Source organism: Haematospirillum sp. 15-248 (assembly GCF_012102665.1).
GTDB lineage: Bacteria > Pseudomonadota > Alphaproteobacteria > Rhodospirillales > Rhodospirillaceae > Haematospirillum.
Genome location: NZ_JAAVTF010000002.1, coordinates 1 through 57,671, shown reverse-complemented (window position 1 = coordinate 57,671; position 57,671 = coordinate 1). Strand labels below are relative to the sequence as shown.

Here is a 57,671-nt window from a genome sequence, read left to right as displayed (position 1 = left end):
TTTCCTCGGCCCGCTGGTGCGTGAACGCTTTGGCGTCAACGGTGACAACTGGACGGACGAAGCCCAGCACCGCCGCGCCATCCAGGTCAGGCGCGGGTATATCCGGGTCAATGCGGATGAAGTTACCTATCCGCTGCACGTTATCCTGCGCTATCGCCTGGAGCGGGCGATGGTAGAAGGCACGCTGGAGGTTGCCGACCTGCCCGGCGCGTGGAACGAAGGGTTCGAACGTCTTCTGGGCATTCCGGTTCCCGACCACTGCCACGGGGTAATGCAGGACGTGCACTGGTTTGACGGGCTGATCGGTTACTTCCCAACCTATACCCTGGGGGCCATGACCGCCGCCCAGCTTTATGCTGCCGCCGTTTTGCACAACCCGGACATTCCCCGCTCCCTTGCGGAGGGGGACTTTGCGCCACTGCTGGCCTGGCTGCGCCCGAACGTGCACGAGAAGGCATCCAGCCTGTCCACCCGCGAACTGCTGGTCCAGGCAACCGGAAAACCGCTGGATAGCGGCGTGTTCAAGGCCCACCTGACCCGGCGTTACCTGGTCTGAACAGACGCTGCAACCCCGCTGTCCTGCACAGGGGGCGGGGGTGCAGCATCAACACGACCGATGCACACCTGATGCACCACATCGTGGCGACGGCTTTCTTCCGGGGCCGGAGCGATGGTCCACGCCCATGTGCGTTGACACACGGCCTCCGGCAAGATAACGCCCGACAGCAGGGGGGAGCGGGTCAGATCCTCTCCGTTGACAACGGAACGCAGGATACGGGTGTGATCGGTCAGCAGGATCGCAGGCCCACCCTGATGCCGGGACAGGGCATCGACATGGGCCTGCTTCAGCGCACATTCCCAACGGGACAGGGCATCGGGGGTCCACAATCCGGTGGCAAAGGCATGCCCGGCCAGACGAAAAGACAGCTGGCTGAGAATATTGGCGCTGATGACCGCATCAGCCTGCGGCAACACCGGAACCGGAACCGGCAGCTCCTGTCCGGACTGGACGGCACCCCAGTGCGCCATCACCCCGGTCAGGTCGGTCTCGACCAGCTCCACTCCGGGCAGGCTGGCACAGCGCCGCCGCACGGCAGGCATGTGGAATAAATCCACCAGGACAACCCGGTCAAAACGCCGGCACAGTTCATCAAGCGGAATATCCAATAACAGGCCCGACCCCAGAACGGCCACACACCCTCCGCCGGTCGGCGATCCCAGAAGATCCAGCATACCGTCGCGGGCCTGCTGCAGGTGAGGTTCCCACGCGGCACGGCAACGACGGTACCGGCTTTCCAAGGCCAGAAGGTCATACAGAACGCCCATCGCCTTCAGCGGCGGTGGACAGCGGATCAGGGCATGACGCAGGGCTTCCAGCAGCATCGGGCCTCCTCCCCTTTTCCCCTAGCGGCGGCCAAACAGCTTTTCAATATCGCGCAGTTTCAACTCCACATAGGTCGGGCGGCCGTGATTGCACTGCCCGGAATGGGGGGTCTGCTCCATCTGCCGCAGCAAGGCATTCATTTCCTCGGCCCGCAGGGCACGCCCGGCCCGGACACTGCCGTGGCAGGCCATGGTCCCGCACACGTGGGCCAGACGCTCCTTCAGGGCCAGAGCCTCACCCAGATCAGCCAGGTCATCGGCCAGATCCCGCACCAGTCCGTGGACATCCGTATCCCCCAGCAGTGCCGGGATTTCACGCACCACCACGGCGCCGGACCCGAAGGGTTCCAGCACCAGGCCAAGTTCACGCAGTTCGTCGGCCCGGGCACACAGGCGGGTGGCCGATGCCTCGTCCAGATCCACCACTTCGGGGATCAGCAGCATCTGGCGACGAACCCCTTCCCGGTCCAGAACCTGCTTCATGCGTTCATAGACCAAGCGTTCATGGGCGGCATGCTGATCCACAATCACCAGGCCATCGGCGGTCTGGGCAACAATATAGGTGTTGTGCACCTGCCCACGGGCGACGCCCAACGGACAGGATGCCGCCACGGTCGCATCGCCGGGGTCGGATACCGGAACCGGCCGGGCCGATGGCCTGTCATCCAGGTGCGGCAGCCCGACACTATCGGCCATACCCGGCAGCGCTGCCGGAGCCTGTGCCGCCAGGGACAGGCCGGACAAGGCGGGATCAGGCGGCATCGCCCGGGCTGACACCACCGAACGCCCGGGCAGGAAAGAAGACGGATGATGCCCCCCTGCCGAAGGCCGGGTCATGGCGGCCAGGGCCTGCTCCGCCACCGTGGTGGAAGCCCGGTGACCGGCCCCGTTCAGGGCATGGCGGATGGCCCCGACAATCAACCCGCGCACCAGTGCCGGATCACGGAACCGCACCTCGGCCTTGGCCGGATGGACGTTGACGTCCACTTCCTCTGCCGGAAGATCCAGATACAGGGCCAGGACCGGGTGCCGGTCGTGGGCCAGAAAATCCCGGTAGGCGCCACGCACCGCGCCGGACAACAAACGATCCCGCACCGGGCGCCCGTTGACGAACATATACTGGTACGTTGCATTGCCACGATTGAAGGTCGGCAGACCGACATACCCGCCAAGGCGGACCCCTTCCCGCACCGCCTGCACCGGCAGGGCGTTGTCGGCAAAATCCTGCCCCAACACCGCCGCCAGCCGTTTGAGGCGGTCAGCTTCCGGATCCAGGCCAGCCCCGGCATGCAGCCGCAGAACCGTGCGCCCGTCGCCGGTCAGGGAAAACGCAATCCCGGGATGGGCCATGGCCAAACGCTGGATCACGTCCTGGGCATGCAGGAATTCCGTGCGGGGTGCTTTCAGGAACTTCAGCCGGGCCGGGGTGGCATAAAACAGGTCGCGCACCTCCACCCGGGTGCCGGGAGGATGGGCAGCGGGCACCGGCTCGCCCTTGCATCCGCCATCAACAGTCAACGACCAAGCGCTGTCCTGGCCCGGCGGACGGCTGGTCAGGGTCAGGCGGGCCACAGATCCAACCGATGGCAGAGCCTCTCCCCGGAAGCCCAGGAAGGCAATGTCCAGCAGATCATCGCCGGGCAGCTTGGATGTGGCGTGACGCTCCACCGCCAGGGGCAGTTCCTCCGGCGTCATGCCGCGCCCGTCGTCCACCACGGCAATCACCGCCCGGCCACCGTCGGTCATGGTCACATCAATCCGGCGCGCCCCGGCATCGATGGCGTTCTCCACCAGTTCCTTGACGGCAGAGGCCGGCCGCTCGACCACCTCGCCGGCTGCAATCCGGTTGACCAGGACCGATGGCAGAAGGCGGATGCTCATGACGGGACGCGCCAGGCCTTGTAGCGGTTGATCAGGGCGTTGGTGGATGCATCGTGGCTGTCCACACGCTCCTGTCCCACCAGCTCCGGCACAATGGCGCGGGCCAGCTGCTTGCCAAGCTCCACCCCCCACTGGTCAAAGCTGTTGACCTGCCACATCACCCCCTGGACAAACACCTTGTGCTCATAAAGGGCGATCAGCATCCCCAGGGTACGGGGATCGAGGCTGCGCAGCAGGATCGAGTTACTGGGCCGGTTGCCGGAAAACACGCGATGCGGCGCCAGACTGTCCACGGCAGGGGCCGACAGGCCGCTGTCCCTGAGTTCAGCGCGCACCTCCTCTTCCGTCTTGCCCCGCATCAAGGCCTCGGGCTGGGCGAAGAAATTGCTCAACAGCCTGAGGTGATGATCGCCAACCGCATTGTACGATGTGGCCGCCGCAATAAAGTCGCACGGGATCAGCCAGCTGCCCTGGTGCAGCAACTGATAGAAGCTGTGCTGGCCGTTGGTTCCGGCCTGCCCGAACACAATGGGGCCGGTGTGTCCCCCGACCGGCATACCCTCCAGCGTAACGGTCTTGCCGTTGGATTCCATGTCCAGCTGCTGCAGGTACGACGGCAGATGCTCAAGGTACTGGTCATAGGGCAGCACCGCGTGTGCCGGGGCTCCGAACCATGTTGTATACCACACCCCCAGAAGGCCGAGAATCACCGGCATGTTCCGTTCCAGTGGCGCGGTCCGGAAGTGGGTGTCCATGGCCGCTGCCCCGTCCAGCAACTGTTCAAAACGGTCAAACCCGATGGCCAGGGCCACCGGCAGGCCAATGGCGGACCACAGGGAGTAACGCCCGCCAACCCAGTCCCAGAACCCGAACATGTTGGCCGGGTTGATGCCAAAGGCGCGAACGGCCTCTGTGTTGGTGGACACGGCCACAAAGTGGCGGTCCACCGCTGCTTCCCCCAGAACAGACACCAGCCAGGCCCGCGCCGTGTGGGCATTGGTCAGCGTTTCTTCCGTCGTGAAGGTTTTGGAGGCCACGATGAACAGGGTTGTTTCCGGCCGACAGCTCTTCAGGACCCCCATCAGGTCGGTTGCATCGATATTGGATACAAAATGCACACTCAGGTCATCGCGCTGCCATGGGGACAGGGCGCGTGTGACCATCCGGGGGCCAAGATCGGACCCGCCGATACCGATGTTGACAACAGTTTCAACCGGCAGGCCGGTCGCCCCGCGCCAGATCCCGTCACGCACGGCCCCCACGAACGTCTTCATCCGGGCCAGGACCCGGTTGACATCGGGCATCACATCCTGACCATCCACCAGAACCGGAACCGATGCCCGATTGCGCAGGGCGGTGTGCAGGACGGGACGGTTTTCAGTCCGGTTGATGGCAACCCCGTCAAACATCTGGTCACGCGCTGCCTCCAGCCGGCGTTCGCGCGCCAGGTCGAACAACAGCCCCAGGGTCTGGTCGGTGATGTAGTTCCGTGAATAGTCAAGCAACAGACCGTCCAGCTCCAGGCTGTAGCGGGCGGCCCGGTCCGGATCTGTATCGAACAGCGACCGCAGGTGCAGGTCGGCCCATGCTGCGGCATGCACCCCAAGGGCATCGCGGGAAACAGTCTGGAGGAGAACGGACATGACAGCTCCGGAAGAACAGGACAACAGAATGGCGGGCGCATAATACGCCGGAATAACCGCCCTGTCTTGTCTGCCGCACCGGTGCAAAACGGAAACCGGACCTGCTGTTTCTGCAGGTCCGGTTCCGGAAACGTATCAGGGCGCGGGGGTTGACTCCACCCCCTGTGGACGCCCGGCAATCACAAACGTCAGACGCTTTTCATCCAGGATCCGGCGGGCAACACGCTTGATATCCTCCCTGGTCACGGCCTGCAGGCGGGCATTGCGCACATTGAAGTAATCCGGCGACCGATCATAGGCCTGCCAGTCATACAGGCGGTTCGCAATGTTGCCGGTTGATGTCATCCCCAGCGGCCAGGAGCCGGCCAGGTTGGCCTTGGCTGCATCCAGCTCGTCCTCGGTCACACCATCCTCGGCCATCTTGCGCCACTCCGCACGCACAAGGTCCATGGCCTCGGCCACCTTGTCCCCCGATGTGGCAAAATGCCCGGACAGGAAAGACGCCTTGTCCAGCCCTCGCAAGGACGTGCTGATCCCGTATACCAGGCCACGTTTCTCGCGGACTTCATTCATCAGGCGGGACGCAAAGGACCCTGCCCCCAGAACATAATCCATCAGCATGGCGGCATAGATATCCGGATCGCGGGGATCAATACCCTGATCGTTGAACAGGACCACAGACTGGGGCACATCCATGTCCACCACCGTGACACGTCCGTCCAGGGCTGGAACAACAGGGGAAATGGCCGGCGCCGTTCCGGTTGCCGGCAAAGATCCAAAGGTCTGGTCCAGCAAAGTCCCCAGCTGCGAGGGGGTCAGATCCCCGGCCACGCCAATTTTCAGGCGGTCGCGGGTCATGCTGCTTTTCATATGGGCCCGCAAGTCCTTCACCCGCATGGAACGGATGGACTGCGGCGTTCCTTCCAGGGGACGGGCGTAGGGATGATCACCGAACAGCAGGGCCGTCATGGTCCGCCCGGCAGCGTCCCCGGGATCTTCCTGCTTCAGGGACAGGGATGCCGTGTACTCGTGGCGCAGACGCTCCAGGGGAGCCTTGTCAAAGCGCGGCGCGGTGAGCGTCAGGCGCAACAGGTCAAAGGCCTCGTCCAGCGTTCCCGTTGTGGTCAGCAGAAAGCCGGTTGTTGCGTCCATGCTGCTGCCATAGCCCAGATTGATGGCCTGGGTTTCCAGCACCCTGCGGAAAGCCTGGCTGTCGAGCTTGCCGGCTCCCTCCCCCAGCATGGCGGCGGTCATGTAGGCACGACCTTCCTTGCCGACCGGATCGGTTGCCGCGCCGCCCGCAAACCCGAAGGCCACAGAAACAACAGGCAGGGTATGATCCTCGACCAGCCAGGCAGATATCCCGCCGGGACTGACAACCTGTTGCACGGTAAAGGCCCGTGCCGGAACGGCCACAGCCAGCAGGAAAAGAAGAACCAGGCCGGCAAGACCGTGCGAACGGACAATTCCCATCACAAAAGCTCCCTTGTGCAAAACACCGGCATAACCACTCATGACCTGCCTCCGGGTTTCAGGACAGCGGTCACGGCAGCCTGGTCACGCAGCCAGGTACGCGCAGCCTTCATCACATCATCACGACCAACCCCGGCGATTTGCTGAGGCCATGTTTCCACCGATTCCAGCGTATCACCGACGCTCAAGGCCATGCCGATGCGATAGGCCGGTCCTTGCAGGCTGTCGCGGGCATAGATCGCCCCGGCCTGCATGCGGGTCTTGACGTCTTCAACCTCGGCCACGGTCAGGCCATCGCGCAGCAGCCCCTGGACGACCTCATCAACCGCCTTTTCCAGCTCGGCCACGGACACACCCGGACGGGGCATGGCATAAATGTCAAACACACCATCATCCACAGCCAACGAATCATAGGATGCGCCAGCATCAACGGCCAGCTTGCGCTTGATCACCAGATCCCGGTACAGCCGGCCAAGCTGGCCGCCACCCAGAATATCCGACAGGACCGAAAGGGCCAGTGTGTCCTGGCGCGCCGGGGCCGTATTGATGCTTGGCACCCTGTACCGACGCCCCCAGCGCAGCTGGGTCACATTGGGATGAGCCATATCAACCCGCACAACAGCATCGGGAGGCGCTTGACGGTTGCGCAGGCGCTGTACGCCCGGCCCACGGGACAGGGACCCGTAATAGGTCTCGGCCAGATTGCGCACCTGATCCACGGTCACATCACCACTGATCACAAGGATCGCATTATCCGGCGCATACCACTTCTTGTAAAAGTCGAGTGCATTCTGACGCGTCAGCGCCGACAGCTCGTCCATCCATCCAACAATCGGGTTGCGGTAGGGGTGATTGACCCACAGGGCCATGGATGCCCGTTCATACAGCTGGGCGTCGGGCTCGTTCTCTGTACGCATCAGGCGTTCCTGGATCACGACATCCCGTTCGGTCAGGAATTCCTTTTCATCAAAGGCCAGATTGCGCATGCGGTCCGCTTCCAGCTTCATGACCAAAGGCAGGCGATCAACCGCAATATTCTGGAAGTAGGCCGTATAGTCAGAGCTGGTAAAGGCATTTTCCCGGCCGCCATTGCGGGCAACAAGCGCTGAAAATTCGCCGGGCTTCAGGGTCTCTGTCCCCTTGAACATCATATGTTCAAGAAGATGGGCCAGACCGGACTGACCCGGTGGTTCATCGGCCGCACCAACCTTGTACCACACCATGTGCGACACGACCGGCATCCGGTGATTTTCCACCACCACCACCTGCAGGCCATTGTCCAGCGTAAAAGTAGACGCGTTATAGACCTTCGGGGCCTCAACCCCGATACGGGATGCCTGGATCTGGGTCTGCAGGGCTGTTTGTGCCTGAACACCCCCGGCTGGCAGGACCAGAACAGCCACGGCCGCCACAACAAGGCTTTTTAAAAACAGTTTGCTCAGGACCATACGGTCAACTCCTTGACTCTGGCCGCCCCGCCCCTGTGCGACCGGATTGGCGAACATGGAATCAGACAACACATTCCGGCAGAACTATGTCACAGGAACACAAGATACGCAGATTTTCCCTTTGCCGGTCAGGCCATATGCAATGCGGCGACCGGAACAGACCGGCCGCCGCACACAAAATCCCCACACGGCTCCGAACCGGAGGCTCCTAGAGAAGCCCCTCCAGAAGAGCACGCTGGCGCCGTTCAATCTTCGGGGTATCCCCCTCGGTCACCGCCTTGCCCAGCGCCTGGTTCTGACGCAGCCGCTTTGCTTCGGCCGCAGCATCAACCATGGTGCCGGTTGGTTCCGGGTCGCGCCAGAAAACCAGACGATCGGTAAAGGTCTTCTCCTCACGCGCAAAGACCGATGTCTCGCGGTCTACAATCGAACGAATGCCGGGAACAGACTGGTCCACCCCCGCCAGCTTGAGCAAGGCGCCTTCCCCATGGGTTGTGGCAACCCGGCGTGCTTGGGCGCGACCACCAAAGACAGCATCACGGGCTTGGTCCGACGTTGATATCTCCTGGGGACGGGGGGCACCCTGTTCGGGCGGACGCAGCCTGAAGTCAGGCGGAACGGTCAGGGGTGCGCGCGACACCACGGCAAATTCATCGGGCGACCGTTTGTCAAGGCCAAGAGCCCGACGGGTCTCGCTGCCACAACCGGACAAACCGCCGCCGGCAAGAGCCACAATACAAAGGGACAGGGAAAGCCGACGCAACATCACTTAAACCTCCGGGTTTTACGTTTCTGGTTGTACGTCAGCTTTCGCGTCGAAACAAGCTGTCTGCAACAAGCAGCGCCGCCCCGACGGAAATCCACGTATCGGCAAGATTGAACGCCCAAAAATGCCAGCCCAGAACATGAAAGTCCAAAAAATCAGCCACAGCACCCCAGCGTACGCGGTCAATTGCGTTGCCAAGGGCGCCACCGGTCATCAGCGCCAGCGCACAGGCCAGAAGCCAATGGGAAGCCCGCAGCATCCATGCACCCAGCACCCCGGCCAGCAGGACAGCCATGACCAGAAGCGGCCACGGCCCAAGGCCACTGTCGCCAAGAAGCCCGAAACTGACACCGCGGTTCCAGGCCATGACAAGGTTGAGGAACGGCAGCACCTCGACCGACATCGGAAGCCCGCCCGAGAACGCCACCACCCACGCCTTGCTGGCCTGATCCAGCACCAGGCACAGGGACACCAGCACAAACCAGCGCCAGGCGCCAGGCCGGGCAAAAGGGACGTGGGACGGGGTTTCAGGCATCAGGCGGGTTCCGTCCGGGCCAGAACATCATCACAACGCTGGCACACCCCTTCACGGGGGTGGGAACCAACATCGGGCAGAACCTTCCAGCACCGCTGGCACTTCTCCCCGGTTGCTGTTTCGATGACCACACCCACGCCCGGAATCTCGGGCACTGTATAGGCCGCATCGGGAACCGGATCGGATGACAGGGTCAGGGCCGAAGTGATGCAAATATCGTGCATTGGATAGGCACGGATACCATCCTGCACCTCTGCCGGTGCATACACCACCGCATGGGCCTGCAGGGACGCCCCGATGACCTTGGCATTGCGGGCCTGTTCCAGCGCCCCCAGAACCACGCGGCGAACACGTGCCACGGCAGCCCAGCGCGCGGCCAGGGCATCATCGCGCCAGTGTCCGGGCACCGCCTCAAACCCGGTCAGGTGGACCGAACTGTCATCGCCCGGATGACGGCACAGCCACGCTTCCTCGCCCGTGAAGCACAGGACCGGCGCCATCCAGCGCACCAGGGTGTTGAACAAACGGTCAATCACCGTACGACAGGCCCGACGCTCCGGATCCTGCGGATGGCCGCAGTACAGAAGATCCTTGCGGATATCAAAATAGAACGCGGACAGATCGTTGGTACAAAACGCTGTCAGCTCGGCAAACAGGGTCTGGAATTCGTAATCGTCGCAGCAGCGGCGAACGATGGCATCCATCTCGGTCAGACGATGCAGGACCCAGCGCTCCAGCTCGGGCATGGAAGCTTCATCGGTCACGGCCTCGGCTGCAGAGAAGCCATCCAGCGCCCCCAGCATATAGCGCAGGGTGTTGCGCAGGCGGCGATAGCTTTCCGCCGTCTGCTTCAGGATCTCCGACCCCAGACGCTGGTCGTTCATGTAATCGGTGGACGCAACCCACAAACGCAGGATATCGGCCCCGTATTCCTTCACCACATCCTGTGGCGCCACCGTATTGCCGATCGATTTCGACATCTTGCGGCCCTGCCCGTCCAGGGTAAAGCCATGCGTCAGCACCGCCTTGTAAGGCGCCCGGCCACGGGTTCCACAACTTTGCAGCAGGGATGACTGGAACCAGCCGCGATGCTGGTCCGACCCTTCCAGGTACAGGTCTGCCGGCCACGCGCTTCCATCCCGGTCCTCCAGGACAAAGGCATGTGTGCAGCCGGAATCAAACCAGACATCCAGCACGTCGCGCACCTGTTCATAGTCTTTCAGGTCATAGGCATCACCCAGGAAATCCTGCGGGTTGTCCTCGAACCAGGCATCGGCGCCACGCTCGGCCACGGCGGCAACGATACGGTCCATCACCGCCGGATCACGCAGGGGCTCCCCTGTATGGCGGTTGACAAACACCGTGACCGGGCTGCCCCAGCTGCGCTGGCGGGATACGCACCAATCCGGACGCTGTTCCACCATCGACCGCAGACGGTTGCGCCCCATGGCCGGCACAAAGCGGGTGGCATCAACAGCAGCCAGAGCCTTGTCACGCAGGCCGGTCTTGTCCATGGAAATGAACCACTGCGACGTGGCGCGATAGATCAACGGTGCCTTGGACCGCCACGAATGGGGGTAGGAATGCACCAGCTTGCCATGCGCCACCAGCTTGCCGGCAGCCGTCAGGGCATCAACCATCACCGGCGCGATCTTGTAGATATGCTGCCCCGCAAACAGGGGAATGGTATCGGCGTAAGTCCCGCCATCCAGAACCATGTCCGGCGGATGAATTCCCTTGGACCGGCACAGGTAGAAATCGTCTTCGCCATGGCCGGGAGCCTGGTGCACAATCCCGGTTCCCTGATCGGCGGTCACAAAGTCACCAATCATCACCGGTACGTCAAAGTCATACCCCTGCCCCCGCAGCGGATGGGCGCACAGCACACCATCAAGGTCAGCCCCGCCCAGGTTGGCCTCGCAGACAGCCTCAAAATGGCCGGTTTCCATCACCGAAGACGCCAGGGATGTGGACAGGACCAGCCGGTCCCCGACCGACACCAGGGCACCATCCGTAACGGATGTCGCACGGTACACGCCGTATTCCAGATCCGCCCCGCAGGCCAGCGCCCGGTTGCCGGGGATAGTCCAGGGGGTTGTCGTCCAGATGACAATATCCGCCCCCTGCAAGGCCGGCACGCGGGCCGACACCACCGGGAAGCGGACCCAGATGGTGGTGGAGGTGTGGTCCTTGTATTCAACCTCGGCCTCGGCCAGGGCGGTCTTCTCGACCACCGACCACAGCACCGGACGGGCACCGCGGTACAGGCTGCCATCCAGCAGGAATTTGCCCAGCTCGGCCACAATGCGGGCCTCGGCCGCATAGGCCATGGTGGTATAGGGCCTGTCCCAGTCCCCGCCGATGCCCAGCCGGCGAAATTCCTCGCGCTGGATATCGATCCAGCGTTCGGCAAAGGCGCGACACTCACGCCGGAACTCCACCACCGGCACATCGTCCTTGTTCTGGCCGCGGGCGCGGTACTCTTCCTCGATTTTCCATTCAATCGGCAGGCCGTGACAGTCCCACCCCGGAACATAGTCCACGTCAAAACCCATCATCTGCCGCGAGCGGACCACCACATCCTTCAGGATCTTGTTCAGGGCGTGCCCGATGTGCAGGTGGCCGTTGGCATACGGAGGGCCATCATGCAGCACGAACAGGGGACGCCCATGCGCCTGTTCACGCTGGCGGGCATACAGCCCTATCCGGTTCCAGCGTTCCAGGTGTCCGGGTTCCTGGGCAGGCAGACCTGCCCGCATGGGAAAGGACGTGCGGGGCAGGAAAACAGAATTCTTGTAATCGGCGGTCATGGTCTTATCCGGTATTCGGCAAACAGTGTACAGCAACAGGGGCAGGCGGTGTGGTTTACGGCACCACGGGCCAGAATAATTCGCGCGGCATCGATGTCAGCGGCAATACGGGCCTTCAGGGCATCGGGACCGGAAAAAGCCTGCTCCGGACGGATGCGCCCCAGGAGCTGCACCCTCAGGCGCTGGCCGTACAGATCCCTGTTCATATCCAGCAGGTGAACCTCCAGAACATCATCGGTCATGCCAAAGGTCGGGCGGGTCCCGTAATTGGCAACGCCGTCATACCAGCGGGTTTCCCCGTCGTGGTCAAGGCCCGCGCGCACGGCATACACCCCCCGGGCCGGACGGGTGCGGGCACCGGGATCGACATTGGCGGTCGGAAAACCCAAGACACGGCCACGGGCCTGCCCCCGACACACCCGACCCTCCAGCTCCCACGGGCGCCCCAGGAAAGCGGTTGCCCCCTCTACATCACCGGCCATCAGGGCCTCACGCACAGCGGTAGAGGAGCAGATCGTCCCGTCGGGCATACAGACCGGGGCCACACTGGTCACGGAAAAACCACGACTGGCCGCCAATGTACGCAGCAGGGTGACATCGCCCGCACGCCCCTTGCCAAAGGCGTAATCATCCCCCACCACAACACCGGATACACCCAGGTCGCGCACCAGGACCGTATCCACAAAATCCTCCGCCTTCAATCCGGCCAGGGCCTGACCAAAGCGCAACACGCACAGAAGGTCAACCCCGGTTTCCCCGATCAGGCGTACTTTCTGGCGCAGGGAACTGAGGGCAAAGGGCGGCAGATCGGGCCGGAAATAACGGCGCGGATGCGGATCAAAGGTCATGACGGCCGCCGCACGGCCCATGGAACGGGCTTGGTCCAGTGCCGCACCGATCACGGCACGGTGGCCCCTGTGCACACCGTCAAAGTTGCCAAGGGCAATGACCATGCCGCGCAGGGACGGCGGTACTTCGTGACAGTGGCGTATCAGACGCATGGGGTCATCGGGATCCGGGCAGCAGCAGAGACATCAGGAACGCCGCCCAGAGGTATTCCATCCGCGCCACAATGGCAACTGTTGCCTTGCCCGGACACAGCATCCTGTATGCAAAAAGCCGTGATCAGCCATGGTCCACACCCTCCCCCGACCGGGGCGGAGGCTCGGGGTGAACGTATTTGGGCAGGGTCCAGCCATACTGGATAGCCCCCGCCCGCAAGGCAAGGGCCACAAAGAACCCGGCAAGGGCACGGGCTTCCACCGGGATATCAAGCCCGGCAGATGCCACAAAGGCTACCGACCCTGCCAGGGCGGCCGTGGCATAGATCTCCGGATTGAACAGAAGAGACCGTTCCCCGCAGATAATATCACGCATCAGGCCGCCAAAGGCTGCCGTCATCATGCCCATGGTCACGCACACCACCGGCGCGGCATTGAACAGTTCGGCCTTGAAGGCCCCGATAACGGAATACAGGGCCAGACCAACAGCATCGGCCCACAACAGGGCGCTATAGCGGGAATCCAGGAACCGGGCCATCCAGTAGGTCATGCCGGCAGCCACAATACAGACGACCAGATACCCCGGGCTGCTGACCCAGAACACCGGCTGTACACCCAAGGCCAGGTCGCGCAGGGTCCCCCCGCCGATGCCGGTCACGGTACCCACCAGGATAAAGCCCAGAAGATCCATTTCGCGCCGTGCCGCAACCAGGGCACCGGTAATGGCAAAGACAGCAACAGCGGCCAGATCCACAATGCCAAGGGCATCGAGCAGGACAGCCTCCCGGACCGGATAGGGTACGGCGTGCGAATACATGGTGCGGTGTTCTCCCCAGTCTCCGGCGGGCCGGGCGCCGCTGCGGGCCACGGGGCACGGACATAATGCACCTGCACACTATACGAACCCGTTGTATTCCGGCAATCGTTTCAGAACGTATCCTTGCGCTGACGCAGCGCTGCAAACACCGCAACAGGGTCAGCACCGGCCTCCAGCCCCACAGCCCGGGCCAGGGCCGGTACATCGGCCCGCAGGAAGGGGTTGGTTGCCTTTTCCTGCCCCAATACCCCGGGAACCGTCGGGCATCCATAGGTCATACAAGCCTCAAGCACGGACTCCCGCTCTTTCAGGGCCATGTTCTCAGGGTCTACCGCCACCGCAAAACGCCGGTTCATGGCCGTATATTCGTGCGCACAGTATACCCGCGTTTCATCCGGCAAGGCCCGCAGGCGCACCAGGGATGACCAGAACTGTTCCGGCGTGCCCTCGAACATCCGCCCGCAACCCAGCAGAAACAGGGTATCGCCACAGAACAGGGCACGCGCGCCGGCAAAATAAAAGACAATATGCCCGCTGGTATGCCCGGGTACGGCCATGACCTGTGCCCGGGCTTGGCCCACGGATACCGAATCCCCGTCCGTAACGGCCAGGTCAATACCGGGAATCCTCCCGGAATCGGCGGGATTTGCGACAACCTTGCACCCTGTGGCCTGGCGCAGGGCCGGTATTCCGCCGATATGGTCATGGTGATGGTGGGTGACCAGAATCAGGGACAAGGACCACCCGTGCCGGGCACATACCGACAGGACAGGATCAGCCTCGGCAGGGTCCACAACCGCTGTCATTCCTGTTGCCCGGCAATGAAGCAACCATACATAGTTATCCTGAAGCACAGGGATTCGCACGATCTCCAACTCTTCCGCCTGCAGACCTTCTGGTGTCATCGTTCCTGCCTCCTAGATGCGGCGCCAGTGAATCCCCCTGATCTCCCCGAAAGCAAGGGCTTTTTTGCTGCTGGCATACCCCGGACCGTTTACGCGGTACGGACCGGCCTGTCTGTGCTATACTCACCCTGTAATCGCGGGACAACACGTGATGTAAACCGGGCGTGGGTGGGTGCACATGTACCTTGATGTGGCAGATCTGCATACCTTTTACGCCAGTCCCCTGGGACAGGTGGCGGGAATGCTGCTGCGCCGCCGCCTGCGGGAACTGTGGCCCGATGTGCGTGGCTGCCGGATTCTGGGCATGGGCTTTACCACGCCGCTCCTGGGGCCATTCGCGGATGAAGCCGAACGGGTTGTTGCCGCCATGCCTGGCCCCCAGGGGGTTATGGAATGGCCGGGACACGGGGGAAACCGTGTCACCCTGACCGAAGACACCAGCCTGCCCTTTCCCGATTGCTTGTTTGACCGGGTCATTGTCTGCCACGCAATCGAACATACCGACCAGAATCGGGCCTTGATGCGGGAACTGTGGCGGGTCATGGCCGACAACGGGCGGATCGCCGTTATTACACCCAACCGACAAGGCATATGGGCCCGCATGGATCGAACACCGTTCGGGGCAGGGCGCCCCTGCTCGGCGGGGCAATTGTCCCGCCTGCTGGACGATGCCCTGTTCACCACCCTTGGCACATCCCCTGCCCTGTTCTTTCCTCCGGTTGGGTCGCGGATCCCGACAGCTTGGGCGCAGGGTGTCGAGAATATAGGGGAACACTGGTTCCCGCAGTTCTCCGGGGTCCTGGTAGCCGAAGCCGGCAAAAAGATCTACGCCACCCCGCGCCAGGAACACGCCGCCGGTCAGCGGGTCGGCCTGGGGGTACCGGACCGGCTTAACCTAGGACCGCGTAGCAAATCCGGTGTGTTCTATGGTGATGCGGGTCATACGCCCGGGGAAACAGGCTCCCTTTCCGGCGCAGGATCCTTGCGCCACGGTTGATGGAAAAGCAGGTTTGTCGTATGTTTTCTTTGCCTTCTGCAATGGATCCGGCTACTACCATCAACTGTACATTCAAACCAGGGAATTGACGGCATGCCGGAGAGCAACACCACCTTGGCCCTGCCAACACTGGGCGCACTGCGCGAGCGTATCGACGCCATCGACAACCAGATTATCGATCTTCTGCTGGAACGCAGCCGTATTGTCTCCACCGTCGGGGATGTCAAGCGTGCCGCCGGTGAAAGCGTCGGGATCTTCCTGCGTCCGGGCCGGGAAATGCAAATCCTGCGGCGGCTGGTCAAAAGAGCCGAAGGTGCCAAATTCCGCCGCTCTGTTATTGTCCGCATCTGGCGGGAGCTGTTCGCGGCCATGGTTGCCCTGGAAGGTTCCCTGTCAATGGCCGTTTTCACGCCTGTTCGTGGTTCAGGTTATCTGGAGCTGGGGCGTGACTCCTATGGAACATATACCCGCACCATCCCGTCCCAAAGTGCGGGCAGCGTGGTACGCATGGTTGCCGACGGTGATGCCGTGGTTGGCATTGTGCCCCTGCCGGGTCCCGATGACCGGGAGCGCTGGTGGCCTCATCTCCTGTCCGATCAGCCGGATACCCCGTCCATTGTTGCCCGCGTTCCCTTTGCCGGTCCGGGCACCGGACGCGGAGATGGACTGGAAGGGCTGGTCATCTGCCGCCTGCCCCAGGAAAACACGGGGGATGACCGCACGTATGTCACTCTTGAAACCGATGACAGCCTGAGCCGCTCGGGCGTGGGAGAACTGGTTGCACAGGTAGGGCTGACCGTGGTGGAGGTCCCTGATTCCATTGATGCGGGCCCGGATACACGCATCCATCTTGTGGAACTTGAAGGCTGCATTCTTGCCGACGACCTGCGCCTGCAAAGTGTGCTGACCCTCTCACAGGTCCGCAAGTTCCGCGTTGTGGGCGGTTATGCCGTCCCCTTCCCGCCCGGATATCTTGCGTAACGGGTGTTAAAGACAGCCCCCCTCGTACCGAAGGAATAGCTCCGCGCTCGACTGTACGAGGGGGGTGGGAACGCTTGCTTCCTGCCAAGCTTCTGTTGAAGGAGCGCTGCTGAACTTCTGGCCGACGGTTCCGGGCATTGCCATACCGGGCAGGAACCGGTATCCGGAACCAGAAGAAGGCGCTACGGTGCCACTGTCTGTTGCTCTGTTCCCAAGGATTGCCATTGCCTGCCATGCCATCGCCCCTGTTCTCCCGCCTGTGCCTGATCGGAATTGGCCTGATCGGCTCGTCCCTTGCCCGTGCTGTCAAAGCCAAATCCCTTGCCGGGCATATCGCCTGCTTCTCTGCACCCGACGGCAGCATGGAAACAGCCCTGCGGCTTGGTATTGTGGACAGCATCCACGATACCGCTGTTCAGGCCGCCGAAGGGGCGGACCTGGTTGTGCTGGCTGTCCCCGCCGGTGTCATGAGCGAACTGGCGCGCACCCTCGTCCCTGCCCTGACGCCGGGCTGCATTCTCAGTGATGTTGGCTCCGTCAAACAGGGGATGGTCAATGCCATTGCTCCTCAGCTGCCTGCCGGTGTGCATCTGGTCCCCGGGCATCCCATTGCCGGAACAGAGCACTCCGGACCAGAGGCCGGCTTTGCCGAGCTGTTCCGGGACCGCTGGTGTATCCTGACCCCCCCGGCAGAAACCGATCCGGAGGCAATACAGAAAGTACGCACACTGTGGGAAGCCATCGGATCAAGGGTGGATGTGATGGATGCGCACCATCATGATCAGGTGCTGGCCATTACATCGCACCTGCCCCACCTGATTGCCTATACCATTGTGGGCACGGCCGATGACCTGCAGGATGACCTGAAACGGGAAGTGATCCAGTATTCGGCATCCGGCTTTCGTGACTTCACCCGTATTGCCGCATCTGACCCAACCATGTGGCGGGATATCTTCCTGGAGAACCGAACCGCTGTCCTGGAAACATTACAACGCTTTACCGAAGACCTGACCGCCATGCAGCGTGCAATCCGCCGTGGCGATGGTGAAACCTTGCACAGCCTTTTTACGCGCACGCGTGCGATACGGCGCAGCATTATCGACGCCCGGCAGGCATGACAGAATGCAGAGAAGCCCCCCGACGGTAACGCGGGGTGCTTCTTTGTACAGGGTGTGGTCAGTTACACATTCCGTATGCTGTGGAAGAATTCGTCGACTCGGTTTTTGAGCATTTCGGATTGTCTTGAGAGTTCACCGGCGGCGGCGAGGACCTGGCTGGCGTTGTCTCCGGTTTCGCGGGCCCCGTTTGTGACGTTGATGACGCTTTGGGAGACTTCGTTTGTGCCGGCAGCGGCTTCGGCGACGTTACGGGCGATTTCGCGTGTTGCGGCGCCCTGCTGATCGATGGCGGTGGAAATATCGCCGGTGATGTTGTTGATTTCCTCGATCACCTTGGCGATATCGGCAATGGCGGCGGCCACATGATCGGAAACGGTCTGGATGGCCTGGATCTGGGACCCGATTTCATCGGTCGCCCGGCTGGTTTGCCCGGCCAGACTTTTCACTTCGTTGGCGACCACGGCAAAGCCTTTTCCGGCTTCACCGGCGCGGGCGGCTTCGATGGTGGCGTTCAGCGCCAGCAGGTTGGTCTGGCTGGCGATGTCGTTGATCAGGTTCACAATCTGGCTGATCTTCTGGGTGGCCTCGACCAGGGACTGCACGGTCTGGTTTGTCCGGTGGGCGGAATCCGAGGCCCGTTCGGCGATCAGGCGTGAATTCTCAACCCGGGACGCGATTTCGTTGATGGAAGCGGCCAGTTCCTCGGTGGCATGGGCTACACCCTGGACGTTGACCGAAGCTTCTTCGGTAGCGGCTGCAGCGGTGGTGGCATCGCGGGCGGACCGGTCGGCAGTTCCCGACAGGGCACCGGCGGTGGCTTCCAGCTCCGTGGCGGCAGATGTGACCGTGCCCAGCACGGTGTTCATGTCGCCGCTGAAGGCCGAGATCAGCTTGTCGACCTTGATGGTACGGGCTTCGGCAGCACGGCGGGCTTCGGCCTGCTCGGCCTCCAGACGGCGACGTTCCAGCGCGTTGTCGCGGAACACGGCAACCGCGTGGGCCATGGCGCCGATTTCGTCATCACGCCCGTCGCCGGGGATTTGCACTTCCAGGTTCCCGGATGCCAGATCCTTCATCGCGCCGGTCATTTCAAGAACCGGGTGGGCCACCAGCACGTTCAAGGTCTGGCGCAGGATCACGATCATCAGCAGGGCGCCGAGCAGCGCGGCAACCAGGGCCGAAACCCGGAAATCCGTCAGCTGGGCAAAGGCCTTGTCCTCGTCCACGCTGACCACCAGGAACCATTCCACCCCGGGAAGGCCGCTGACGGGAATAAACGTCATCAGCTCCGTATGACGACCATCGGAAGCCGTCACAACCTCCCGCGTGATGGAAGGCGTCTGGGCCGGGTAGATATCGGCCATCTTCTTGGTGACCACATCGGGATCGGGGTGCATCAGGATGGTGCCGGCCTTGTCGACCAAAAACGCACGCCCCATCCCCCCAAAGGTAATCTCAGCAATCATTTTGGAGAGATCTTTGGTCAGGAACGAGCTCCCCACAACCCCGACCAGGGCACCATTCTGATAAACGGGCATAGAAACCGAAATAATGATGTCGGGACTGGCGGCCGATCTAAAAGGTGGCGTAATAGCCGGCCCCCCTGCCGCAGAAGCCAGCTTGTACCAAGGGCGCGTGCGTGGATCGAAGTCTGGCGCCATCTTGACCTGTGGGCGCCGGACGAAGATCCCCTCCGGATTGCCGAAGTACGTCCCGTCAAAATTTTCCAGCAGGGTAGGACGCCCCAAGGCAACACCAACGGCCTCTGCACTCGTGTCCGTATTGGCAACGTTGTCAGCAGCCAGGCGGGTCAGCAGCATACGGGCACTCAACCAATTGCTTACACTCTCGGCCGCAATATCGCCCATGTTATGTAAGTCATCTTCAATATTTTTTGTAATTGCTGCCCTTTGATAGAAATCGCTGTACAGGGAATACACCACGAACACTGCAATGACCGTGCCGATGGCAATTGACAGGATCTTGCTCATCATGCTCTTGGGGGCCGATGCAACCGGGGCATTCTCGCCCGTCTCTACGGGTTTGGTATCCTGATCGGCCTGCATGAACTGGCTCCCCCTAAAAACAACTGCCCCCCGGCGTCAGGCGCATATACGGTACAAATTTACAAGCAAGGCATTGCCGAGTCGGCCCTACACATTCCGTATGCTGTGGAAGAATTCGTCGACTCGGTTTTTGAGCATTTCGGATTGTCTTGAGAGTTCACCGGCGGCGGCGAGGACCTGGCTGGCGTTGTCTCCGGTTTCGCGGGCCCCGTTTGTGACGTTGATGACGCTTTGGGAGACTTCGTTTGTGCCGGCAGCGGCTTCGGCGACGTTACGGGCGATTTCGCGTGTTGCGGCGCCCTGCTGATCGATGGCGGTGGAAATATCGCCGGTGATGTTGTTGATTTCCTCGATCACCTTGGCGATATCGGCAATGGCGGCGGCCACATGATCGGAAACGGTCTGGATGGCCTGGATCTGGGACCCGATTTCATCGGTCGCCCGGCTGGTTTGCCCGGCCAGACTTTTCACTTCGTTGGCGACCACGGCAAAGCCTTTTCCGGCTTCACCGGCGCGGGCGGCTTCGATGGTGGCGTTCAGCGCCAGCAGGTTGGTCTGGCTGGCGATGTCGTTGATCAGGTTCACAATCTGGCTGATCTTCTGGGTGGCCTCGACCAGGGACTGCACGGTCTGGTTTGTCCGGTGGGCGGAATCCGAGGCCCGTTCGGCGATCAGGCGTGAATTCTCAACCCGGGACGCGATTTCGTTGATGGAAGCGGCCAGTTCCTCGGTGGCATGGGCTACACCCTGGACGTTGACCGAAGCTTCTTCGGTAGCGGCTGCAGCGGTGGTGGCATCGCGGGCGGACCGGTCGGCAGTTCCCGACAGGGCACCGGCGGTGGCTTCCAGCTCCGTGGCGGCAGATGTGACCGTGCCCAGCACGGTGTTCATGTCGCCGCTGAAGGCCGAGATCAGCTTGTCGACCTTGATGGTACGGGCTTCGGCAGCACGGCGGGCTTCGGCCTGCTCGGCCTCCAGACGGCGACGTTCCAGCGCGTTGTCGCGGAACACGGCAACCGCGTGGGCCATGGCGCCGATTTCGTCATCACGCCCGTCGCCGGGGATTTGCACTTCCAGGTTCCCGGATGCCAGATCCTTCATCGCGCCGGTCATTTCAAGAACCGGGTGGGCCACCAGCACGTTCAAGGTCTGGCGCAGGATCACGATCATCAGCAGGGCGCCGAGCAGCGCGGCAACCAGGGCCGAAACCCGGAAATCCGTCAGCTGGGCAAAGGCCTTGTCCTCGTCCACGCTGACCACCAGGAACCATTCCACCCCGGGAAGGCCGCTGACGGGAATAAACGTCATCAGCTCCGTATGACGACCATCGGAAGCCGTCACAACCTCCCGCGTGATGGAAGGCGTCTGGGCCGGATAGATATCGGCCATCTTCTTGGTGACCACATCGGGATCGGGGTGCATCAGGATGGTGCCGGCCTTGTCGACCAAAAACGCACGCCCCATCCCCCCAAAGGTAATTTCCCCGATCATTTTGGAGAGATCACCAATCAGGAAGTCACTGCCAATAACCCCCACAAGAGAGCCGCTCTGATAAACAGGAATAGCAATGGTAATATTCAAATCCGGCGTCGTGGCTGATTTGTAGGGGGGCGTAATCACAGGCCCCTTTTCTGTCTCGGCCTGTTTGTACCAAGGACGCTTGCGCGGGTCATACCCGGCTGGCAAATCGGTAGCCGGCGGCTGCTGGGTAAAGACTCCATGGATGTCACCCAGATAGGATGCATTGAAGCTTTCCATCAGCGTTGCACGGCCCAGTTCGGTGCTGACAGCAGCAGGACTGGCATCGGTGCGGGCAATACCATCGGCCGCCAACCGGGTCAGCAGCAGGCGGGCATTCAACCAGTTGCTGATATTCTCGGCCGCAATATCGCCCATGTGATGCAAATCCGCGTCTATACCCTTGCGAATTGCCGAACGCTGATAGAAATCGCTGTACAGGGAATACACCACAAACACAGCAATAACTGTGCCGATGGCAATCGACAGGATTTTGCTCATCATGCTCTTGGGGGCCGATGCAGCAACCGGGGCATTCTCGCCCGTCTCTACGGGTTTGCTATCCTGATCGGCCTGCATTCTTGTTCTCCTGTCCTGACATGACACCCGCACGAAAAGGAGCGGGAAGCAAAAAACGCCCACAGAGCCAGTTTGTCCACGCCATCCCCGGAAGAAGACCACAGATCCGGACAAGGCGGAATAGTATCAATTCCCTACCACAGAGCCCATCGTAACACTGGCACCATCCCGTGGACATACGGAAGGGAACAGTCGTGTCCACCTGTTCTTACTGTTTGTGCTGTAAAAGATTGCAGGGCCGGGGCATTGACCGCAAAGGGGGCTCCCGTATGTCCGCAACGGCAAGACCCGGTGTGTGACTCAGCCTGATCCCGGAATTGTGATAGACAGATGGCCGGCAAGACAAGCCCCCAGAACAAGCCACCCGAATTCCCGGTTTGACTGGAACACGACCAAGCAACCTGACGGATCATCAATATCGAGTTGATGAACCTGACGCGCCGCATGCCACAGGGCCGGAACAAGACAAGGATAGAACAGCCATGATACCCCGGCAAGGGCGGCAGACAGGGTGAAAAGGAACAGCGCCATACCATAGAACACGGCAACGGCCGGCTTTGTTCTTTCCCCCAACGCAAGCGCCGAGGAGCCGATTCCAACCATGCGATCTTCCTCGCGGTCCTGGTGGGCGTAGATTGTGTCATACCCCAGAACCCAGAAGAAGGCACCAGCATACAGGGCAAGCATGGGCCACCCCGGGGCACCGGTCACTGCAGTCCACCCGAGAAGTGCACCCCAGCTGAATGTCAGGCCCAGCCATACCTGTGGCCACATGGTCAGGCGCTTCATCAGCGGGTAGGCAAGAAACATGGGCACCGACGCCAGACCCAGAAGAATCGTGGCCGTGTTGAAGGACACAAGAATCAACAGGCCGGCCAGCATGACCAGTCCGATCAGGATCAACGCAGCCCGCACGGAAACAGCACCGGACGCCAGGGGACGGGAGCGGGTGCGCTCCACCAGGCGATCAATGTCGCGGTCAAGAACATCGTTGATCGCACACCCTGCCCCACGCATCAAAACGGCGCCCACCCAGAACAGCAGTGCTGAAGGGATGCAGTCCTGCAAGCGGACATCCACAGCAGCAGCCCCCAGGACCAGGGACCACCAGCAGGGAAACAGCAAAAGCCAGCTGCCAACCGGACGATCCAGCCGCAACAGCTTCAGGAACGGGCGCAGGGATACCGGAACCGCGCGGTCTATCCACCCGTTGACCGGCATATCGCCAGCCATATGTCGTGCATTGCTCATGGTGCCTGTTTAACAATGAAACAGCGGAACAACAATTGCTTGATGCATCTTCCCGGTTCGTGCCACTGAATGGTCTTCCTTCACGGGATGACATGTCCCGCCTGTTCCAACCGGAGATCCCATGTCCGCACGTGTGCTGTGCCGCCTGTTTGTTTCTGCCCGACTGGCAGAGAATGCGCCTGTCTTGGCTGATGCCGGACAAGCCCGTTATCTGGGGTCGGTCCTGCGGGCCCGCCCGGCGGACCGGGTGTGTCTGTTCAACGGGCAGGACGGAGACTGGCTGGCCGATATTGTGCACCTTGATCGTCAGCGCGTGGAATTACGCGCCCTGTCCTGCCTGCGCCCACAGCCGGACACCGGTATCCCGGACGTCTGGCTGCTGTTTGCCCCGGTCAAGAAAGACGGAACGGACATGATTGTCCAGAAAGCAACAGAGCTGGGTGCATCGGTCCTTTGGCCCGTCCTGACCAGCCGCACCAACAGCCAGCGCGTCAATGTCGAGCGTCTGCGGGCAACCGCGATCGAAGCGGCCGAGCAATGCGAGCGCAGCACCGTTCCCGACATGCGGATGCCGGAACGGCTGGAGTCTCTTCTGGCGGGATGGGAACACACACGGACCCTGTATGTTGCCGACGAAACCGGACGCGGGGACCCTGTTGCCACAGTCCTGGCAAGGGAGGCATCCGGGCCGGCGGCCTTTCTGACCGGCCCCGAGGGTGGCTTTGACCCCCGGGAAACAGAGTTGCTGCACCAGGCACCCTTCGTCCGCCCCGTCAGCCTTGGCCCCCGCATCCTGCGGGCCGAAACAGCCGCCATGGCCAGCCTGACCTGCTGGCAAGCCATAAACGGGGATTGGTCCCACCCCTTGATACGACCATACTGATATCATGATTGCACTGATAAAGTGCCCGCTACATTCGAGGACTCCGGAGACTGTTTTTCATGCCTATGTCTGATTCTGCCACCCCTACACCCATGTTGAGCCGGGATGATCTTGTACGCTATCTGGAAAGCGGAAGCCGCCCCGCACATGAATGGAAGATCGGAACCGAGCATGAAAAGCACGCCTTCCGACGGGATACCCATGCGCCGCTATCCTATGATGAACCCGGCGGAATCCGCGATATTCTGAAAGGGCTGGAACAGTTTGAATGGAAACCGGTCAGGGAGGGAGAGCATGTCATTGCCATGACCCGTGCAGACGGGGCCTCCATTTCCCTGGAACCGGGCGGACAGCTGGAACTGTCGGGCGCCCAACTGGAAACCCTGCACCAGACCTGCGCGGAAATTGGCACGCACCGGCAACAGATGCGGGCCGTATGCTCGGAGCTGGGGGTGGGCCTTCTGGCTCTTGGATTCCACCCGACGGCCCGCAGGGATGACATTCACTGGATGCCAAAGGGGCGCTACCGCATCATGCGGGCCTATATGCCCAAACGGGGATCCCTGGGTCTGGACATGATGCTGAGAACCTGCACCGTCCAAGTCAACCTGGACCATGGTTCCGAAGCCGACATGGTGGCCAAGATGCGGGTTGCCACCGCCCTGCAGCCTTTGGCCACCGCCCTGTGGGCCAACAGCCCGTTCACCGAGGGAAAACCCAACGGCTTCCTGAGCTGGAGGGCGCATGTATGGACCGACACGGATCCCGATCGCTGCGGCATGCCGGAGCTGGTGTTCGAGGACGGCTTCAGCTTTGAACGCTGGGCTGATTACCTGCTTGATGTGCCTATGTATTTTGTCTATCGCAAGGGCCAATACATTGATGCGTCGGGACAATCGTTCCGTGACTTCATGGCCGGGCGCCTGCCGGCCCTGCCGGGAGAATATCCGACGGAATCAGACTGGGCAGACCATATGTCTACAGCTTTTCCTGATGTCCGCCTGAAAAAGTACATCGAAATGCGCGGTGCGGATGTTGGCCCGTGGGAACGTCTGTGCGCCCTGCCCGCATTCTGGACCGGCCTGCTGTATGACAGCGACAGCCTGACTGCTGCCCTGGACCTGATACGCCCCTGGACCGCAGAGGACCGGCGGCGTCTTCTGGCCGATGTCCCGCGCCAAGCTCTGAAGGCCCGGATTGGTGGGCAGTCCCTGCAAGAAGTTGCACGGATCGTTCTGGATATCGCCCACAACGGGTTGAAGCGACGGAATCGCATGAACCAGAAGGGACAGGATGAGACAGGTTTCCTGGATCCCCTTCTTGCCATTGCCGAAAGCGGACAAACACCGGCCGAACGCCTGCTGGAGCGTTATGCCCGGAATCCCGGGGCAGGCATGGGCTGGATGTTTGAAGACAGCGGCTGTTGATGGCATTTCCGACACACTGGCCACAGAACGACACGGATAGCGGACAGCCCCGGCCAAACGGGCTATGATGTCCGGCGACAGGGGCACTGTTCTGTCGCCGCGGGGGAGTGGGAATGCCTGCCGTCCTGAAAATCCATGCCCGACTGATGGTCGGGTTTGCTGTTGTACTAGTCCTATTTATGGTTGTGGCCGCAGGATCAGTGTGGATGTTCAAGGATGTCGGGCGCCACGTTACAATTATATCCGGTGCCTCAACCAAGGCGGTGGCCGCCGTGGCCCTGGACCGCCAGATCATGGCCTTCGACAACCTGGTCACATCTTACTCCCGCTATCCGGATGAGAAAGGCCGGGCCGAAATCCTGTCCCAGAACAGTGTCCTGGACCAGAAGGTGGCCGAGCTGTGGATACAGGCCGAGAAAACCCCCGCAGCCGGTGCTGTGGATGAGCTTGCGACAACACTGCAAGCCTATCGTGCCGTTCTGACACCTGCCCTCGATCTGGTACTGCGGCGGGTAACACTGATCGCCGGCACACTGACCCCCCTGTCCGAGCAAATTCTCCAACAGGCCCGGGATGTCCGCACCCGCGCTGCCCGCCGTGGAGATACCACAACCGTCGAACTTGCCGGCCGCATGGCCGAACACGTCCTTCTGGCCCGGCAGGCTGTGGATGACTATCTCCTGACACGCAATGTGGAACGCTTTGGAACCGCATGGGAACAGCTGTTCGTGGTCGAGGAAGTCATGGCTGCCGTCCCCGAGGTACGAACCGCAGCGAATAAACCCTATGAACAATATCAAGACAGCCTGAACGAGCTGTCCGGCGTGGTCAGCGAGCTTCTGGTTCTGGAAGAGCAGCTTCACACAATCGGGGAGGCCATCACCTCCACCACCGAACGGATCAAGGAGCTGTCCCTGCAGGAAGAAAAACGTATCCAGGAGGATACGCAGGCAGCCATCACAAACAGCCTGAACGGTGCCAGTGTCTTTGTCACTGGCCTGACCCTGGCCAGCCTTGTCGTTGGAATCGGGGCCTCGTTCATGATCGGGCGCAGCATCGCCAATCCCATTCAGGCCATGACACGGACCATGCGCCTTCTGGCCGAAGGCAACAAGGACATCGAGATTCCCGGTATCGACCGGCATGATGAAATTGGTGACATGGCTTCTGCCGTGCAGATCTTTCGCGACAACGCCCGGGAGGTGGAACGGCTGAACCAGGAACGCGCCGCCAGCGCACAGCAGGCCGAAGCCCGGCGCCGGGCCTCCATGCTGGCCCTGGCTGATGACCTGGAACGCAATGTGGCAACGGTTGTGCAAACCATCTCGGATGCAGCCGGCAACATGCATATGGCCGCAGAGGAAATGACCGCCACAGCACGGGATGCCACACATCAGGCCGGGGTTGTACGTGAAACAACGCTGGAAACAGCGACCAATGTGGAAATTGTGGCTTCATCCGCCGAAGAGCTGTCAACATCCATCCGGGAAATCGGACAGCAGGTTGCCCGCTCCACCACCATTGCATCACAGGCAGTGGAGCAAGCCCAGCATGCCAATGAACAGGTTGTCAGCCTGCTGGACAGCACCGAACGCATTGGCGAGGTTGTGCGCCTGATCAGCGCGATATCAGAGAAAACAAACCTTCTGGCCCTGAATGCCACCATCGAGGCCGCCCGGGCCGGGGACATGGGCAAAGGGTTTGCCGTGGTCGCCAACGAGGTCAAGACACTGGCCAACCAGACCGAACGGGCCACAGCAGAAATTGGCCAGCAGATCCGCTCGGTCCAGGGGGCCACCCGGGATGCCGCAAAAGCCATACAGGCGATATCGGACGTTATCCGCCGGATGAGCGAGATCGCATCGGCTATCTCGGCAGCGATCGAGGAACAAGGGGCCGCAACCCACGAAATTGCCCGCAATACCCAGCAAGCATCCCACAGCACAACCACAGTACGCAACACCATCACGGCTGTAACCGATGCAACCAACAGCACCGGTGAGGCAGCCAACCGCGTTCTTCAGGACTGCACGGAGCTTGTGGAGCACATGCGCGCGCTGTCGGGCACAGTCACTGCGTTCCTGTCATCGGTACGCAGCGACAATACCGGCGGGGCCTGATACCAGATCAGGCATCCCACACACGCACCGTATCAATCAGGCGCGTTTTTCCCAGAAAGACAGCAGCAAACAGACGCAGGAACGGACCGGACTCCCCATCCGGGGGCTGCAAGGTGCGTTCATCACGCACATCCAGGTAATCAATCGGGCCAAAGCCCGCCTGCTCCAACTGACCTGCTGCAACCTCACAGGCCTGTACCGGATCGGCACCTTCACGGATAGACCGGGCTGTCTCACACAGAATCGCATAAAGACGGGGCGCTGTTTGGCGTTCAGCCGGGCCAAGATAAGCATTGCGTGAAGACAGGGCCAGGCCATCAACATCCCGCACCAGTGGTGCGGCTTCGATCGTGACCGGGATATCCAGATCCGTCACCATGCGGCGGATAACCTGCAGCTGCTGGAAATCCTTCTCTCCGAACACGGCGACATCGGGCAGGCACTGCAACAACAGCTTGGTGACCACCGTTGCCACGCCGCGAAAATGCCCGGGCCGCTGGTCGCCACACAGACCGGAAGACACGCCCGATACCTCGACAAAAGTGGAGGCACCGGGGCGGTACATGTCATCAACAGAAGGCATGAACACAACGTGCCCGCCGGCATCGGCAACCCGCACACAATCCTGCTCGGGCTGGCGGGGATAGCGGGTCAAATCCTCTCCCGGGGCGAACTGGGTTGGATTGACAAAGATCGAAACAACCACCCGGTCCGCCTTGCGCCGGGCCAGCCGAACCAGTTCCATGTGGCCAGCATGCAGGGCACCCATCGTCGGGACCAGCCCCACCCGTAACCCGTCAGCCCGCCAGTTGGCCACCTGTACACGCAGGTCGGCAACGGTATGCACAATGTTCACCATGGCCTGCACAGTCCCGTCCATCATCATTCCTGCCCACCGCTATCATGATCTTGCGCCTTCCCGGCAACGGCAAAGCAATGCTCAGGCCCCGGGAAGACACGCGCCCGGACATCAGCGGCATACCCGGCAACAGCATCGGAAAGCAAGGTCCCAAGCTCGGCATAACGCCGGACAAAACGCGGTGTGAATGTGTCAAACAGCCCCAGCATGTCTTCGGTGACCAGGATCTGGCCATCACACGCCACCGAAGCCCCGATGCCAATCACAGGAACCGGAACTTGGCCCGCAATGGTCCGTGCCAGTGGTTCCACCGCAGCCTCCAGCACCACAGAAAACGCCCCCGCTTCGGCAACGGCAAGGGCATCATCGTGGATTTGCCTGGCTTCTTCCCCGGTACGCCCCCGGGCGCGAAAGCCACCAAGCGTATTGCAGGACTGCGGCGTCAGCCCGACGTGCCCCATTACCGGAACGCCCCGTTGAACCAGGAAACGGATAGTCGGTGCCATTTCGGTCCCGCCCTCCAGCTTGACAGCAGCCGCGCCGGTCTCGGCCAGAACACGCGCCGCAGTCCGGAAAGCCTGCTCCGGGCTTTCCTGATAGGTTCCAAAGGGCAGATCCACAACCACGCAGGCACGGCGTGCCGCACCGGCAACAGCGCGGCCATGGGCAATCATGATATCAAGCGAGACCGGCAGGGTGGTTTCCATGCCATACAGGACCATACCCACAGAATCGCCCACCAGCAAAACATCGACATGGGGGTCCAGGTATCGGGCCATCGGGGCCGTATAGGCTGTCAGGCACACCAACGGGGTTCCGCCCTTGCGGGCCATGACAGCGTGGGGGGGCAAACGCTTGGTATCAGCCTGGACACTCATCCTTGGCTCCATCACAGGGGCAAACAAAACGGGCCGAAACAAAATGAGATGCCCGGCCCGGGATACAAGCCCGTTCTAGCGGTTCAGGGAAAAAGAGAAAAGCGAAAACCCCCCGATAACCGCTGTCGTAAGGGCCACAATCAGCACAAACACCCGCCCGCAGCGATTTGCTCCAGGGCTTGCATGTCCAGGAGGTCAACCTGCGTGTTGCCATTGATAGCGATCAATCCCTCTTTCTTCAGCCCGGTCAGGGTCCGGCTGACGGTTTCAATGGTCAGCCCCAGATAATCAGCAATATCCAGGCGGCTCATAGGGACGGACAACGGCGACGGTACGTCCCCCCTCTGCGTTGCGCGCCGGGACAGCATCAGCAGAAAATGAGCCACTTTCTCACGGGCACTCATGCGCCCCAACAACAGCATTTGCTCCTGGGCGAAAGACAATTCTGCAATCATGCGATTCAGAAGACGCCGCTCCAGCTCGCGCGAGCCGGCAACGACTGTATCCAGTGACAGAAGGGAAAACCGGCACAAGGTCACGGGGGACAGGGTTTCCGCCGTATACCCGTACAACCCGTTGTGACCGAAACCGAAAAAGTCACCGGGAAAGAGAAAGCCAACAATCTGCCGTCGCCCGTCGATCATCAGCTTGGACAACTTGACCGCCCCGCTGACCAGCGTGAAAATATGGTCAGTTGGGTCGCCTTCACGGAAGACTGTGGCCTGGGCCTCCATTCGCATGTCGTGCCGGATCGCCCGCAGAGCCGATGATGTCTGTGCCAAACCGGCACAAAAAGCACGCTCATCCAGGTCACAACAGGCACAGTCCATCCGCGAACCGGCGGGCACAAAAGCAGAAACAAGTGCAGAAACGGGCATTAAACGGACTCCGGACCACTGGAGCCGGGCCGCACGGGCCGGTCATGCTGCGATTCAGGAGCATCCGCAGACTCATCGTCATCGAAGAGAATACGGCTTGCCGCCCCGTCCAGATCATCGAACTGACCGGAACGCATCGACCACAGGAATGCGGCCAGCCCAAGCAAACCAAGAAACAGGGCAGCGGGGATCAACAGCAAAAGGGAATTCATTGGTCCTGTCCTTCCTGTGGACCGCTACCGTCCCTTTCCCGGCCAACGGGACAGGCGAAGGGCATTGGCGATAACCACAACCGAAGACGAGCTCATGGCAAAGGCTGCAACCAAGGGTGTTACATACCCGGCAACGGCCAGCGGGATAGTTACCACATTGTAGGCAAATGCAAGCATGAAATTCTGGCGTACCAGGGTATCAGCAAAACGCGCAACACGCAAAATCTCGACCACTGGCTCCAGTCGTTCCCCCTGGAAGACAACATCCGCAGCATTCTGGCTGATATCGGCAGCCGAAGACGGAGACAACGACACATCCGCGGCGGCCAATGCCGGGGCATCGTTCAGGCCATCACCAACCATCATAACGCGCCGTCCCATGGCCGCCAGCTCCTGCAGGCGGGCAACCTTGGCCGCCGGGCTGCAACCGGACTGCCATTGGGTTATCCCCAGAGACGCGGCAACCACGGCAACCGCTTCCGCACGGTCGCCGGACAACAGCTCGATCGCCATTCCCTGTTCCTGCAGGGCAGAAACAACGGCCACCGCATCGGGACGCACCGCATCCGTGAACAGAAAGGGCACCGGGTCAGACCCCGGACATGACAGCCAGAGTTCAGGTCCACCATGGGGGGAACGATCGGCAGGCGCATGACAGAATACAGCACTGCCCATGCGGATCTCACCCTCGGCGGTCAGCCGGCGCAACCCGGAACCGGGGATTTCTTCCACCCCGTCCACAAGGGGCCGCATGCAGTGGCGCACAAGGGCACGGGCCAAGGGATGACGGCTGGCGCCAGCCAGGGACGCAGCAATATCAAGGGTTCCGTCAGCCTGCCGGGCTTTCAGGTTTTCAGGCTCCAGGACAGGCTGGCCACAGGTCAGGGTTCCGGTCTTGTCGAAGACCACGGTATCCACACCCACGGCGCGTTCCAGAGCGGTCGGGGACTTCAGCAGGATGCCACGCCGTAACAAGCGCCCCGAGGCAATCACCTGCACCACCGGAACCGCCAGGGCCAACGCACAGGGACAGGTGATGATCAACACCGACGCCGCGGTCATCAAACTATCCTGCCACGGTTGGTCGGACAGGCTCATCCAGCCAATAAAAGTCAGGAGCGCGGCCAGATGCACAACCGGGGCATAAAAACGGGCCACCCGGTCCGCCAGCACCACATAGCGCGCGCGCCCCTGCTCTGCCACATCCATCAACCGTGAAATTTCGGCCAGCAGGGTTCCTTCCCCAACCGCTACGGCCTGTAACCGCAGCGGAGCAGTCAGGTTCAGGGTTCCGGCAAAAACCTGTTCGCCGGGGCCAACCGCGCAAGGCATGGTTTCCCCGGACAGCAGGCTGGTTTCCAGCTCCGACTGCCCGGACAGGACAAGGCCATCAACGCCTATCCGCTCGCCCGCAGCCACAAGCACCGTTGATCCTGGTCGCACGGTTTCAGGCAAAACCAAGCTTCGCCGGCCATCCGCGTGTTCCACCGTTACCGGGCGGTTTCCCAGCATGACAAGCTGACCGGCAGCAGAGCGGGCACGCCCACGGGCACGACTGTCCAGGTAGCGCCCGACAAGCAGGAAAAACAACAGGGTTACAGCCGCGTCAAAATAGGCATGGGGCCGACTGTGGGCTGTTTCCCACAGGCTGACGCCGGTTGCCAGCAACACCCCGATGGTAATCGGTACATCCATGTTGGTACGCCCGTGCCGCAGGGCTGACAGGGCCGAACGCAGAAACGGCCGGATACACCAGGCAACCGCCGGAAAGGCAAACAGGGCTGAAAGCCAGTGAAACAGGTCACGGGTCCAGACCCCCATATCCACGCCGGCCCACACTGATACCGAGAACAGCATGATATTGGCACTGGCAAAGCCGGAAATGGCAATCCCGCGCAAAAGCTCGCGCTCGGCGGTGCTGTATTCCGCCTCGACCCGCCGGGGATCATAGGGCAACAGGCGGTACCCGACCTGACAGACAGGATCCAGAAGAACCGGCGCATCCGCAGCCGCCCCCTTCCAGAGAAGGGTCAAACGGCGGGTTGTCATGTTGACACGGGCCGACACCACACCGGTCTGACGCGCCAAAACCGCTTCGATCAGCCAGACACAGGCCGCGCAGTGTATACCCTCGACCATCAGGTGCAGGACACACAGGCCCTCGGGTGTTGTGCCAACCCATGGCGTACAGTCGGGCAGGCCGGGCGCATCCTGGTCCGGACGCAGGGGACGAAGATCAGGGTCAATCTGGCGGCGCTTGTAATAGGCTTCAAGCCCCAGGCCGGACAGCAGTGCAAAAGCGGACTCACAGCCGGCACAGCAGAACGTTGTTCTCCCCTGTGCCGCATCCGGAACCGGCTGGCCACAATGCCGGCAGGCCGCCGCACCACAGCCCCCGGTCCCGGGGCCGGCAGACAGAAGCAGGGTACTTTCAGGCATGGCAACATCCGTTCCGGAAGCAGACAAACAGGTTTATCTCAGGTCAATACGCTCTATCGTGCGCCACTGGACAGAATCACCGCGCCCGGCACTGACCCGCAGCTCCCACAGGCCCGGAAGGGGAAACGCGATATCGCGGGCATAGGTACCGGGCCCGGTCGGCGGCAGCTCCACATGACGGTCAAGCCCTTCCTGGGTCGGACGCCACACAAGGACTGCAACATCCAGCCCATCCAGGGGATGCCCCTCTGCACCGGTAAACGTCATCGTGACACGGGCCGTGCGCCCTCCATCGGCAGATCCTACGGACAGGGGCTGCAGGGACAGGCTCCCGTTCCAGCCAAGACGCGCCTGCTCGGCACTGGCGGCAATCTTGTCATTGTAGCCGTTGCGACGGTTGGACGGTTCCCGGGTTTCAAACCCGTTGAAGGTCACGGTAGCCAAGGTCAGCAGAATGGCATTCACCACAAAGACCAGACCAAAGCCACCGACAAAAATCCACGGATACCACCAACCCCGGGGTCGGTTCTGCTGAACGGATGACACACTTCCTCCTGGTCATAAACGCGCTGGCACACACAGGGCGGTCAACGCTGCGGCCCGGCAAACAACGAACCACGGGACGCCGCTTCGCCCGTGTGAAGATTACGCAGGGCAAATGTAACATCGGTCGCCTTGCCCTCAAGAGCCTTTTGCGGGGCCGTGGCATAAACACGGAACGTTGCCACACTGTTGGGTTCAACCTCCAACTGAAGCTCTCCGGCTTCAATATCGGAGCCGACAACCTTCAGGGTCCCACCCTCAACGCCGCGAATGGACACCGCGTACGTATTCTTCTCGGGCCGCTTGTTGAGGATCTTGAGCGTATAGCCGTTGCGTATGCTCCCGTCCGTCAGGGTTACGAACAACGGGCTGCGTTCATGCAGAACCGTTACCTCCAGACGTGACCGGGTTGACACCCCCAGGATCATGACCAGAACCAGCACCGTTATCAAAGCAGCATAGATGATGGTACGTGGGCGAACCAGACGGTGCTTTATTGGCTCACCACGGGCACGGGCCAACTGGCGATTGGTACTGTCGTAGGTGATCAGCCAGCGCGGCAGGTCAAGGCGGTCCATCATGGAGTTACAGGCATCAACACAGAGACCGCAGCCAATACAGGCAAGCTGGCTGCCATTGCGGATGTCTATGCCGGTTGGGCAAACCTGAACGCACAAGGTACAATCCACACAGTGCCCGCGATTTTCAAACGACGTTCCCTTCTTGGCAAATCCACGCGGTTCACCACGCCATTTTTCGTAGGTCACGATCAGGCTGTCTTCGTCAAACATGGATGCCTGAAAGCGGGGCCACGGGCACATGTAGATGCACACCTGCTCCCGCGCCCAGCCAGCCAGCAGGAAACAGAAACCCGCCACAATCCCTACCGACAGGTAAACACCCCAGCCGGCATCACCAGTCAGGAAGGTTGTTGCCAGTGTCGGAACATCGTTGAAATAAGCGGCCCAACCAAAACCCGTTACGACCGATATAAGCGCCCAGATTGTGACCTTGATAGTCTTGCGGGTAAACTTTCCAACGGTCATTGGACCGCGATCCAGCTTGATCCTAGCGTTACGGTCCCCTTCCAGCCAGCGCTCGACCATAACAAAGATATCGGTGAACACGGTCTGGATACAGGCAAAGCCACACCACACCCGCCCCAGCAGGGCTGTAGCAAAGAACAGCCCCAAGGCCCCGAGAACCAGAAGACCGGTCAGATAGTAGATTTCCTGGGGCCAGATTTCCAGCCACAGCAAGTAGGCCCGCCGCCCTTCCAGATCCAGAAGAATGGCCTGATCCGGCGCATTGGGACCACGATCCCACCGTAACCAGGGGGTCAGGAAGTAAATGAGCATGAAAGCAACATTGGCCCAGTTCTTGGTGCTCCGGAACAATCCCGGCATATACTTGGGCTGGACCTTTACATGCTCCGCGTACAGGGACACTTTCTCCAGTTTCCCTGTCTTCTCCGTGCGTCCCGATCCGGAAGCATCTGTCTCTTTCTCATTCAATGTCATCGCGTTGCCCAGATTCCTTCAGGCATGAACTCACATTACAGACTCGAGGCGGGAATCCGGACCCGGCCGCACAAGCGCAACGCAGGATGAAACCCGCATCGCCCACATAGCCACCGATCCTGCACAAAGACTGACATTCCCGCATGAATCATAGGCCCGTAAGGACATTTACCAAAGTTTTACACAAACGACCCATGGCTGACCTGCCACACAACCGCCCCGATGCTGTAAAAAGGGCCACCTGCGGATGCAGGCAGCCCCTTGGTCAACACCTCACCCGAAAAAAGGTACAACCTACTGGCCGCCCCCCAGAGAGTGAACGTACACAGTCAACATCTTGATGTCCTCGTCCTTCAGGCGACCGGACCATGCTGGCATAACACCATGCTTTGGCTTGGAAATCTGGGCCTGAAGGCGCTCCATGGTCATTTCCTTGCCCGGCCCGGCATATAACCAGACACGGTTGCCCAGCGGGGGAGCTCCCATCGCCGGATTCCCGTCAGATACAGGATTGGCACCATCAGACGAATGGCAGGCCGCACAGTTCTCGGTATAGATTTTCTGTCCCGGCCCGGCGACCACCTTGCCATTGGACATATCCTTCACGTACGCAGCCACCTGCTTGATTTCATCCGTTGACAGGATGTCACCAAAAGCCAGCATCTGCGACTGCCGGGTCTCGGGGTCACGATCATAGCGGATCCCGTGCAGCAAGGTCTGCTGGATGTCCGCAAGGGTGCCACCCCAGATCCATTCATCATCGGCCAGGGTTGGATAGCCGACAGCACCGGCACCACCCGATTGATGGCAGCCGGCACAGTTGTCCTTGAACAACACACCACCACCGGCAATCGCATAGGCACGCAGCGGCGGGTTGGCATAAATCTCATCGACAGAACCCGCAGCAATGGCCGACCGTTCTTTCTGATGGGCGGCGTGGGCCGCAACCAGATCCGCTTCCACTTCACGGCGGGAACTGTATTCCCAGATACCGGGCAGAAAATCCTTCCCGACCGGGAACGAGGGGTAAACGATCCAGTACCCAATCGACCAGATAACCGTAGCGTAGAACACATACACCCACCATTTCGGGAGAGGTGTATTCAGTTCTGCGATTCCATCCCACTCATGGCCTGTTGTGTAAAGGCCCGAAATCGGGTCTTTCTCAGGGGCGCCCGCCATTGGTCCACTCCTTGTCCTCATCATCCCGCAAGGGAATCATCGCATTGCTGTCAAACCGGTCCCGGTTACGCGGCCAATAGGCATAGGCAACGATTCCCATAAAGAAAACCATCAGCCACACCCCCCAAAACTGCCGGGCAAAATCGGCAATATCCTGCAGCGTTTCCATACAGACCCTCTAGCGGTAGATATTCGCATCCGCCTTGCGGGCAGGATCGAACTGGGTAAAGTCGACCATGGTGCCCAGAACCTGAAGATAGGCAATCAGGGCATCGGCTTTGGTCAGGCGGGTTGGATCCCCGTCAAAGTCGCCGGTCACAGCCTTGGGATAACGCGCCAGAAGCCCTTCATGGTCGGCATCCGGATCAGCCTGGGCCCGGAAATCCTCCACCGCCTTGGCAAGGTCATCCTCGGTATAAGGAACGCCAACAATCCGCAGGGTCTTCAGGTGCGCCGCCGCATCATCAAACGTCAGGTTCTGGCGCGCCAGATGCGGATAACCGGGCATGATTGATTCCGGCACGACATCACGCGGATTGACCAGATGACGCAGGTGCCACTCGTTTGAATACTTTCCACCCAGGCGGGCCAGGTCAGGCCCTGTACGCTTGGACCCCCACTGGAATGGATGGTCATACTGGGACTCCGCGGCCAGGGAATAATGGCCGTAACGCTCTACCTCGTCACGGAAGGGGCGTACCTGCTGCGTATGGCAGTTATAGCACCCTTCGCTCATGTAGATGTTGCGACCCGCAAGTTCCAGCGGTGAGTAGGGACGAACCCCCTGCACCTTCTCGATGGTGGATTCCACGGAAAACAAGGGCACAACCTCGACCAAGCCACCGATGATAACCGTCAGGAAGATGCCGACCAGAAGAACAAGGACGTTTTTCTCGACCTTGCCGTGATGCTTGACAAGACTCATTTCTCTCCCCCCTGTCTCAACGCCGCACGGAGCTTGGCGCCGGAGACAGTTCCGGCATTTCATAAGGGGTTTCCTCGCGGATATCACCCTTGATGGTCCGATACATGTTCCAGGCCATGATCAGGGAACCAATGACAAACAACAGGCCACCGGTTGCACGGATCACATAGTAGGGATGCATCGCCTCTACAGTCTCGACAAAGGAGTACTGCAGGAAGCCAAGTTCATTGTAGGCACGCCACATCAGGCCCTGCATGATCCCGGAGACCCACATGGCAGAGATGTAGAGCACAATACCAATCGTGGCGATCCAGAAATGGTAGGAAACCAGACGCATGCTGTAAAGCGACTTGCGCCCCCACAAGACAGGGATCAGGTAGTACATGGCCCCAAAGGAGACAAACGCCACCCATCCCAATGCCCCGGAATGAACGTGGCCAACCGTCCAGTCGGTAAAGTGTGACAGCGAGTTCACGGCCTTGATGGACATCATCGGTCCTTCAAAGGTTGACATGCCGTAAAACGCCACCGACGTAACAAGGAAGCGCATGACCGGATCCGTCCGCAGTTTGTCCCACGCACCGGACAGGGTCATCATGCCGTTGATCATCCCCCCCCACGAAGGCATCCACAGGATAACCGACATGGTCATGCCCAGGGTCTGGGTCCAGTCCGGCAGGGATGTGTAATGGAGGTGATGCGGGCCGGCCCAGATGTAGAGAAAGATCAGGGCCCAGAAGTGCACAATCGACAGACGATAGGAATAGACCGGGCGCCCGGCACGTTTGGGCATGAAGTAATACATCATCCCCAGGAAGCCGGCTGTCAGGAAGAAACCAACCGCGTTGTGACCATACCACCACTGGATCATGGCCGATTGCACACCGGCGTACAGGGAATAAGACTTCATACCAAGGAAAGAAACCGGCACGGCCAGTCCATTCCCGAGATGCAGCATGGCCACAACAACGATGAAAGCCAGCAGGAACCAGTTGGCAACATAGATGTGCTCTTCCTGGCGCCGGATGACGGTTCCGACAAAGGCCGCCAGATACACCACCCATACAACGGTCAGAAACAGGTCAACAGGCCACTCGGGCTCGGCATACTCCTGCCCCTGGGTATAACCCAGCACATAGGACAGGGCCGCCATCACAATAAAGGCCTGATAGCCCCAGAAAATGATGTTGCCCGTGACATTCCCGCCCCAAAGCCCGGCGCGGCAGGTTCTCTGGACGATGTAAAGGGAACTGCCGATCAGGATATTTCCGCCAAAGGCAAAAATAACAGCCGACGTATGAACCGGACGCAGGCGACCGAACGTCGTCCACTCCAGATCAAGATTCAGTAATGGATACGCCAGCTGCCAGGCAATAAAATCACCAGCACAAAAGCCGACAACACCCCAGAACATCGCCGCGACGACGAACTTGCGGATAACATCCATATTATAGGCGGTGGCTGCCGCCGGAGCGCTGTGCGCCGTGGTCGCCTGGGTCATGACCCCTCCTGTACCGACCAAAACAAATACCCTGTGCAAAGCGTCAGATATCTGACGAAAACCCGTAACCCCGACAACACCACGCAGAAACGCGGCACACTCTCCGCCAGGGCATACAAACACCACACTCCCCTGTTATCCGGCATCCAGACCCGGTACTTCGCCATCCTGGTACGTAATCTCGCCACAAACACGACACATACGGGAGGCTGCAGGAGGTCTGCAAAAGATGTACACATTCCACCAGACAGATACGGTCGCGCACTATGCCCCGGACATCAGGGTTCCCCATTGATCTATATCAATTCATCAGGAATCTCAATTTTATCCTGTATGCCGGCATGGGCATTGTGCCCACCGGACAAGCTTGCGACTGCACTACCCTGCACAGAAACCTTCCGCATCTCACCCTCATAACGTCATACTAAACAATCATGCAGTACCATGAACTCGACTCCGGGAGCCGGGACGTCAAGAGGGCAAGCCGGAGTCCCTATCACGCAAAGAGAGGCAAATTCAGGCCGCAGCTTGCCTTGGCGTAAAAAACAAAACCTTGTGCTACCGGCATTGACTTTTACCCCGGTGTCCCGCTATACAGCCGCTTCTGTTTTGACATTCGGCCCCTGCAGGCCGTTCGCTGTTTGCTGCCGTAAATAAGGCAAGACATCCCGCGATTACACTGATTGACCGGAGTTTTTGTACCGTGAAGCGCACTTATCAACCCAGCAAACTGGTTCGCAAGCGCCGTCATGGCTTCCGCACCCGCATGGCCACCGTTGGCGGACGCAGGATTCTGTCTGCCCGTCGCGCCAAGGGCCGCAAGCGTCTGAGCGCCTGATCTACGGGGCGTCTGGTTCGTGCGGGCGGCAGCTGACACCTCTGTGGTGGTTAACCGCCTCAAGCGGAGACGCGATTTCCTGCGAGTCGCTGCTGAACGGCGCAAATGGGCCATGCCTGGCCTGATTGTTCAGGCTGCTGCCATGTCGGACAGGGAAAAAAAAGAAGCCGTGCGGCACTCTTCATGCCTGCCGGGCTTCTCCCTGAGTCCGGAAAATTCTGTTACCGAAGGCGTAGAAAGCGATCATACAGACACACCGCTTGGCACAACCAAGGTTTCCTTGATCCGTGTGGGTTTTACCGTATCCAAGAAAGTTGGAAACGCTGTAGCCCGCAACCGAGCCAGGCGGCGTCTTCGGGCTGTTGTGGATCGTGTCATGGCTGGACATGTCGAGCCATGGACCGACTACGTTATTATAGGGCGGGGAGCGACGGTTGACCGTCCCTTCGACCTTCTGATGGCGGACCTGAAGACAACCTTGGCCCGTGTAGCCAAGATGGCCCCGGGAAGTGCAGCACCGGCGCCCCCCCGCAAGGGCGGTCGAAAGAAGCAGACCCGTACAGAAAAAGCGGCCGCCTCTGGTCCCGACAAGGCAGCAACGCAATGAATGTTGCCCGTATCCTGAAGGGACTGATACGGGCCTATCGGCTTGGCATCTCCCCGTTCCTTCCCCCGACATGCCGCTACCTGCCAACCTGCTCTGCGTATGCGTACGAAGCCATAGCGCGGTTCGGTGCCATACGGGGCAGCTGGATGGCCCTGAAACGTATCCTGCGCTGCCACCCGCTGGGGGGAAGCGGATACGACCCCGTGCCAGAGACTCTGGACACACCGCCCAAGTGCGGCCATCTTCACCGCCACTGAATTTTCCGACTGGCACAACACCCGGACTACGTACAGATGCCTGAACAAAAGAACTTCATTCTGGCCATGGTGCTGATGGTGGCAATTCTTGCCGGCTTTGAGTACTTTGCCCCCACGCCGCCGGCCCCTGTTCCGGTCCGGTCGGATGCGACCATCGATACCACACCCGGCCCTGTGGCGGCTGATCCGGGCATTGCGGCGCCAACAGGTCCACGCGACCGGAATGCCGTACTGGCGGAAGGTCAGCGCGTACGCATTGATACACCATCCCTGTCCGGTTCCTTGTCCCTGCATGGCGGGCGTATCGATGACCTGACCCTGAAGGCGTACCGGGAACAGGTGGATCCACACTCCGCAAATATTGTCCTGCTCAATCCCAAGGGATCAGAGCGTCCGCATTATGCCGAGTTTGGTTGGGTATCTGCCAACCCGGCAATCAAGGTACCCGGCCCCGATGCCCACTGGCAGTGCGAAGGGGGAACCCTGACGGAGAACACACCGGTAACCTTGGTATGGAAAAATGATCAGGGGCTGGTCTTCCGGCGTGTTGTCAGCGTGGACCCTGATTTTCTGTTCACGATTACCGACAGCGTCGAGAATACGGGCCCGGATGCCCTGACACTTTATCCCTACGGGCTGGTTTCCCGTGGCTATACGCCCCGCACAGAAGGATTTTACATCCTGCATGAAGGTCCCTTGGGCGTGCTGGACGGAACGCTGAAGGAGATCACGTACCAGGATCTCCGCGATGAGCGTCATGTCGACTATCAGTCGACCGGTGGCTGGATCGGAATTACCGACAAATACTGGCTGACGGCCATTGACCTGCCAAAGGGCGATGTGAACAAGGCACGTTTTGTCTATACCGGCGATGGGCATGACCGTTATCAGAGTGATTTCCTAGGTTCAGCCCGTACAGTAGCCCCCGGGGAAACAATCACAACGGTGACTGACTTCTTTGCCGGAGCCAAGAAGGTGGATCTTCTGGATCGTTATGCCCGTGAAAAAGGCATCGACCGGTTTGATCTTGCCATTGATTTTGGCTGGTTCTACTTCCTGACCAAGCCGTTTTTCATCGCCATCCAGTTCCTTTACGGGTTCCTTGGCAATTTCGGGCTGGCCATTCTTGCCTTTACGGTTGCCCTGCGGCTTGTGCTGTATCCGTTAGCCAACAAGTCCTACAAGGCCATGAACCGGATGAAAATACTGCAGCCCAAGGTCAAGGAACTGCAGGAGCGGTTCCAGGACGACCGTGTGCGGATGCAGCAGGAAATGATGGCCCTGTACCGGGACGAGAAAGTCAATCCGCTGGCTGGGTGCCTGCCGATCCTGATCCAGATTCCGATCTTTTTTGCCCTGTACAAGGTGCTGTTTGTTGCGCTGGAAATGCGTCACGCTCCCTTCTATGGCTTCATTACAGATCTGTCTGCACCGGACCCGACCAACCTGTTCACCCTGTTTGGCCTGATCCCGTGGAACGCGCCTTCGTTCCTGCACCTGGGAATCCTGCCCATCATCATGGGGATCACCATGTGGTTCCAGCAGAAGCTGAATCCTGCTCCGGCTGACCCGGTCCAGGCCAAGGTCATGATGTTCCTGCCGGTTCTTTTTACCTTCATGCTGGCCGGATTCCCTGCTGGTCTGGTGATTTACTGGGCTTGGAACAATATCCTGTCCATTGCCCAGCAGTGGTCAATCATGCGCCGCCATGACGAGGCTCCCGCCCATGCAGGCCGGACATGATCGTGGCTCGACACCAAAGCGGGGGACAAGCCCTTGCGTGATGCCGACAAGCCTTTTGACGACGCGGACCTGGAGAAAGGGCGCCTTCTCTTCTCCAGACCGTGCCGCTTCATGCTGGGGGTGGTATCTCTGGACAAGCTGCCGGAAGCCACCTTGCCTGAAGTCTGCATGGCCGGCCGGTCGAATGTAGGGAAATCAAGCCTGATCAACGCGCTGACCGGAACCCGCGCCTTGGCCCGCACGTCCGACACACCGGGCCGGACCCAGGAGGTCAACTTTTTCTCCCTCGATGACCGTCTGTTACTGGCTGACCTGCCCGGATACGGGTATGCACGGGCCCCGCAAGATCAGGTGAAAAAGTGGACCCGCTTGGTGAAGTCCTACCTGCGTGGTCGACCGAACCTGCGCCGCGTGTTCCTTCTGGTGGACAGCCGTCACGGTCTGAAGGACAGCGACCGGGAGATCATGTCCATGCTGGATACAGCCGCGGTCAACTACCAGATTGTTCTAACCAAAACAGACAAGCTGCGTGGCGATGCGCTGGAATCCGTAATGGCGAAGACGCAACAGGAGCTGGCAAAACATGGGGCATCCCACCCGCTGATCCTGTGTACCAGCTCGACACACTCGGAAGGGCTTGACCATGTCCGGGCTGAAATTGCCGCCATTGCCGATAACTGACAGCAAGGTCACCAGCTCTCTGTCTTCCCGTCACAATCTACACAGTCGTTAACAAGAAGGGGGCCACGGGCCAATGCATCAGCATGCTGAAAAGCTTCTGCAGCATCCGGTTGACCATGTAACGACTTGGCTGTTCGACCTAGACAACACCCTCTACCCGGGTACCAGCAGTCTGTTCCCCCAAGTAGAAGCCCGTATCCGTCATTTTGTGGCCCGGCATCTGAATCTGGATGAAGATGCCGCCCGCATTCTGCAGAAGCAGTACTACCACACATACGGAACAACCATGCGCGGCCTGATGGTTGAGCATGGCGTCGATCCACACACATTCCTCGATTATGTGCATGATATTGATCACTCGGCCCTGGTGCCTGATCCAGCGCTGAGAAGAGTACTTCTACAGCTGCCGGGCCGGCGGCTGATCTTTACGAACGGATCAGGAAAACATACGCGGGCCGTTCTGAAAGCCCTGGATCTGGAGCAGGTCTTTGAAGGGGTTTTCGATATTCATGCCGCAGAGTACTGCCCCAAACCCAACCCACAAACCTATCACCGGATGACAGCCGCATTCGGGCTTGACCCCAAGACAACGGCTTTCTTTGAGGACAGCCCGCAGAATCTGGAAACAGCGGCGGCCATGGGCATGACAACCGTTCTGGTACACTGTGGTCCCGGACTGCCCCCGCTGGCTCTGTTCCCGGAACAGGCACTGTCAGCGTACTGCCATCATATGACGGATCATCTGACCACATGGCTGGAAGCAGCCCTGCACAGCCTGAGCCGGAATCAGTAACCCCGCTTGTCAGGGGATTTCAATCTCGTCCTTGGGAATCCATCCGTTCCCTTGGGCAGACAGGATAAGCCGCCAGCCGTTTACGTGTTCCAGCAGTGTCGCCCGGTGAGGACCCTTGGCAATATTTTCCAGCACCGGACAGGTGGTGTCCGGACAGCTGCGAAGCCCAACCCGATCGCGGATACGGATGCTTTCCAGACGCGGCGCCTTGATGAACCCGGGACGAAGAACAGGCGCAAAGGGCCCGGCAGACGATGGATTCCCGCCAGGCTGGAGGATCATCGGAAAGTTACCCTGTAGACGGTGCGCCACGACCCCGCCACGCAGGGCCAGAGCGCCCAGCGCTGCATCAGGACAACGCGGCAGGGCTGCTGCCGGCAGCCGGGCCACCCATCCGGCACTTCCCAGATTGGCATGGACAAATCGGGCAACCGAAGGGGTTGGTTCGCCAACCCCGGTGGTGGCCACAACCTTTCCACACACAGTCACCAGAACATGGCTGTAACGGATACCAATCGCCGGATCACCGGCCCACCCGGACAGGAACAAGGTTGCATCAGGCGCAACGGTCCCCCCGGGATCAGCGGGCTGGCCATTGATCAAAACGCGTTCCAGATACCCTGCTTCTCCGGGGCCGATGGTCCATTCCGATACCGCATACTGGCTGTCTGGGGCCAGAACGCCGGTCAGGAGTCCTTCACCCTGTCCGGATACACTGCTGCGGGGAACCGACACTGCCGACGATGTGTCCCCCTGATTCATCGGAACAGCCCCGACAACAACAATTTGTTCATCCGCAGGCAACAGGCTGCTTTCATCCAGAACGCCGGTTATTCCGGACCAGACCCTGTCACGCAGGGATGTCAGGTCTTTCAAGGCCCGCCTGGACAGATAGAAGGTAAAGTCGTACCAGAACATCTCGGCCACGGCGGCAGCTTCCTTGCTGACCTGGGCAACCATCTGGTCAACGGGCATATCTTTCTGATGCGGAAGACCGCCGGGACGGCGGATGATCTCCAGCAAACCGACAGCTGCCACTGCTCCCAGAAGCAAGGCCGAAAAGGCCGTAAGGAAAAGGACACGTACCAATCGTCAGTCTCCTGTTCGCGGGGATAGACCTGTGGCGCTCCCCACATCCGGCCATGGCCGGCGGAACACGTGCGTCCTATCGGTCTGCCATCACAACGACCGGGGCGTCAATGCACATGCGATTCCGTTGTCTGGAGAGATCATAAACAACCCGATACAACGGGATACTGTCATACTCTAGCCGCGGGGACGGCGCATGGTGGGACCAGCGGAAAGTGTTTGGTCTGCCACGGCATATCCCCCTTTCCCGGAATGTTTGACCTTGTACATGGCATGATCCGCACGGACCATCAGATCGGCCAACGTCTCAACACCACCGGGAAGATGAACCGCGATACCAATAGACAGGCCCAGCGGGAAATCGGGACTACCGGACAGGGGAACCAGTTCGCGTGCAGACATCTCCATCAACAGGTGCGCCTTGTCGACAGCCACTTTCTGGGTTGCACCTTCCAGCCAGATGGCAAACTCGTCCCCTCCCAGCCGGGCCACAAGGTCGGTTGGACGTGTACTGCCAACCAGCATGTCACGCACGGTCAACAAGGCCGCATCACCAGCGGCATGACCGTACACATCATTTACCCTCTTGAAGTTATCAAGATCGGCAAACAAAAGAGCCGCAGACAAATTGTCACGCGCCAGCCGGTTATGCCGCCGCTCCATCTCTTCCATAAAGGCACGACGGTTGAACAACCCGGTCAGGCTGTCTGTTCGCGACAGGCGCAGAATATTTTCGTGTGCATCAATCTGTTCGTTGGCAACACCAATCTGGTCTGCAAGATCCGCCAGAAGGACACGATCGTCTTCGCACCATGAATCATGGGACTGGTCGCGGAACAGGACAACAGCCCCGTTGATCCTTTTGTGATAACGACATACCGAGGCGAGAGCATCGTAGCCTTCAACCTGCTCCTGGCAGACCAGCGACCCTGGACCAATCCGCTCCAACATCATGCGGGCCAGATTCTCGTCCGCCACACCAAAAGAGGCCCCGGGGATCATGGCCTCACGCAGGATCCTGGCTGGATCAGTCTCCGCCTCCCCCCCGACCGATGGCAAGAGCGACAACGGGGCCCGGCGGAAAATATGGCAGGAAACCGCCCCCATGCCCCGGGCCATCGTTTCAGCCGCAACATGCAGGACATTGGCCGGTATCACCTCGTCACGGAACGTACTGACGATATGGTTGAAAATCTGTTCCCGCTGGCGGGCCCGCTCCTGCTGTTCATCGCGTTCCTGCTCGCAGGTGATATCACGGCAAATACCACGCGCCCCACCCCACTGCCCATCATCGTCAAAGACCGGACGGGCAGACACATTCACACAGGCACGCCCGCCGTCTGCACGACGCATCCAGATCACGACATTGGCGACACTGCTGCGGGTTACAAAGGGGAAGTCGGCCTCTGGGTCCAGCACGAAATCAGCCATGGACCGGCCAATCAAGGATGCAGCAGGGTACCCCAATGCCCCGCGGGGACTGACAAAGACAAGGCGCCCGTCAACGCCCGTTTCCCAGGCAAAATCCGACGAAATTTCCACCAGGTCCTTGTAACGCTGACGACCGGTCGCCAGGGCAACGCGCAAACCCTGGTTCAGGGTAACAGCACGGGCAAGCACCAGAACCGTTGCCCCATCTCCCGGCAATGCTGCCAAGTCATAGGCATGGAAACCACTCGGGGTATCAATCTGGACTGATCCGAAGCACGACGTACCATGAGCCTGAACGATCGAAACCAGGGCGAGAATATCAGGTTCTGTATCAGCGCTACTGGACAACGGACATTCCGCAGAAGAAACCGAGATCAATCTGCGGTCCGGGCCATAAATCAGGACAGGCCCCGGCCAGAGAGCCGCCAGACGGGCAGACAGCCCCCCTCCTCCCGCGGACCCGGAACCGGACAATCCGCGGGGATTACCCGATGCATCCCTGTGCTCCCTGTCGTCCAAAACAGTCCCCGGACTGGCCCTGGTCGGGCTGATATACGCTGCCCGACGATGGTGTTCCTGTCACAGGAGCAGGTCAACAAAGCCCCCCCCGGTATGTGGCCATCCGTACAGGCGGTTGACGACAGAGCCACGACGGGTATGCTCCCCGGACCTGACAAGACCGACCATTGTTTCAAGGATCCGGCCCCGATGAGCACCGCCACACTTCAGACATCCCTGCAATCTGTCATTGATTCTGCCTGGGACATGCGTGACACCCTGTCACCGGCCACAACAGGCGCCATCCGCGAGGCTGTCTGCACCGCCCTGGACGAGCTGGATAACGGGACCCTGCGCGTGGCCGAAAAGCACAATGGCCAATGGGTTGTCAATGCGTGGCTGAAAAAGGCTGTCCTGCTGTCATTCCGTCTGGATCCCATGGTTGCCATTTCCGGTGCTCCCGGCGGGGCGTCGTGGTGGGACAAGGTTCCATCCAAATTCAACGCCTGGAACGAGGATGCCTTTACCAACGCCGGCTTCCGGGCGGTGCCGGGGTGTGTGGTCCGTCACTCTGCCTATATCGCCCCGGGGGTTGTCCTGATGCCCAGTTTTGTCAATGTCGGGGCACGGGTTGACAGCGGTTCCATGATCGACACCTGGGCAACGGTCGGTTCATGCGCGCAGATTGGAAAGAATGTCCATATCTCGGGCGGGGCTGGTATTGGCGGTGTTCTGGAACCCCTGCAAGCCGGACCTGTGATCATCGAAGACAACTGCTTTATCGGGGCACGCTCTGAAGTTGCCGAGGGTGTCATTGTCGAAGAAGGTGCCGTGCTGTCGATGGGGGTCTTCATCGGGGCGTCCACCAAGATTATTGATCGTGGAACCGGAGAGATTTTCATGGGCCGCGTTCCGGCCGGCTCTGTGGTTGTACCCGGAACCCTGCCGGGCAAACCCCTGCCGGACAGAACACCCGGACCCGGGCTTGCCTGTGCCGTGATCGTCAAGCGCGTGGACGCCAAAACCCGTTCCAAGGTTTCTATCAACGAGCTGCTCCGTGACTGATCCTGATCTTGCACCACAGGGAGTCAGCAGCATACAGGACCTGTGCGATCCCCTGCCCTTGGCGCAGGCCCTGTTGCGCTGCCCTTCCGTAACCCCGGATGACGCAGGGGCCCTGCACGCCCTGCAGCAGGTTCTGGAACGCATCGGCTTCACATGTACACGCCTGGTATTCTCTGAACCGGGCACACCGGATGTTGCCAACTTGTATGCCCGCCTGGGCACCCGTGGACCTCATTTCTGCTTTGCCGGACATACCGATGTTGTGCCGGCTTCGCCATCATCGGGCTGGAGCCATGCCCCCTTCGGCGGAGAGGTCGTGGACGGCGTTCTGTACGGGCGTGGCGCCGCAGACATGAAGGGAGCTATTGCCGCATTTGTTGCAGCGGTAACTCGCTTGCTGGAGCAAGGGCATCCTGCTGGCTCCATCAGCTTTCTGATCACCGGAGACGAAGAAGGCCCGGCGATTAATGGCACCCGGAAGCTTCTGGACTGGGTCTCACAGCATGACACAGCGCCAGACATGTGCCTGGTCGGGGAACCCACAAACCCTGATGCCCTGGGGGACATGATCAAGATCGGGCGGCGGGGCAGCCTGTCCGGTACACTGACCGTGCATGGAACGCAGGGACATGTGGCCTATCCGCACCGGGCCGACAACCCCCTGCCCCGGATGCTTGCACTGCTCCAGGCCCTGACAGAAACACCCCTGGACGAAGGCACGGCAGACTTCCAGCCTTCCAACCTGGAACTGACCTCCATTGATACCGGCAATACGGCAGACAATGTGATTCCGGGGCAGGTACGGGTTGTTTTCAATGTTCGTTTCAACACCTGCTATACAGCCCACTCCCTGGAAGCGGAGATCCGATCACGGCTGGCCAGGGCCTGCCCGGACCCGACACGCTATTCCCTGGAAACAGTCTGCAGTGGCGAACCGTTCCTGACGCCACAGGGTGAACTGTCTGCCCTGTTGATGGAAGCCATATCCACTCTGACAGGCCGTATGCCTGAACTCTCCACATCCGGGGGAACATCGGATGCCCGCTTCATCCGCCATCTGTGCCCCGTGGCGGAGTTCGGTCTGGTTGGACGCTCCATGCACAAGGTTGATGAACATTGCCGGGTCGATGATCTGGAAACACTGACCCAAATTTATCATCGGGTGCTGTCGCGCTTTTTCCAGATCCGTTGTCAGGCGGCAGGTACACCGTGAAACAGGAAACCGATCTCTACCGGGGTATGGTTCTGGTTCGCTCCATCTTGCGCATGGATCCACGCTGCCCTGATGATGTTGACGACAGCCCGCGGGGATTCTGGGCCTCGCTGCGGCTGGGGGCCATGGTCTTCCCGGTCTATCTGATACAAATGCTGGCAGGTCAGGCACAGGACCCTGCGGCAACCAACAGTGAGCCTGTTTTCTGGCTTGTGTTTCAGGCCCTGTTGTATGCGCTGGGGTGGCTTGTCTTTCCGGTCATCATGGATCCTGTAACCCGCATTCTGGGGTGCCATGACCGGTGGCAACGCTACATTATCAGCTTCAACTGGCTCCACCTGCCATTGGCAGCCGTCCTTCTGCCCATCGTCTTGCTGAGCACAGTGGGGGAAACGCCCATGCAGGCACTGGCACTGCCCGTGTTGATGGCAGCTGTCGCTTTTATGGGATATCACGGGTTTGTCGCACGTCGGATGCTGGGTGTGGATACAACAACCGCTGTTGGACTGGTTATCCTGGAGCTTCTGGTTTCCCTTATGGTCAACAACGGGATTCCAACCGCTCTTGGCTATTGAATGCATCCACAACCAACAAAAAAGCCTGTGCGCTACAGGATATCCCCCAGCATTGGCAGGGACATGCCAAGAGAGTAAATCGAGAACCAAGGGTTCATATCCATGCTTCCATAAGAAGCCGGCGGCGTATCCTCTACGGGAGCAGGTGCAGGGGGTGCCGCCTGCGCACTACGATCAGACTCTGAATCCGGCCCGGAGAATGGAGATGGTGGAAAGAACAAAACGCCTTCCTTGTATGAAACAGCAGGGTAGAAAAACGCCAAAAGATCACCATTAGGATCTACAGCCATAACACGATATCCTTTCCACTCTTCAAACGGACCATCCGCTTTCCAGCACAATCACCATAGAAAGCTGTTACCTCATGGCCCCTGATCCTTCGTCCCCAATGGACTGAACGGAAACCATAGGTTATTATAATATAATATGTGAAACAATCACAAGAAAGCCTGACAGGACAATGCCTGCCACTCGCACGGCTTCTATATGCCCTGGAAGATAAAATCCTGAAGAACCAAGCTGGTTATACCATAAAGGGTTACGAAGAAATCTGGTCTGGTGTCACCATCAACATCAGCAAGGGCATGAACGCCGTTACCGTCGGCTGCAGGTTCATACCAGACAGCATGCGCACGTGGCTCACACCCTGAAAGGGTGAATGCCTGGTGGCCGTTCTGGTGCACGTCGGCATCAACAGCTGTCAGATCCAGGCAATCACCCTGCTCGCGGTTGAAATCAACAATCACATCCCCGCTGTCATCAATTGAATTGTACACAAATATATCTTTCCCTTCTCCCCCGATCAGCACGTCTTCCCCTGCACCACCGTTCAGATGATCATCACCGGGCCCCGCAGACAGGATATTTGCCTGTGCATTACCGATCAGGTGGTCATCACCGGCTCCTGTGGTTACATGTACGACAGCCGGATCGACAGAACCATAAATCAACCCGGCCTTCAGATTACCCCCCCCAGTACCCGCGAACCCCAAGATCAACGGTGACAACATCATCGACCGTTCCATCAAACGACAGCTCCCGCACACCACGACGGATCGGTGACAGAACAAAGGTACTCCGCGAGAAATCGTCCCGGGATATATGCTCCACGCCTTCAAGAAAGACGGAACAGTCGGGCTGATCCACATTGCCATCCAGATCAGCATACAAGTACCCACCTGGACCACCAGGAATGGGATCAAACCACAGGGAATGCGGAGCCGCACGCGATCCGGAGAAATGAAAAACCTGATGGCCCGCTGTCCCTGTATCCGCATCCAGGCCCGAGAAATCCAGCACGTCTCCCTCTGAACGACTGAAATCTGTAACGCGGTGCCCTAGACCGGAAAAACGAAAAATAAAGGCATCGATACCGGCACCACCTGTCAGGCTGTTGATCCCCGGGCCGCCATCCAGAAGGTTGGATGCCTCATCACCGGACAAGTGATCATCGCCAGATCCACCCAGCAGGTCCTCGATACTGAACAGGCTATCCTCCTCTTGCGCACCGACAAGAGCAACTGATCTGGAAGAACCAGCAAGGCGAATGACGACAGGATCCACTTTGTCGGAATAGTCAGCCAGATCGATCCCTTCTCCCCCATCCAGGGTGTCCCGCCCGGGCCCACCCTGCAAGCGGTCGCTTCCCCTCATACCCTGCAGCAGATCGTCGCCATCATGCCCGTAGAAGACATTGGCCCGCGAATCCCCCGTCAGAACATCATCTGCAGAACCACCATGAATACCCTCAATGTTACGCAGGGTATCTTCCAGACGGTTGCCAACAAACACGCTGGCATCCTGCATCCCGTTCAAGGTTACGGAAACAGGCAGGCAGGCATCAACATAGCTGGCCAGATCCAGGCCCGGACCGCCGTCAATCGTGTCATAGCCCGGACCACCGTGGAAAACATTGTCCGCTCGATCTCCACCCAAAATGTCATCATGTGATGAACCGTGAATATTCTCGATATCAGACAGAAGGCCGTCCGGCTTTCCACCCACCAGAACCGGGGCCGGGGTTGTACCGGCCAGAAAGACAATTACCGGGGTCGCATGACGCAGGTAACTGACAGTATCACTTCCGGGACCACCATTAATGGTGTGCTCCCCCGGACCGCCATAGAACAGGTCATGCTCCTCTGTCCCGTAGTGATAGTTCACCAGCGGGGCAGGGGCAGGAACAAAGGATTCCAGGAAATCATCAAGAACTGTACGTGAAGGCCATTCTGGCCCCGTCTGTAGTAACGGTAACGGGCTATCCGTAGAAGCAGAAGAGTCCTTGGCCGGAACAGGTTTCTCGGATTTCTCTGGCACCACGGACCCGTTAACCAGAATCTGAAGTTCGGGGACAGAAGCATTGCCATCAAGATCAACCAAGAGGCGCAATCCGGAATCAGTATCGGAATGTGCAGACCAGACAGAATGGGGAGCCGGAGCTGAGCCACTGAAAACAAGATCTATCCCGGGCTGGTCATGCCCAACCACAGGAGAAGACAAAGCACGCGCGGAAGGGGTGAAGTATGAAACGGTTATAGGGCCACTCCGGAATATAGTACGAAAGCCATACTCCCCTGATAGCTTGCATGCATACAAATCAGACGTGCCCACACTATGAAGATGCCCATTCAATACATGCAAGGTCCCCATATTTCCCCCTTCGCCTCCACGACAATCATCATCCGAAAAAAGGCCGACCTTATCACAAGAGCCAGATCCCCACACGGGAACCCTTCATCTTGTGACAAACAAAAAAAAAGATCTACCCCCACATAAAGAAAGAGAGGGCAGATCCATAAAAGGAAATAAAATTCATCATATCAATAAATTATTTATTTAATTAAAATTAATATCTACATAGAATTCTATTTTTTATACATGAATCTATCTTTACCAAGATGTGATAGATAATCTGTCAGGCCCAGCATATAAAGAAAAGGGCCTGACAGCCCCGAAAGACTATACAAGCAAGAAATCGTCTGCCGACAAACTCTGAACCCCATTCAGACGCAGAAAGAATTCAGCCTGCGCATCACCGTCGACATCCGCCATCACGACAGAACCATCAGTCCCATCGTTTGTATACCAAACAGAGTATGCCGCTGCTTGACGCCCTGAAAAATCAAGACCGCGCTGGCCATCAGGGCGATGAAGATACGCACCGATCATCGCAAGATCAATCCTGTCCCCCTGCTCTGAACTGAAATCCGTAATGACGTCTCCCCCTTCGGCTATGCTGTTATAAGTGAACGTGTCTGCACCACTCCCACCGCTCAGATAATCAACCCCCAGACCACCGACCAACCGATCCTTGCCTGCACCAGAGGAGAAAATGTTGTCGCGGGGATCGCCAATCAGCACATCGTCACCTGAACCGGTGCTGACACGCGTAACGGTCGGGGCAATATGGCCGGTCATATGAGCCATAACCGCATAACCACCATCCTCTCCATCCGGAGAAAGACCCGGATAGGCAGCCTGAAGGCTATATGACAACCCCGGAAGGTCAATAAATGTAGACTGTGTATCGGAAACATCAAGGCAATCCAGCCCCTTGGAGGTAACACGGGGGCCAAATGTTCCGAAGAGGAAGTCACCCATTGCGATTGCATCAATGCCCTGCAGAACCAATGAAAACTCTGCGGTCTCCTCCTGGCCATCTGTATCAGCGAACAACCGGATACCTGTTCCATCTTCCAAAGGCTTGTACCACAGGGAATGCGCCTGCGCCTTCTGGCCGGAAAACAAGAACGGCTGGTTCCCGTCTGCCGTACTATTGGCGTCAAATTCACTGAAATCCAGCTGATCACCTTCTGTCGTACTGAAGTCGGTAATGACATCTTCTGTACGCTCGGCACGCTCATAAGCAAAAATATCAGCCCCGGCACCACCTGTCAGACGATCCGCACCGCCGAGGCCGTTAAAGAAATTATCGTACTGGTCACCAACGATAACATCGTCTCCACCACTCCCGATAACGGCTTCGATGTTGCGCACAATATCCTCGGGCTGACCATCAACCATAACAGGAGAGTCCTCATGGCTGTTGAGGGTCACAGAAACCGGCACAATACGCATTTCGTAGCTGACGGCGTCATATCCCTCACCGCCATCAATCAGGTCATGTCCAATTCCCCCAATGATCAGGTCATGCCCGGCCATCCCGTACAAGGCATCATCCCCAGCACCCCCCAGAAGCACATTGTCCTGCGCATTACCGGTGATGTAGTCGCTACGGGTCCCGCCAATCACGCCTTCTATACCGCGCACAAGGTCCTTGGGCAGGCCCCCTGCATGAACAACTGTATACAACGAATCAGGCAGGGCAACACGGATGGAAAGATCTTGGGTAGAATAATCCAGGATATCGTATCCCGGCCCACCATCGAAAACATCCATTCCCCCGCTGCCACGAAACAGGACACCAGCCCCATTCTTTTCGGCAGGATGATCGTGGCCGTTCGTACCGTAAAAGACTTCCAGCCCCTGAGACAGAGCGATACTGGGAATCAAGTCGCTCCAGAGAGAATATAGTGTCCTGTCTGCAAGATGGAATGGCACAATCGAATAATAGAAAACCTGCTCGGTACATACAGGCGCGTTCTCCTGCAAGGAAGAGGCAGAGTCAGATCCGGTATCCGTATCTGCAACCTGCACCGCGCCATCAGCATATTCCCCTGTTGTGTAGGAATGTGCGTCCTTCTCGGATATTCTTATCATGGAACACCCCCCAATAGTAATTGTCATGACTATATAACAATCATAAATACACAGCCCGGTCTACTCCTGTTTCCATAGCCCCACATCTCCACGTCCCGGAACTGGCACATCCCCTCATTCGAATAACGGGGGGAGGGGATGACCAGACAAGGAATACAAGAACGGGATCAGCTTAAAATCAGGTCTGCCCGTGACAAGCTGCTGACACCCAGAAGAAAAATGGAGAAATCTGCCTGTGCATCACCATTGTCATCAGCAAACAGTAGCGTATTGCCATTACCATCCGGCTGATACCATACGCCGTTAGCCCCGGCATTCTGGCCATGGAAGACAAAATGCTGGTCACCGGGAAGAGCTTTGTTGGCATCAACAGAAGCCAGCTTGATACGATCCCCGGCCTGACTGCTGAAATCCATAATGGTATCGCGCGAGGCTTCATCAACACCCGAATCAGAGATCAGGAAATACAAGAAGGTGTCAGCGCCGCCTCCACCGCCCAGAATATCAGCGCCTCTTCCCCCGTACAGGCTGTTGTCGTTGTAATCACCAACCAGGCGATCGTTGCCGGACCCACCCCACATGCACTCGATATTGATCAAGGTGTCTTGCGCCACTCCATTGAAGAACACGCGGGCCGGGTTCGCCCCGTCCAGGGTAACAACAATGGATTCAGAGCGATCGGCATAATCGGCAATGTCAACGCCAAGACCTCCGTCCAGGGTATCATGGCCAAGACCAGCCTTGAACCAGTCATTCCCGGCCTGTCCACGCAGGACATTATTGCCCTCATCACCGAAAATACGGTCATTCATGCCTGAACCGGTCACATTCTCGATATTGCGAATACGGTCTTCAACTTGACCACCAACGGACACATTGGCCCAAGCCGACCCAGCCAGGGTTACATCCACGCCTTTGGTGCTGTAGCTGTAATCAACGGTATCCTGCCCGGCACCACCGTCGATCTCATCCTTTCCTCCATAACCAACAAAGGTATTGTCCAGGGCATCACCAACCATAACGTCATCAGATCCGCTGCCACTGATATTCTCAATGTTACGGATCCGGTCTCCTAGCTGATTGAGCCCCACAGAAACCGTGGCCCATTGACTTCCGGCCAGGGTAACCATGATCGGGCCGGGGCTGGAGCGATAGTCCACGGTGTCTGAACCAGGGCCCCCGTCAATGGTGTCCGCGCCAAAGCCGGGAGTAAACACATTGTTGTTGCGGTCGCCGGTCAGCGTATCCCCGTAATTACCGGCAACAACATTTTCTATGTTCCGGATCTGGGTGGCCGCAGGCACACCGGCATAAAACACCTTGGACCAGCTTGATCCATTCAGGGTCAGGGAGACAGGACCTGATGCCAAGACAAGGCTGACGGTGTCAGTCCCGTCTCCTCCATCAATATTCAATGCTGTTGCCGAAGGCAGTGGAGCCAGGAAGTAGTTCTGCCACGTACCGCCGGTAAGAGTGCCAGACGGCGTAAAGGGATACTTCTGCCCACCAAAATGAACCTCGGAATTGAAAAGGTCAAAGTAGGCATAATCATCACTGTTCTTGACGGTATCAAGGACAGTATCAGGCCCCATATCAGGTCGTTGCGACAGCACAAAGTCCGAAGCAGATACGGATGAACAATTCTTCAACCTGATCGTAAAGTCATAAACAGCATCGCCCGTTGTATCAACACGCAGCACCTGATCCTTGCCATCCTGCTTTGACCAGACAGCATTCTTCGCAGGCCCTTTCGCGCTGAAGTCATAAACAAACAGGCCCTTGTTCAGGTGGGCCAGATTAATCCGGTCACCTTCAGCGGCATTAAAATCCCGTATAACCTGCTCGGCACCTGGAGTACCAGAGAGCGCAGAAGGATCATTGAAACCAAAGCGCCCAGTGTAAGCAAACGTATCAGCACCAGGACCACCGGACAGTGTGGCGTACTGCAAATCGACAGCCAACTTGTCGTCACCCTGACCCGCTGTGAAAACTTCTATGGAATGCAGATAGTCTTCCTCGACCGTACCAACCGACACAGATCCCCAGGAATCACCGCACAGGATGACCTGAAGAGGAACCGTATACTCAGAATAATCAACGGAGTCCGTTCCTTCTCCTCCCCCCAAAAAGTCATTTCCGGTCCCGCCATCCAGAACATCATCACCCTTGTCACCATACAGGGCATCATGGCCGGCTCCACCGCTCAGGACATCATTGCCCGCGTTGCCCAGCAAAATATTGTCACCGGCATTCCCTGTTATCCAGTCATGCCCGCTGCCGCCGGCAACGGCTTCGATGTGCCTCAGCGTATCTTTTTCAAGGCCATTGACACGAACCACGGCATCTTCAGCACCATCCGCCAAGGTGACAACAACAGGCCCCTGCTCTGCGCTGTAGTCCATGCTGTCACGGCCACCCTGTCCGTCAATGACATCGCGACCGCCGCTGGAACGGAACTTGTTATTAGCATCATTACCTGTCAGGTGATCGTCAGCATATCCGCCAGCCAACCCGTTATAGCCCGTTATCTCGGAAACACGAACACCACCAACCAGAACGGGAGACGGGTTGCCTGTGCCAAGCGTGAGGTTCACCGGTTCAGTGGCAAAACTCATACTGTAGACGGCATCCTCTATGCCCTCACCAAGCGGGACAACAGACTCAAGGATGAAGTCCTTTGCCAACAGGGAATGGACGTTGTTAAGGCGTACCGAAAAATCAGCCGTCGCATCGCCGCTTACATCCGCATAAACAACAACGCCCAAGCTATCTTTCACATACCAGACACCACCAGCTCCGGCTTCCGTACCGTGGAACGTCAGCGGACGATACCCACCTGATGCATCAAAGACAACCAATGCAGAAAGGTCAATGCGATCGCCATGAACACTGCTGAAGTCCATTATGGTATCGCGGTCTTGAGGTCGAGGCCCCGATTCATAGGCACTGCGATACAAAAATACGTCTGCCCCAAGGCCGCCCGTAAGACGGTCAGCTCCCATGTCACCATGCAGGCGGTCATTCCCCCCGGCACCGGAGAGCGTATCATTCCCCATTGCACCGCTAAGAACGTTGTCAGCACTGTCACCGACAAGAGTATCTGCAGCAAACCCCCCCACAACATTCTCGATATTGCTGATGGTGGCAGCGGCAACGCCATTGATGGTTACGGTCACAGGGCGTGCACGATCCAGCGTGACAGAAACAGGCCCGGCCGCATCACTGAAAACAGCGGTATCCTGCCCCTCTTTTCCATCGAGTACATCGTGGCCACCATAACCCGTAAACCGGTTATCACGGGCATCTCCGGTCAGGTGATCGTCATGGGAACTGCCAACAATATCTTTGGCTCCTTGAACACGACCAACCTCAACACCATTCACCCGAACCGGAACAGGCACGGCACCATACCCTGTTTGTCCCCCTTGCAGGGAGATCTGGACCGGTCCACCCAGCGCACTGGTCACCAATACGCCATTGGCATCCACCAAGGCTTCAACCCTCGTTGTGTCCAGAATGAGGTTTTGGGCGGATAGTGTGGTTACGCCGTTCAGGCGCACGGAGAAATCCTCTTTCGTGTCCCCGGACGTATCGGCAAAGACTGTCAACCCGGATGCATCGGG

The 57,671-nt window shown here is 59.3% G+C and carries 47 protein-coding genes and 1 pseudogene (1 of these 48 running past the window's edge); 16 read left to right on the top strand and 32 right to left on the bottom strand.

Features of this window, described 5'->3' with window-relative positions; translation table 11 throughout:
- Positions 1–556, top strand: the end of a protein-coding gene (locus HEQ72_RS03265; RefSeq protein ID WP_168022547.1) for a carboxypeptidase M32. 935 nt of this gene lie to the left of the window's left edge; only the last 556 of its 1,491 coding nucleotides appear in the window; its start codon lies beyond the left edge, outside the window; its stop codon occupies positions 554–556.
- Here HEQ72_RS03265 and HEQ72_RS03260 read toward each other — a convergent pair.
- From HEQ72_RS03260 to gloB, 11 genes are all read right to left on the bottom strand, one after another.
- A complete protein-coding gene (locus HEQ72_RS03260; RefSeq protein ID WP_168022546.1) occupies positions 544–1,383 on the bottom strand; it encodes a hypothetical protein in 840 nt (279 codons plus the stop codon). The two genes, HEQ72_RS03265 and HEQ72_RS03260, sit on opposite strands and share 13 nt — an antisense overlap.
- Before the next feature lie 21 nt (positions 1,384–1,404).
- A complete protein-coding gene (mutL, locus tag HEQ72_RS03255) occupies positions 1,405–3,264 on the bottom strand; it encodes a DNA mismatch repair endonuclease MutL (protein WP_168022545.1) in 1,860 nt (619 codons plus the stop codon).
- Entirely contained in the window at positions 3,261–4,907 is a 1,647-nt protein-coding gene (gene pgi, locus HEQ72_RS03250; protein ID WP_168020305.1) for a glucose-6-phosphate isomerase, read from the bottom strand. The genes mutL and pgi overlap by 4 nt, the downstream gene beginning before the upstream one ends.
- Positions 4,908–5,042: 135 nt before the next feature.
- A complete protein-coding gene (locus HEQ72_RS03245) occupies positions 5,043–6,422 on the bottom strand; it encodes a M16 family metallopeptidase (protein ID WP_168020306.1) in 1,380 nt (459 codons plus the stop codon).
- Positions 6,419–7,828 (bottom strand): M16 family metallopeptidase, encoded by a 1,410-nt coding sequence (locus tag HEQ72_RS03240; protein WP_168022544.1) that lies wholly within the window; start codon positions 7,826–7,828, stop codon positions 6,419–6,421. The genes HEQ72_RS03245 and HEQ72_RS03240 overlap by 4 nt, the downstream gene beginning before the upstream one ends.
- Before the next feature lie 208 nt (positions 7,829–8,036).
- Positions 8,037–8,594, bottom strand: a complete 558-nt coding sequence (locus HEQ72_RS03235) for a DUF3035 domain-containing protein (protein ID WP_168020308.1) — start codon at positions 8,592–8,594, stop codon at positions 8,037–8,039.
- A gap of 37 nt (positions 8,595–8,631) precedes the next feature.
- Entirely contained in the window at positions 8,632–9,129 is a 498-nt protein-coding gene (lspA, locus tag HEQ72_RS03230; protein WP_168020309.1) for a signal peptidase II, read from the bottom strand.
- The gene (ileS, locus tag HEQ72_RS03225) at positions 9,129–11,939 is read right to left on the bottom strand and encodes an isoleucine--tRNA ligase (RefSeq protein ID WP_168022543.1); all 2,811 of its coding nucleotides are present in this window, start codon (positions 11,937–11,939) and stop codon (positions 9,129–9,131) included. Before ileS ends, lspA begins: the two co-directional genes overlap by 1 nt.
- Positions 11,936–12,940 carry a bifunctional riboflavin kinase/FAD synthetase gene (locus HEQ72_RS03220; protein ID WP_168022542.1) on the bottom strand — a complete coding sequence of 335 codons (1,005 nt, stop codon included), beginning with the start codon at positions 12,938–12,940 and terminating at the stop codon, positions 11,936–11,938. The genes ileS and HEQ72_RS03220 overlap by 4 nt, the downstream gene beginning before the upstream one ends.
- 124 nt (positions 12,941–13,064) lie before the next feature.
- Positions 13,065–13,757, bottom strand: coding sequence for a trimeric intracellular cation channel family protein (locus HEQ72_RS03215; protein ID WP_168020312.1), 693 nt, complete (start codon positions 13,755–13,757; stop codon positions 13,065–13,067).
- Positions 13,758–13,867: 110 nt separating this feature from the next.
- Positions 13,868–14,662: a hydroxyacylglutathione hydrolase gene (gene gloB / locus HEQ72_RS03210; RefSeq protein ID WP_168022541.1), complete on the bottom strand. Its 795-nt coding sequence runs from the start codon at positions 14,660–14,662 to the stop codon at positions 13,868–13,870.
- A 178-nt stretch (positions 14,663–14,840) separates the two neighbouring features.
- Here gloB and HEQ72_RS03205 point away from each other — a divergent pair, with 178 nt between their 5' ends.
- The 3 genes from HEQ72_RS03205 to HEQ72_RS03195 all read left to right on the top strand — a co-directional run bounded on the left by HEQ72_RS03205 (position 14,841) and on the right by HEQ72_RS03195 (position 17,758).
- Positions 14,841–15,659 (top strand): class I SAM-dependent methyltransferase, encoded by an 819-nt coding sequence (locus HEQ72_RS03205; RefSeq protein ID WP_168020314.1) that lies wholly within the window; start codon positions 14,841–14,843, stop codon positions 15,657–15,659.
- A gap of 93 nt (positions 15,660–15,752) precedes the next feature.
- Complete coding sequence (locus HEQ72_RS03200; protein WP_168020315.1) at positions 15,753–16,640, top strand: chorismate mutase; 888 nt, start codon at positions 15,753–15,755, stop codon at positions 16,638–16,640.
- A gap of 233 nt (positions 16,641–16,873) precedes the next feature.
- On the top strand, positions 16,874–17,758 hold the full coding sequence (locus HEQ72_RS03195) for a prephenate/arogenate dehydrogenase family protein (RefSeq protein WP_168022540.1): 885 nt from the start codon (positions 16,874–16,876) through the stop codon (positions 17,756–17,758).
- A 62-nt stretch (positions 17,759–17,820) separates the two neighbouring features.
- On the opposite strand, the gene HEQ72_RS03190 is transcribed toward HEQ72_RS03195, so the two are convergent.
- From HEQ72_RS03190 to ubiA, 3 genes are all read right to left on the bottom strand, one after another.
- Entirely contained in the window at positions 17,821–19,824 is a 2,004-nt protein-coding gene (locus HEQ72_RS03190) for a methyl-accepting chemotaxis protein (protein WP_168022539.1), read from the bottom strand.
- 87 nt (positions 19,825–19,911) lie between these two features.
- Entirely contained in the window at positions 19,912–21,921 is a 2,010-nt protein-coding gene (locus tag HEQ72_RS03185; RefSeq protein WP_168022538.1) for a methyl-accepting chemotaxis protein, read from the bottom strand.
- A 300-nt stretch (positions 21,922–22,221) separates the two neighbouring features.
- Positions 22,222–23,172, bottom strand: a complete 951-nt coding sequence (ubiA, locus tag HEQ72_RS03180; protein WP_168022537.1) for a 4-hydroxybenzoate octaprenyltransferase — start codon at positions 23,170–23,172, stop codon at positions 22,222–22,224.
- 121 nt (positions 23,173–23,293) lie between these two features.
- On the opposite strand from ubiA, the gene HEQ72_RS03175 reads away from it, so the two are divergent.
- From HEQ72_RS03175 to HEQ72_RS03165, 3 genes are all read left to right on the top strand, one after another.
- Positions 23,294–24,055, top strand: a complete 762-nt coding sequence (locus tag HEQ72_RS03175) for a 16S rRNA (uracil(1498)-N(3))-methyltransferase (RefSeq protein ID WP_168020320.1) — start codon at positions 23,294–23,296, stop codon at positions 24,053–24,055.
- Positions 24,056–24,120: 65 nt separating this feature from the next.
- On the top strand, positions 24,121–25,482 hold the full coding sequence (locus HEQ72_RS03170; RefSeq protein ID WP_168022673.1) for a glutamate--cysteine ligase: 1,362 nt from the start codon (positions 24,121–24,123) through the stop codon (positions 25,480–25,482).
- Between the two features lie 113 nt (positions 25,483–25,595).
- Complete coding sequence (locus tag HEQ72_RS03165) at positions 25,596–27,602, top strand: methyl-accepting chemotaxis protein (protein WP_168020321.1); 2,007 nt, start codon at positions 25,596–25,598, stop codon at positions 27,600–27,602.
- Positions 27,603–27,609: 7 nt separating this feature from the next.
- On the opposite strand, the gene panC is transcribed toward HEQ72_RS03165, so the two are convergent.
- From panC to ccoN, 11 genes are all read right to left on the bottom strand, one after another.
- A complete protein-coding gene (gene panC / locus HEQ72_RS03160; RefSeq protein WP_416046650.1) occupies positions 27,610–28,488 on the bottom strand; it encodes a pantoate--beta-alanine ligase in 879 nt (292 codons plus the stop codon).
- Positions 28,485–29,339, bottom strand: coding sequence for a 3-methyl-2-oxobutanoate hydroxymethyltransferase (gene panB / locus HEQ72_RS03155; RefSeq protein WP_168022535.1), 855 nt, complete (start codon positions 29,337–29,339; stop codon positions 28,485–28,487). The genes panC and panB overlap by 4 nt, the downstream gene beginning before the upstream one ends.
- Positions 29,340–29,479: 140 nt before the next feature.
- On the bottom strand, positions 29,480–30,217 hold the full coding sequence (locus tag HEQ72_RS03150; protein WP_168020324.1) for a Crp/Fnr family transcriptional regulator: 738 nt from the start codon (positions 30,215–30,217) through the stop codon (positions 29,480–29,482).
- Entirely contained in the window at positions 30,217–30,429 is a 213-nt protein-coding gene (ccoS, locus tag HEQ72_RS03145) for a cbb3-type cytochrome oxidase assembly protein CcoS (protein WP_168020325.1), read from the bottom strand. The genes HEQ72_RS03150 and ccoS overlap by 1 nt, the downstream gene beginning before the upstream one ends.
- Positions 30,430–30,453: 24 nt before the next feature.
- Positions 30,454–32,868 carry a heavy metal translocating P-type ATPase metal-binding domain-containing protein gene (locus tag HEQ72_RS03140; protein WP_168022534.1) on the bottom strand — a complete coding sequence of 805 codons (2,415 nt, stop codon included), beginning with the start codon at positions 32,866–32,868 and terminating at the stop codon, positions 30,454–30,456.
- A gap of 33 nt (positions 32,869–32,901) precedes the next feature.
- Positions 32,902–33,414: a FixH family protein gene (locus HEQ72_RS03135; RefSeq protein ID WP_168022533.1), complete on the bottom strand. Its 513-nt coding sequence runs from the start codon at positions 33,412–33,414 to the stop codon at positions 32,902–32,904.
- A gap of 41 nt (positions 33,415–33,455) precedes the next feature.
- Positions 33,456–34,931, bottom strand: coding sequence for a cytochrome c oxidase accessory protein CcoG (gene ccoG, locus HEQ72_RS03130; RefSeq protein WP_168022532.1), 1,476 nt, complete (start codon positions 34,929–34,931; stop codon positions 33,456–33,458).
- 294 nt (positions 34,932–35,225) lie between these two features.
- Complete coding sequence (ccoP, locus tag HEQ72_RS03125) at positions 35,226–36,113, bottom strand: cytochrome-c oxidase, cbb3-type subunit III (RefSeq protein ID WP_168020329.1); 888 nt, start codon at positions 36,111–36,113, stop codon at positions 35,226–35,228.
- Positions 36,097–36,282 (bottom strand): cbb3-type cytochrome oxidase subunit 3, encoded by a 186-nt coding sequence (locus HEQ72_RS03120; RefSeq protein ID WP_066134330.1) that lies wholly within the window; start codon positions 36,280–36,282, stop codon positions 36,097–36,099. The genes ccoP and HEQ72_RS03120 overlap by 17 nt, the downstream gene beginning before the upstream one ends.
- Positions 36,283–36,291: 9 nt before the next feature.
- Positions 36,292–37,038: a cytochrome-c oxidase, cbb3-type subunit II gene (gene ccoO, locus HEQ72_RS03115; protein WP_168020330.1), complete on the bottom strand. Its 747-nt coding sequence runs from the start codon at positions 37,036–37,038 to the stop codon at positions 36,292–36,294.
- A 16-nt stretch (positions 37,039–37,054) separates the two neighbouring features.
- Complete coding sequence (gene ccoN, locus HEQ72_RS03110; protein WP_066136607.1) at positions 37,055–38,539, bottom strand: cytochrome-c oxidase, cbb3-type subunit I; 1,485 nt, start codon at positions 38,537–38,539, stop codon at positions 37,055–37,057.
- Positions 38,540–39,242: 703 nt separating this feature from the next.
- Here ccoN and rpmH point away from each other — a divergent pair.
- From rpmH to HEQ72_RS03080, 6 genes are all read left to right on the top strand, one after another.
- Positions 39,243–39,377: a 50S ribosomal protein L34 gene (rpmH, locus tag HEQ72_RS03105; protein WP_066134323.1), complete on the top strand. Its 135-nt coding sequence runs from the start codon at positions 39,243–39,245 to the stop codon at positions 39,375–39,377.
- 19 nt (positions 39,378–39,396) lie between these two features.
- The gene (gene rnpA, locus HEQ72_RS03100) at positions 39,397–39,984 is read left to right on the top strand and encodes a ribonuclease P protein component (RefSeq protein ID WP_168022531.1); all 588 of its coding nucleotides are present in this window, start codon (positions 39,397–39,399) and stop codon (positions 39,982–39,984) included.
- On the top strand, positions 39,981–40,241 hold the full coding sequence (yidD, locus tag HEQ72_RS03095; RefSeq protein WP_168022530.1) for a membrane protein insertion efficiency factor YidD: 261 nt from the start codon (positions 39,981–39,983) through the stop codon (positions 40,239–40,241). Before rnpA ends, yidD begins: the two co-directional genes overlap by 4 nt.
- Before the next feature lie 36 nt (positions 40,242–40,277).
- Positions 40,278–41,984, top strand: a complete 1,707-nt coding sequence (gene yidC, locus HEQ72_RS03090; RefSeq protein ID WP_168022529.1) for a membrane protein insertase YidC — start codon at positions 40,278–40,280, stop codon at positions 41,982–41,984.
- Between the two features lie 33 nt (positions 41,985–42,017).
- A complete protein-coding gene (yihA, locus tag HEQ72_RS03085) occupies positions 42,018–42,665 on the top strand; it encodes a ribosome biogenesis GTP-binding protein YihA/YsxC (protein ID WP_168022528.1) in 648 nt (215 codons plus the stop codon).
- Between the two features lie 73 nt (positions 42,666–42,738).
- Positions 42,739–43,458, top strand: a complete 720-nt coding sequence (locus HEQ72_RS03080) for a pyrimidine 5'-nucleotidase (RefSeq protein ID WP_168022527.1) — start codon at positions 42,739–42,741, stop codon at positions 43,456–43,458.
- Between the two features lie 9 nt (positions 43,459–43,467).
- Here HEQ72_RS03080 and HEQ72_RS03075 read toward each other — a convergent pair whose 3' ends face one another.
- Positions 43,468–44,547, bottom strand: a complete 1,080-nt coding sequence (locus HEQ72_RS03075; protein WP_168022526.1) for a hypothetical protein — start codon at positions 44,545–44,547, stop codon at positions 43,468–43,470.
- Between the two features lie 177 nt (positions 44,548–44,724).
- The gene (locus tag HEQ72_RS03070; protein WP_168022525.1) at positions 44,725–46,497 is read right to left on the bottom strand and encodes a diguanylate cyclase; all 1,773 of its coding nucleotides are present in this window, start codon (positions 46,495–46,497) and stop codon (positions 44,725–44,727) included.
- A 189-nt stretch (positions 46,498–46,686) separates the two neighbouring features.
- Here HEQ72_RS03070 and dapD point away from each other — a divergent pair, with 189 nt between their 5' ends.
- From dapD to HEQ72_RS03055, 3 genes are read left to right on the top strand one after another with little or no spacing between them, the layout of a single operon-like run.
- Complete coding sequence (gene dapD, locus HEQ72_RS03065) at positions 46,687–47,541, top strand: 2,3,4,5-tetrahydropyridine-2,6-dicarboxylate N-succinyltransferase (protein WP_168022524.1); 855 nt, start codon at positions 46,687–46,689, stop codon at positions 47,539–47,541.
- Positions 47,534–48,754, top strand: a complete 1,221-nt coding sequence (dapE, locus tag HEQ72_RS03060; protein ID WP_322099203.1) for a succinyl-diaminopimelate desuccinylase — start codon at positions 47,534–47,536, stop codon at positions 48,752–48,754. The genes dapD and dapE overlap by 8 nt, the downstream gene beginning before the upstream one ends.
- The gene (locus HEQ72_RS03055) at positions 48,751–49,329 is read left to right on the top strand and encodes a hypothetical protein (RefSeq protein ID WP_168022523.1); all 579 of its coding nucleotides are present in this window, start codon (positions 48,751–48,753) and stop codon (positions 49,327–49,329) included. The genes dapE and HEQ72_RS03055 overlap by 4 nt, the downstream gene beginning before the upstream one ends.
- A 32-nt stretch (positions 49,330–49,361) precedes the next feature.
- Here HEQ72_RS03055 and HEQ72_RS03050 read toward each other — a convergent pair whose 3' ends face one another.
- The 5 genes and pseudogenes from HEQ72_RS03050 to HEQ72_RS11565 all read right to left on the bottom strand — a co-directional run.
- Positions 49,362–49,619 carry a hypothetical protein gene (locus HEQ72_RS03050; protein ID WP_168022522.1) on the bottom strand — a complete coding sequence of 86 codons (258 nt, stop codon included), beginning with the start codon at positions 49,617–49,619 and terminating at the stop codon, positions 49,362–49,364.
- A gap of 192 nt (positions 49,620–49,811) precedes the next feature.
- Positions 49,812–50,342 carry a M10 family metallopeptidase C-terminal domain-containing protein gene (locus HEQ72_RS03045; protein ID WP_168022521.1) on the bottom strand — a complete coding sequence of 177 codons (531 nt, stop codon included), beginning with the start codon at positions 50,340–50,342 and terminating at the stop codon, positions 49,812–49,814.
- Entirely contained in the window at positions 50,293–51,708 is a 1,416-nt protein-coding gene (locus HEQ72_RS03040) for a calcium-binding protein (RefSeq protein ID WP_168022520.1), read from the bottom strand. The genes HEQ72_RS03045 and HEQ72_RS03040 overlap by 50 nt, the downstream gene beginning before the upstream one ends.
- Before the next feature lie 579 nt (positions 51,709–52,287).
- Positions 52,288–54,048: a M10 family metallopeptidase C-terminal domain-containing protein gene (locus HEQ72_RS03035; RefSeq protein ID WP_168022519.1), complete on the bottom strand. Its 1,761-nt coding sequence runs from the start codon at positions 54,046–54,048 to the stop codon at positions 52,288–52,290.
- Between the two features lie 167 nt (positions 54,049–54,215).
- Positions 54,216–57,671 (bottom strand): annotated as a pseudogene (locus tag HEQ72_RS11565) (calcium-binding protein); the annotation flags it as partial.

Coding starts and splice junctions, on each gene's coding strand:
- HEQ72_RS03260 (WP_168022546.1), bottom strand. CDS start 1,383: ATGCTGCTGGAAGCCCTGCGTCATGCCCTGATCCGCTGTCCACCGCCG.
- mutL (WP_168022545.1), bottom strand. CDS start 3,264: ATGAGCATCCGCCTTCTGCCATCGGTCCTGGTCAACCGGATTGCAGCC.
- pgi (WP_168020305.1), bottom strand. CDS start 4,907: ATGTCCGTTCTCCTCCAGACTGTTTCCCGCGATGCCCTTGGGGTGCAT.
- HEQ72_RS03245 (WP_168020306.1), bottom strand. CDS start 6,422: ATGAGTGGTTATGCCGGTGTTTTGCACAAGGGAGCTTTTGTGATGGGA.
- HEQ72_RS03240 (WP_168022544.1), bottom strand. CDS start 7,828: ATGGTCCTGAGCAAACTGTTTTTAAAAAGCCTTGTTGTGGCGGCCGTG.
- HEQ72_RS03235 (WP_168020308.1), bottom strand. CDS start 8,594: ATGTTGCGTCGGCTTTCCCTGTCCCTTTGTATTGTGGCTCTTGCCGGC.
- lspA (WP_168020309.1), bottom strand. CDS start 9,129: ATGCCTGAAACCCCGTCCCACGTCCCTTTTGCCCGGCCTGGCGCCTGG.
- ileS (WP_168022543.1), bottom strand. CDS start 11,939: ATGACCGCCGATTACAAGAATTCTGTTTTCCTGCCCCGCACGTCCTTT.
- HEQ72_RS03220 (WP_168022542.1), bottom strand. CDS start 12,940: ATGCGTCTGATACGCCACTGTCACGAAGTACCGCCGTCCCTGCGCGGC.
- HEQ72_RS03215 (WP_168020312.1), bottom strand. CDS start 13,757: ATGTATTCGCACGCCGTACCCTATCCGGTCCGGGAGGCTGTCCTGCTC.
- gloB (WP_168022541.1), bottom strand. CDS start 14,662: ATGACACCAGAAGGTCTGCAGGCGGAAGAGTTGGAGATCGTGCGAATC.
- HEQ72_RS03205 (WP_168020314.1), top strand. CDS start 14,841: ATGTACCTTGATGTGGCAGATCTGCATACCTTTTACGCCAGTCCCCTG.
- HEQ72_RS03200 (WP_168020315.1), top strand. CDS start 15,753: ATGCCGGAGAGCAACACCACCTTGGCCCTGCCAACACTGGGCGCACTG.
- HEQ72_RS03195 (WP_168022540.1), top strand. CDS start 16,874: ATGCCATCGCCCCTGTTCTCCCGCCTGTGCCTGATCGGAATTGGCCTG.
- HEQ72_RS03190 (WP_168022539.1), bottom strand. CDS start 19,824: ATGCAGGCCGATCAGGATACCAAACCCGTAGAGACGGGCGAGAATGCC.
- HEQ72_RS03185 (WP_168022538.1), bottom strand. CDS start 21,921: ATGCAGGCCGATCAGGATAGCAAACCCGTAGAGACGGGCGAGAATGCC.
- ubiA (WP_168022537.1), bottom strand. CDS start 23,172: ATGAGCAATGCACGACATATGGCTGGCGATATGCCGGTCAACGGGTGG.
- HEQ72_RS03175 (WP_168020320.1), top strand. CDS start 23,294: ATGTCCGCACGTGTGCTGTGCCGCCTGTTTGTTTCTGCCCGACTGGCA.
- HEQ72_RS03170 (WP_168022673.1), top strand. CDS start 24,121: ATGTCTGATTCTGCCACCCCTACACCCATGTTGAGCCGGGATGATCTT.
- HEQ72_RS03165 (WP_168020321.1), top strand. CDS start 25,596: ATGCCTGCCGTCCTGAAAATCCATGCCCGACTGATGGTCGGGTTTGCT.
- panC (WP_416046650.1), bottom strand. CDS start 28,488: ATGATGATGGACGGGACTGTGCAGGCCATGGTGAACATTGTGCATACC.
- panB (WP_168022535.1), bottom strand. CDS start 29,339: ATGAGTGTCCAGGCTGATACCAAGCGTTTGCCCCCCCACGCTGTCATG.
- HEQ72_RS03150 (WP_168020324.1), bottom strand. CDS start 30,217: ATGCCCGTTTCTGCACTTGTTTCTGCTTTTGTGCCCGCCGGTTCGCGG.
- ccoS (WP_168020325.1), bottom strand. CDS start 30,429: ATGAATTCCCTTTTGCTGTTGATCCCCGCTGCCCTGTTTCTTGGTTTG.
- HEQ72_RS03140 (WP_168022534.1), bottom strand. CDS start 32,868: ATGCCTGAAAGTACCCTGCTTCTGTCTGCCGGCCCCGGGACCGGGGGC.
- ccoG (WP_168022532.1), bottom strand. CDS start 34,931: ATGACATTGAATGAGAAAGAGACAGATGCTTCCGGATCGGGACGCACG.
- ccoP (WP_168020329.1), bottom strand. CDS start 36,113: ATGGCGGGCGCCCCTGAGAAAGACCCGATTTCGGGCCTTTACACAACA.
- HEQ72_RS03120 (WP_066134330.1), bottom strand. CDS start 36,282: ATGGAAACGCTGCAGGATATTGCCGATTTTGCCCGGCAGTTTTGGGGG.
- ccoO (WP_168020330.1), bottom strand. CDS start 37,038: ATGAGTCTTGTCAAGCATCACGGCAAGGTCGAGAAAAACGTCCTTGTT.
- ccoN (WP_066136607.1), bottom strand. CDS start 38,539: ATGACCCAGGCGACCACGGCGCACAGCGCTCCGGCGGCAGCCACCGCC.
- yidD (WP_168022530.1), top strand. CDS start 39,981: ATGAATGTTGCCCGTATCCTGAAGGGACTGATACGGGCCTATCGGCTT.
- yidC (WP_168022529.1), top strand. CDS start 40,278: ATGCCTGAACAAAAGAACTTCATTCTGGCCATGGTGCTGATGGTGGCA.
- HEQ72_RS03080 (WP_168022527.1), top strand. CDS start 42,739: ATGCATCAGCATGCTGAAAAGCTTCTGCAGCATCCGGTTGACCATGTA.
- dapD (WP_168022524.1), top strand. CDS start 46,687: ATGAGCACCGCCACACTTCAGACATCCCTGCAATCTGTCATTGATTCT.
- HEQ72_RS03050 (WP_168022522.1), bottom strand. CDS start 49,619: ATGGCTGTAGATCCTAATGGTGATCTTTTGGCGTTTTTCTACCCTGCT.
- HEQ72_RS03045 (WP_168022521.1), bottom strand. CDS start 50,342: ATGATGTTGTCACCGTTGATCTTGGGGTTCGCGGGTACTGGGGGGGGT.
- HEQ72_RS03035 (WP_168022519.1), bottom strand. CDS start 54,048: ATGATAAGAATATCCGAGAAGGACGCACATTCCTACACAACAGGGGAA.